Origin of the sequence: Desulfosporosinus sp. HMP52 (assembly GCF_000765145.1) — a bacterium.
Lineage (GTDB): Bacteria > Bacillota > Desulfitobacteriia > Desulfitobacteriales > Desulfitobacteriaceae > Desulfosporosinus.
The window spans coordinates 1-57,671 of sequence record NZ_JMGA01000052.1 but is presented as its reverse complement, the minus strand read 5'-3'; the positions used below and the strand labels follow the sequence as shown (position 1 = coordinate 57,671).

57 protein-coding genes, 1 tRNA gene, 8 pseudogenes and 1 riboswitch (1 of these 67 running past the window's edge) are annotated in these 57,671 nt (G+C 41.4%); of the genes and pseudogenes, 48 read left to right on the top strand and 18 right to left on the bottom strand.

The annotated features are described in order from the left end of the window. Together DP73_RS17955 and DP73_RS17950 are read left to right on the top strand one after the other, a co-directional pair. On the top strand, positions 1-200 hold the 3' portion of the coding sequence (locus tag DP73_RS17955) for a hypothetical protein (RefSeq protein WP_034601392.1). The gene continues 193 nt to the left of window position 1, outside the view; only the last 200 of its 393 coding nucleotides appear in the window; its start codon lies off the left edge, out of view; it ends in the stop codon at positions 198-200. A 192-nt stretch (positions 201-392) separates the two neighbouring features. Next, the gene (locus tag DP73_RS17950) at positions 393-731 is read left to right on the top strand and encodes a metal-sensitive transcriptional regulator (RefSeq protein ID WP_034601390.1); all 339 of its coding nucleotides are present in this window, start codon (positions 393-395) and stop codon (positions 729-731) included. Between the two features lie 157 nt (positions 732-888). Here DP73_RS17950 and DP73_RS17945 read toward each other — a convergent pair whose 3' ends face one another. Beyond that, positions 889-2,130: an IS110 family transposase gene (locus tag DP73_RS17945; protein WP_034601387.1), complete on the bottom strand. Its 1,242-nt coding sequence runs from the start codon at positions 2,128-2,130 to the stop codon at positions 889-891. 301 nt (positions 2,131-2,431) lie between these two features. Between DP73_RS17945 and DP73_RS17940 the strand changes: the two genes are divergently transcribed. The 8 genes from DP73_RS17940 (at position 2,432) to DP73_RS17905 (ending at position 9,453) form a co-directional block, all read left to right on the top strand. Beyond that, positions 2,432-5,011 carry a heavy metal translocating P-type ATPase gene (locus DP73_RS17940; protein WP_052090822.1) on the top strand — a complete coding sequence of 860 codons (2,580 nt, stop codon included), beginning with the start codon at positions 2,432-2,434 and terminating at the stop codon, positions 5,009-5,011. A gap of 14 nt (positions 5,012-5,025) precedes the next feature. Then, positions 5,026-5,244: a hypothetical protein gene (locus DP73_RS17935; RefSeq protein ID WP_034601385.1), complete on the top strand. Its 219-nt coding sequence runs from the start codon at positions 5,026-5,028 to the stop codon at positions 5,242-5,244. 137 nt (positions 5,245-5,381) lie between these two features. Continuing rightward, on the top strand, positions 5,382-6,161 hold the full coding sequence (gene lgt, locus DP73_RS17930) for a prolipoprotein diacylglyceryl transferase (RefSeq protein ID WP_034601383.1): 780 nt from the start codon (positions 5,382-5,384) through the stop codon (positions 6,159-6,161). Positions 6,162-6,189: 28 nt separating this feature from the next. Next, positions 6,190-6,357, top strand: coding sequence for a hypothetical protein (locus DP73_RS23595; protein WP_165574432.1), 168 nt, complete (start codon positions 6,190-6,192; stop codon positions 6,355-6,357). 34 nt (positions 6,358-6,391) lie between these two features. Continuing rightward, entirely contained in the window at positions 6,392-6,598 is a 207-nt protein-coding gene (locus DP73_RS17925) for a hypothetical protein (RefSeq protein ID WP_034601381.1), read from the top strand. A gap of 242 nt (positions 6,599-6,840) precedes the next feature. Next, positions 6,841-6,981, top strand: a riboswitch (cyclic di-AMP (ydaO/yuaA leader). Positions 6,982-6,986: 5 nt separating this feature from the next. Continuing rightward, positions 6,987-7,778: a C40 family peptidase gene (locus DP73_RS17915; protein WP_052090820.1), complete on the top strand. Its 792-nt coding sequence runs from the start codon at positions 6,987-6,989 to the stop codon at positions 7,776-7,778. A gap of 638 nt (positions 7,779-8,416) precedes the next feature. After that, a complete protein-coding gene (locus DP73_RS17910; RefSeq protein ID WP_034601377.1) occupies positions 8,417-8,857 on the top strand; it encodes a hypothetical protein in 441 nt (146 codons plus the stop codon). Positions 8,858-9,030: 173 nt separating this feature from the next. Next, positions 9,031-9,453 (top strand): hypothetical protein, encoded by a 423-nt coding sequence (locus DP73_RS17905; RefSeq protein WP_034601373.1) that lies wholly within the window; start codon positions 9,031-9,033, stop codon positions 9,451-9,453. A 163-nt stretch (positions 9,454-9,616) separates the two neighbouring features. On the opposite strand, the gene DP73_RS23165 is transcribed toward DP73_RS17905, so the two are convergent. Next, complete coding sequence (locus tag DP73_RS23165; RefSeq protein ID WP_282432700.1) at positions 9,617-9,733, bottom strand: ATP-binding protein; 117 nt, start codon at positions 9,731-9,733, stop codon at positions 9,617-9,619. Between the two features lie 81 nt (positions 9,734-9,814). Here DP73_RS23165 and DP73_RS22800 point away from each other — a divergent pair. Further along, a pseudogene (locus DP73_RS22800) lies at positions 9,815-10,009 on the top strand (glyoxalase); the annotation flags it as partial. Between the two features lie 403 nt (positions 10,010-10,412). Next, on the top strand, positions 10,413-10,901 hold the full coding sequence (locus tag DP73_RS17895) for a redoxin domain-containing protein (protein ID WP_242865798.1): 489 nt from the start codon (positions 10,413-10,415) through the stop codon (positions 10,899-10,901). Between the two features lie 96 nt (positions 10,902-10,997). On the opposite strand, the gene DP73_RS17890 is transcribed toward DP73_RS17895, so the two are convergent. From DP73_RS17890 to DP73_RS17865, 6 genes are all read right to left on the bottom strand, one after another. Next, complete coding sequence (locus tag DP73_RS17890; protein WP_034601370.1) at positions 10,998-11,567, bottom strand: indolepyruvate oxidoreductase subunit beta; 570 nt, start codon at positions 11,565-11,567, stop codon at positions 10,998-11,000. A gap of 1 nt (position 11,568) precedes the next feature. After that, positions 11,569-13,329 carry an indolepyruvate ferredoxin oxidoreductase subunit alpha gene (iorA, locus tag DP73_RS17885; protein ID WP_034601367.1) on the bottom strand — a complete coding sequence of 587 codons (1,761 nt, stop codon included), beginning with the start codon at positions 13,327-13,329 and terminating at the stop codon, positions 11,569-11,571. Between the two features lie 61 nt (positions 13,330-13,390). Continuing rightward, positions 13,391-14,668: an OFA family MFS transporter gene (locus DP73_RS17880; RefSeq protein ID WP_052090815.1), complete on the bottom strand. Its 1,278-nt coding sequence runs from the start codon at positions 14,666-14,668 to the stop codon at positions 13,391-13,393. Further along, positions 14,665-15,195, bottom strand: coding sequence for a 5-(carboxyamino)imidazole ribonucleotide mutase (gene purE / locus DP73_RS17875; RefSeq protein WP_034601366.1), 531 nt, complete (start codon positions 15,193-15,195; stop codon positions 14,665-14,667). Before purE ends, DP73_RS17880 begins: the two co-directional genes overlap by 4 nt. After that, positions 15,189-16,373, bottom strand: a complete 1,185-nt coding sequence (purK, locus tag DP73_RS17870; protein ID WP_034601363.1) for a 5-(carboxyamino)imidazole ribonucleotide synthase — start codon at positions 16,371-16,373, stop codon at positions 15,189-15,191. Before purK ends, purE begins: the two co-directional genes overlap by 7 nt. A 128-nt stretch (positions 16,374-16,501) precedes the next feature. Then, positions 16,502-16,864, bottom strand: coding sequence for a DUF2294 domain-containing protein (locus tag DP73_RS17865; RefSeq protein ID WP_034601360.1), 363 nt, complete (start codon positions 16,862-16,864; stop codon positions 16,502-16,504). Positions 16,865-17,698: 834 nt separating this feature from the next. Here DP73_RS17865 and DP73_RS17860 point away from each other — a divergent pair. From DP73_RS17860 to DP73_RS24030, 10 genes and pseudogenes are all read left to right on the top strand, one after another. After that, a complete protein-coding gene (locus DP73_RS17860) occupies positions 17,699-18,586 on the top strand; it encodes a hydrogenase small subunit (RefSeq protein WP_034601358.1) in 888 nt (295 codons plus the stop codon). Positions 18,587-18,618: 32 nt separating this feature from the next. Beyond that, a complete protein-coding gene (locus DP73_RS17855) occupies positions 18,619-20,031 on the top strand; it encodes a nickel-dependent hydrogenase large subunit (RefSeq protein ID WP_034601355.1) in 1,413 nt (470 codons plus the stop codon). An 8-nt stretch (positions 20,032-20,039) separates the two neighbouring features. Beyond that, positions 20,040-20,522: a HyaD/HybD family hydrogenase maturation endopeptidase gene (locus DP73_RS17850; RefSeq protein WP_034601353.1), complete on the top strand. Its 483-nt coding sequence runs from the start codon at positions 20,040-20,042 to the stop codon at positions 20,520-20,522. Then, positions 20,515-20,856 carry a hydrogenase maturation nickel metallochaperone HypA gene (gene hypA / locus DP73_RS17845; protein WP_034601351.1) on the top strand — a complete coding sequence of 114 codons (342 nt, stop codon included), beginning with the start codon at positions 20,515-20,517 and terminating at the stop codon, positions 20,854-20,856. The genes DP73_RS17850 and hypA overlap by 8 nt, the downstream gene beginning before the upstream one ends. 3 nt (positions 20,857-20,859) lie before the next feature. Next, on the top strand, positions 20,860-21,531 hold the full coding sequence (hypB, locus tag DP73_RS17840; protein WP_034601350.1) for a hydrogenase nickel incorporation protein HypB: 672 nt from the start codon (positions 20,860-20,862) through the stop codon (positions 21,529-21,531). Between the two features lie 42 nt (positions 21,532-21,573). Then, on the top strand, positions 21,574-21,801 hold the full coding sequence (locus DP73_RS17835) for a HypC/HybG/HupF family hydrogenase formation chaperone (RefSeq protein WP_034601349.1): 228 nt from the start codon (positions 21,574-21,576) through the stop codon (positions 21,799-21,801). After that, positions 21,785-22,867 carry a hydrogenase formation protein HypD gene (gene hypD / locus DP73_RS17830; RefSeq protein WP_034601346.1) on the top strand — a complete coding sequence of 361 codons (1,083 nt, stop codon included), beginning with the start codon at positions 21,785-21,787 and terminating at the stop codon, positions 22,865-22,867. Before DP73_RS17835 ends, hypD begins: the two co-directional genes overlap by 17 nt. A gap of 22 nt (positions 22,868-22,889) precedes the next feature. Continuing rightward, positions 22,890-23,894, top strand: coding sequence for a hydrogenase expression/formation protein HypE (hypE, locus tag DP73_RS17825; RefSeq protein ID WP_034601413.1), 1,005 nt, complete (start codon positions 22,890-22,892; stop codon positions 23,892-23,894). Positions 23,895-23,972: 78 nt separating this feature from the next. Continuing rightward, positions 23,973-24,113, top strand: coding sequence for a hypothetical protein (locus DP73_RS23590; RefSeq protein ID WP_165574431.1), 141 nt, complete (start codon positions 23,973-23,975; stop codon positions 24,111-24,113). 400 nt (positions 24,114-24,513) lie between these two features. Beyond that, positions 24,514-24,673 (top strand): annotated as a pseudogene (locus tag DP73_RS24030) (IS5/IS1182 family transposase); the annotation flags it as partial. 379 nt (positions 24,674-25,052) lie between these two features. On the opposite strand, the gene DP73_RS17815 reads toward DP73_RS24030, so the two are convergent. From DP73_RS17815 to DP73_RS24020, 5 genes and pseudogenes are all read right to left on the bottom strand, one after another. Then, the gene (locus tag DP73_RS17815) at positions 25,053-26,447 is read right to left on the bottom strand and encodes a HAMP domain-containing sensor histidine kinase (protein ID WP_034601345.1); all 1,395 of its coding nucleotides are present in this window, start codon (positions 26,445-26,447) and stop codon (positions 25,053-25,055) included. A gap of 1 nt (position 26,448) precedes the next feature. Continuing rightward, positions 26,449-27,141 (bottom strand): response regulator transcription factor, encoded by a 693-nt coding sequence (locus DP73_RS17810; protein WP_034601344.1) that lies wholly within the window; start codon positions 27,139-27,141, stop codon positions 26,449-26,451. A 140-nt stretch (positions 27,142-27,281) separates the two neighbouring features. Beyond that, the gene (locus tag DP73_RS17805) at positions 27,282-28,670 is read right to left on the bottom strand and encodes a 4Fe-4S binding protein (RefSeq protein ID WP_034601343.1); all 1,389 of its coding nucleotides are present in this window, start codon (positions 28,668-28,670) and stop codon (positions 27,282-27,284) included. An 8-nt stretch (positions 28,671-28,678) separates the two neighbouring features. Further along, a complete protein-coding gene (locus DP73_RS17800) occupies positions 28,679-29,185 on the bottom strand; it encodes a hypothetical protein (RefSeq protein ID WP_034601342.1) in 507 nt (168 codons plus the stop codon). Positions 29,186-29,845: 660 nt separating this feature from the next. Then, positions 29,846-29,959, bottom strand: a pseudogene (locus tag DP73_RS24020) (integrase); the annotation flags it as partial. 412 nt (positions 29,960-30,371) lie between these two features. On the opposite strand from DP73_RS24020, the gene DP73_RS17795 reads away from it, so the two are divergent. Together DP73_RS17795 and DP73_RS17790 are read left to right on the top strand one after the other, a co-directional pair. After that, complete coding sequence (locus tag DP73_RS17795) at positions 30,372-30,881, top strand: YfiT family bacillithiol transferase (protein WP_034601341.1); 510 nt, start codon at positions 30,372-30,374, stop codon at positions 30,879-30,881. A 186-nt stretch (positions 30,882-31,067) separates the two neighbouring features. Further along, positions 31,068-31,283 carry a hypothetical protein gene (locus DP73_RS17790; RefSeq protein WP_034601340.1) on the top strand — a complete coding sequence of 72 codons (216 nt, stop codon included), beginning with the start codon at positions 31,068-31,070 and terminating at the stop codon, positions 31,281-31,283. A 23-nt stretch (positions 31,284-31,306) separates the two neighbouring features. On the opposite strand, the pseudogene DP73_RS22795 reads toward DP73_RS17790, so the two are convergent. Next, positions 31,307-31,405: pseudogene (locus DP73_RS22795) on the bottom strand (transposase); the annotation flags it as partial. A 238-nt stretch (positions 31,406-31,643) separates the two neighbouring features. Here DP73_RS22795 and DP73_RS17785 point away from each other — a divergent pair. Then, positions 31,644-32,159 carry a GNAT family N-acetyltransferase gene (locus DP73_RS17785; protein WP_034601338.1) on the top strand — a complete coding sequence of 172 codons (516 nt, stop codon included), beginning with the start codon at positions 31,644-31,646 and terminating at the stop codon, positions 32,157-32,159. A 328-nt stretch (positions 32,160-32,487) separates the two neighbouring features. On the opposite strand, the gene DP73_RS17780 is transcribed toward DP73_RS17785, so the two are convergent. Beyond that, positions 32,488-32,557, bottom strand: a tRNA-Thr gene (locus DP73_RS17780). Between the two features lie 376 nt (positions 32,558-32,933). After that, positions 32,934-33,392 (bottom strand): response regulator, encoded by a 459-nt coding sequence (locus DP73_RS17775; RefSeq protein WP_242865796.1) that lies wholly within the window; start codon positions 33,390-33,392, stop codon positions 32,934-32,936. A 434-nt stretch (positions 33,393-33,826) separates the two neighbouring features. Between DP73_RS17775 and DP73_RS17770 the strand changes: the two genes are divergently transcribed. The 9 genes and pseudogenes from DP73_RS17770 to DP73_RS17735 all read left to right on the top strand — a co-directional run bounded on the left by DP73_RS17770 (position 33,827) and on the right by DP73_RS17735 (position 40,140). Then, complete coding sequence (locus tag DP73_RS17770) at positions 33,827-33,967, top strand: hypothetical protein (protein ID WP_242865795.1); 141 nt, start codon at positions 33,827-33,829, stop codon at positions 33,965-33,967. A gap of 723 nt (positions 33,968-34,690) precedes the next feature. Next, on the top strand, positions 34,691-36,409 hold the full coding sequence (locus DP73_RS17765) for a methyl-accepting chemotaxis protein (protein ID WP_052090813.1): 1,719 nt from the start codon (positions 34,691-34,693) through the stop codon (positions 36,407-36,409). 93 nt (positions 36,410-36,502) lie between these two features. Then, positions 36,503-36,943, top strand: a complete 441-nt coding sequence (locus tag DP73_RS17760) for a helix-turn-helix transcriptional regulator (RefSeq protein ID WP_034601335.1) — start codon at positions 36,503-36,505, stop codon at positions 36,941-36,943. Next, on the top strand, positions 36,940-37,095 hold the full coding sequence (locus DP73_RS23585) for an SHOCT domain-containing protein (protein WP_165574430.1): 156 nt from the start codon (positions 36,940-36,942) through the stop codon (positions 37,093-37,095). Before DP73_RS17760 ends, DP73_RS23585 begins: the two co-directional genes overlap by 4 nt. Positions 37,096-37,135: 40 nt before the next feature. Then, a complete protein-coding gene (locus DP73_RS17755) occupies positions 37,136-38,467 on the top strand; it encodes a recombinase family protein (protein ID WP_242865794.1) in 1,332 nt (443 codons plus the stop codon). After that, positions 38,464-38,949: pseudogene (locus DP73_RS17750) on the top strand (recombinase family protein); the annotation flags it as partial. The gene DP73_RS17755 and the pseudogene DP73_RS17750, both read left to right, overlap by 4 nt. Before the next feature lie 286 nt (positions 38,950-39,235). Further along, the gene (locus tag DP73_RS17745; protein ID WP_034601333.1) at positions 39,236-39,565 is read left to right on the top strand and encodes a nucleotide pyrophosphohydrolase; all 330 of its coding nucleotides are present in this window, start codon (positions 39,236-39,238) and stop codon (positions 39,563-39,565) included. A gap of 20 nt (positions 39,566-39,585) precedes the next feature. Then, positions 39,586-39,804 (top strand): hypothetical protein, encoded by a 219-nt coding sequence (locus DP73_RS17740; RefSeq protein WP_034601331.1) that lies wholly within the window; start codon positions 39,586-39,588, stop codon positions 39,802-39,804. A gap of 15 nt (positions 39,805-39,819) precedes the next feature. Continuing rightward, positions 39,820-40,140: a DUF5658 family protein gene (locus DP73_RS17735; RefSeq protein ID WP_034601328.1), complete on the top strand. Its 321-nt coding sequence runs from the start codon at positions 39,820-39,822 to the stop codon at positions 40,138-40,140. Positions 40,141-40,717: 577 nt separating this feature from the next. Here the strand turns inward: DP73_RS17735 and DP73_RS17730 are convergent. Both DP73_RS17730 and DP73_RS22790 read right to left on the bottom strand, forming a co-directional pair. Further along, positions 40,718-41,884: pseudogene (locus DP73_RS17730) on the bottom strand (IS91 family transposase). Next, positions 41,877-42,056 (bottom strand): annotated as a pseudogene (locus DP73_RS22790) (tyrosine-type recombinase/integrase); the annotation flags it as partial. The pseudogenes DP73_RS17730 and DP73_RS22790, both read right to left, overlap by 8 nt. 729 nt (positions 42,057-42,785) lie before the next feature. On the opposite strand from DP73_RS22790, the gene DP73_RS17725 reads away from it, so the two are divergent. The 14 genes and pseudogenes from DP73_RS17725 (at position 42,786) to DP73_RS17655 (ending at position 57,158) form a co-directional block, all read left to right on the top strand. Beyond that, entirely contained in the window at positions 42,786-43,574 is a 789-nt protein-coding gene (locus DP73_RS17725) for a Shedu anti-phage system protein SduA domain-containing protein (RefSeq protein WP_034601326.1), read from the top strand. Positions 43,575-44,047: 473 nt separating this feature from the next. After that, a complete protein-coding gene (locus DP73_RS17720; RefSeq protein WP_034601325.1) occupies positions 44,048-45,229 on the top strand; it encodes a competence protein CoiA family protein in 1,182 nt (393 codons plus the stop codon). Between the two features lie 475 nt (positions 45,230-45,704). After that, positions 45,705-46,187, top strand: coding sequence for a mismatch-specific DNA-glycosylase (locus tag DP73_RS17715; RefSeq protein ID WP_034601323.1), 483 nt, complete (start codon positions 45,705-45,707; stop codon positions 46,185-46,187). A 686-nt stretch (positions 46,188-46,873) separates the two neighbouring features. After that, entirely contained in the window at positions 46,874-47,743 is an 870-nt protein-coding gene (locus DP73_RS17705; protein ID WP_034601318.1) for a competence protein CoiA family protein, read from the top strand. Between the two features lie 589 nt (positions 47,744-48,332). After that, a complete protein-coding gene (locus tag DP73_RS17700) occupies positions 48,333-48,668 on the top strand; it encodes a hypothetical protein (protein WP_034601316.1) in 336 nt (111 codons plus the stop codon). Next, positions 48,665-49,036: an IS66 family insertion sequence element accessory protein TnpB gene (gene tnpB, locus DP73_RS17695; protein WP_034601315.1), complete on the top strand. Its 372-nt coding sequence runs from the start codon at positions 48,665-48,667 to the stop codon at positions 49,034-49,036. The genes DP73_RS17700 and tnpB overlap by 4 nt, the downstream gene beginning before the upstream one ends. 79 nt (positions 49,037-49,115) lie before the next feature. Further along, positions 49,116-50,087: pseudogene (locus DP73_RS17690) on the top strand (IS66 family transposase); the annotation flags it as partial. A 131-nt stretch (positions 50,088-50,218) separates the two neighbouring features. Then, positions 50,219-50,737: a transposase gene (locus tag DP73_RS24330; RefSeq protein ID WP_348982457.1), complete on the top strand. Its 519-nt coding sequence runs from the start codon at positions 50,219-50,221 to the stop codon at positions 50,735-50,737. Continuing rightward, entirely contained in the window at positions 50,724-51,002 is a 279-nt protein-coding gene (locus DP73_RS17685) for a hypothetical protein (RefSeq protein WP_034601313.1), read from the top strand. The genes DP73_RS24330 and DP73_RS17685 overlap by 14 nt, the downstream gene beginning before the upstream one ends. Positions 51,003-51,124: 122 nt before the next feature. Further along, positions 51,125-52,378 (top strand): DNA polymerase IV, encoded by a 1,254-nt coding sequence (locus DP73_RS17680; protein WP_034601408.1) that lies wholly within the window; start codon positions 51,125-51,127, stop codon positions 52,376-52,378. Positions 52,379-53,222: 844 nt separating this feature from the next. Continuing rightward, positions 53,223-54,422, top strand: a complete 1,200-nt coding sequence (locus DP73_RS17675; RefSeq protein ID WP_034601312.1) for a DUF3800 domain-containing protein — start codon at positions 53,223-53,225, stop codon at positions 54,420-54,422. Positions 54,423-54,729: 307 nt separating this feature from the next. After that, a complete protein-coding gene (locus DP73_RS23580; protein ID WP_165574428.1) occupies positions 54,730-54,867 on the top strand; it encodes a hypothetical protein in 138 nt (45 codons plus the stop codon). 779 nt (positions 54,868-55,646) lie between these two features. Beyond that, a complete protein-coding gene (locus DP73_RS17660; protein ID WP_052090810.1) occupies positions 55,647-56,414 on the top strand; it encodes a nucleotidyltransferase domain-containing protein in 768 nt (255 codons plus the stop codon). Between the two features lie 15 nt (positions 56,415-56,429). Then, a complete protein-coding gene (locus tag DP73_RS17655; protein ID WP_034601308.1) occupies positions 56,430-57,158 on the top strand; it encodes a DUF6602 domain-containing protein in 729 nt (242 codons plus the stop codon). The last annotated feature ends 513 nt before the right edge of the window (positions 57,159-57,671 follow it).

Here is a 57,671-nt window from a genome sequence, read left to right as displayed (position 1 = left end):
TTTCCCTTGTTATTTCAGCGTGGTTTATACGCTTTGCTAAACGTAAGTGGAGTTATGACCGTCCTGCTGCGTGGGTGTATATTATATCTTCGATTATCTCGATTATTTTAGTTATTACATCCTTGCCGCAAGCGATATCAGATGCCATACCACCATCTCAGCAACAGACTCAACAACAGAAAGATATCCACGGACATTAATGTGCTTTAGGTTTAAACGTCCGATCATAGGATCATCTGTCAAATATGGGCTCTTCACAACTAATTCATGAGTTTATCGTATTTAGGGATTATTGTAAGACATAAGATTTATCCAAGAGTGAGTTTGCGTATTTTTTTTGTTAAAGTAAATAGGGTAGCCCCCTATACTATATTTAAATTGGTGGTGAGTGAATGAACAATCCGGTAAAAGATATTCCTACTGATTGCCAGGATCTGAACCAAGAGGGAGGCAAACCTAGGAGTCATCATGACGAAAAGACAATCCAACAGCTTATAGCCCGGATGAACCGAATCGAGGGTCAAATACGAGGCATTAAAGGGATGATAGAGCGTCAAACTTATTGTGATGACGTTCTGAATCAGATATCCTCTGCCCAATCTGCCCTGGACGGGGTCTCGAAGTTGCTTTTGGAAAAGCACATGAAATCATGCGTGAGGGAACAGTTGGAAAGTGGTGACACTGAGGTAGTGGATGAAGTCTTAAAAACGGTGTTTCGGATGTTGAGATAATCTTTGGTAGATAATATACAGCGAAAAGAAATCTGAGATCAGATGTTGATTGGAGGTACAAGTCTGAAATAATTGGTTGAGGTAACAGCACAATAACGTGGGCACAGCAAAGCAAGCCATCGGTTGATGACTAAAAGAGATCCGGACTTGCAAGAAATTAAGACGCTGCGCGAATATGGTAACCTTGGGTTCGGACCAGGATAATTGCTTGTTCTACCGTGATTTCACGGTTTACTGGAAGAACATCTGACTTTCTATATAGCTCAGCATTATACGATTCTTTCTTTTTCAGGATGTTGTAGATAGCAGTAAGAAGCATTCTTGCAATAGCAATAATCGCTTTTTTATGACCACGACGTTGCTTAAGTCTCAAATAGCGGTTGCGGATTTCAGGATGCTTCTCGCTTTTAACTACAGCGGTTGCACACTGTACCAGAAGCGGCTTAATATAGCAGCCAGCTCTTGAAATCCTTACTGACTTTTTCTTTCCAGCACTTTCGTTATTTGTAGGTGTGAGCCCTGCCCAGGAACAAAGATGCTTAGCTGTCGGGAACACGTCCAAATTAACACCTATTTCGGAGATTACTGCGATGGCTGAAAAGATGTTCTTAAAGGACGGAACAGTTAAGATCAGATTAATTTCTTCTGCGTAGGGCTCGGAAAGAGAAAGGATAATTCTTTCTAGATCAGCCTTTCGTGACTCAAGATCTTTGTAGTGCTGCTTGATTACCTTAAGTTTTTCGGCTTGTTCAGGCGTGATAAAACCGTCAATGGCGAGTTTTAATTCCGGAAGTTTGTCCTTCATAGAGCCGTGAACGAGTGGTTCTATGTCGAAATTATTGTCTAAAGGATTCTCCAAAAGCTTGTTAATGATGTTCATAGAACTTTTGCCAAAGGTATCTGAAACAACATTTCCAAGCTGAATATTGGATACGGTTAAACAATTTTGCAGACGGTTTTTCTCGCTTGACATAAAGTTAGTCAGTTTAAAGCGGTAACGCATAAGGTCACGAAGCTGCCTGATTGCAAGAGGGGGCATAAAGCTTCCGGCTATAAGGTCATGCTTGAATAGGTCAGCAATCCATTTAGCGTCTTTTTTGTCAGTCTTCTTACCACGTATAGCTTTGACGTATTTAGGATGTGCTAGAACGATGTTACAGGAATCTTCAAGTACATTAAACACGGGAATCCAGTACTTCCCGGTAGATTCCATACAAACATCTTTACAGTTGTTTTCACAAAGCCACTGTGACAGCTCTTTAAGCCCTTTGGTAAAGGTAGAAAAGCGATGGCTTTTGTAAGTAGTAACCCCTTTGTTGGTAGTAGCAATACAAGCGACTACGAAGGTTTTGTGGACATCAATACCACAACAGACTTGGTAAACGATCTTTAAAGCCATAAGGAAACTCCTTTCAAAAGGATTGCAGGGATAACGCATTGACTGATTGCCTGGCAATAAACGAGTAATGTTTAAACAAAGATAAGTCTGCGTGCTCGAAGACACACTTATTTGTGCTTGGAAAGGCAATCTACACATATAGTTATGCGGTCACTCCAGGTTGGAGCAGCCCACTCACCTCCCCGTGATTTGTAGTTAACTGTTATCCCTAGGAGTTTAGAGTAATAAAAAATTCGCTCAAAGCCAACGTATTTCATTACGTTTTGTGCCTTGAGCGAAGCGAAAGGAATGAATTATAGTTATGAGTGAAACGACAAGAAACGAACATCTTGCACAGGTGAGTTTACCGGTACAGGGTATGAGTTGTGCAGCTTGTGTGGCAAAAGTTGAAAAGACCTTAAAAACCATGACCGGTGTGCAAGAAGTTCATGTTAATTTGCTATCAGGCAAAGCTGCTGTGACTTATGAGAGTAATCAGGCAGGTGTACCCCAGATGGTGAAAATGATTCAAGACATCGGTTACGAAGTGCCGGAGGAAGAAGTTTTGCTCAATGTGCGGGGTATGAGTTGTGCAGCTTGTGTTGCTAAAGTCGAGAAGGCTGTCAAGGGAATGCCAGGAGTAACCTCTGTTGTCGTTAACTTACCGGCCGAGTCAGCTAAGGTGAAATTTTATCCTGGTGCCGTGGATAAAGCCCGGATCAAAAAAGAAATTCAAGCTTTAGGTTATGAGGCTAGCGAAAAGATGATCGGTCAGGAAGCTTTGGACCGAGAGAAAGAGGCGCGGCAAAAAGAATTACTGTTTCAAACACGCAATATGTGGATCGCCTGGCCCTTATCCATTTTGGTGATGATTGGCATGTTCCGAGATATGTGGATCTTTCCTTATTTTGTCCCGGAGTTTTTGGGTAACGTTTATGTCCTTTGGGCTTTGACCACGCCCATTGCCTTTATTCCCGGTTGGCAGTTTTTTAAACAGAGTTGGAATGGACTAAAACGTGGCGCAACGGATATGAACTTACTCTATGCCACTGGGATTGGTGCTGCCTATATTATTGCGACAATCAATACCTTCTGGCCCGATGCCGGCTTCGGCGGACGGGGAGCTGCCTTTTTCGAGTCAGCTGCATTGCTTACAGCATTCATCGTTTTAGGTCGCTATTTGGAAGCTCTTACCCGGGGCCGAACTTCGGAGGCCATCCGAAATCTAATGAGTTTGCAAGCTAAAACGGCACGGGTGATTCGTAATGGTGAAGAAGTCGAGATTGCTGCCGATGAGGTGGAGATCGGTGATATCGTGGTTGTGCGGCCAGGGGAAAGTATACCTGTTGACGGGGAAGTTACGGAGGGTTATTCGGCAGTCGACGAAGCAATGATTACCGGAGAAAGTATGCCGGTAGAAAAACGAGCAGGTTCTCAGGTCACGGGCGCCACTATCAATAAGACGGGTTCTTTCAAATTTAGGGCAACGAGAGTTGGTAGCGAAACTGCCCTAGCCCAAATTATTAAAATGGTTGAAGACGCTCAGGCTTCCAAGGCGCCCATCCAAAAATTAGCCGATTTTGTGGCAGGCCATTTCATCGCGGGGGTCCATGTCTTGGCTTTAATTGTCTTCTTCTTCTGGTTCTTTATCGGGTACGCCTCTTTCTTCTCACCGGCAAGCACGTTTATTCTCTCGCCCTATAATCTGGCCGAAGTTGGTGTCTTTGGCTTTGCCTTGCTCTTGTCTGTGACGACCTTAATCATTTCTTGCCCGTGCGCTCTCGGCTTGGCTACACCCAGTGCTATTATGGCTGGTACGGGTAAGGGTGCGGAAAACGGTATTCTGTTCAAAGGGGCGGATGCCGTGGAAGCGAGCAGCAAACTTAATGCCGTTGTTTTCGATAAGACCGGTACCTTAACCAAAGGTGAACCCTCTGTAACTGACGTCTATGCGACGGAAGGCTTTATTCGAGAGGATGTTCTTAGGCTTGCAGCGATCACTGAAAAACCCTCTGAGCACCCCCTAGGTGAAGCTATCGTACGAGGGGCCAAGGAGGAAGGATTGTCAGTTGGAGATACCGATGATTTTGAGGCTATACCCGGTCACGGTGTTCGGGCGATCTATCAAGGGCAGACAATTTTGTTAGGAAACCGTCGTTTGATGCAGCAACAAACTATTGATATCGGAAACCTAAGTAAGAAGATGGAGCAGCTTGAGGAAGAAGGAAAGACAGCCATGTTGATGGCTATTGATAATAAGGCTGCGGGGATCATTGCAGTGGCTGATATCCTAAAGGAAAATGCGAAAGTGGCCGTGGAGCGCTTGCAACAGATGGGTGTACAAGTAGCCATGATTACCGGGGACAACCGTCGGACGGCTGAAGCCATAGCTCGACAGGTGGGGATTAAAACAGTACTGGCAGAAGTGCTGCCCCAAGATAAGGCGGCCGAAGTGATCAAGCTTCAGGAGAAGGGTCTAAACGTAGCCATGGTTGGGGATGGGATCAACGATGCTCCCGCCTTAGCTCAGGCCAACGTGGGGATTGCCATTGGTTCAGGTACAGACGTTGCCAAAGAAACAGGCGACATTATCCTGATTAAGGACGATATCCGCGATGTGGTAGGAGCCATCGAAATTGGGCGGGCTACTATGCGCAAGATTAAGCAGAATTTGGTATGGGCTTTCGTTTACAACATCACAGGAATTCCCTTAGCAGCCGGTATCCTATATCCTTTCACTGGACTTCTGGTCAGCCCCGAACTTGCTTCCTTCTTTATGGCTATGAGTTCGGTATCTGTAACGATGAACACGCTTCTCTTAAAACGTTACCAACCCTCATTCCGGAGGGACCAAATGAAAACTAGTATGCATCCAACACCTCAACCACAAACAGCACGCTAGGAGGAGGTCTTACTATGAACGATTTAGAAGCAAAAGCCGCTAGGCAGGCTTCCGTGGTTTACACGGTACTTTCGCTAGCAATAACCTTTATTTTTCTCGTCATCACATGGGTGGACGGAAATACCTATACTGCTGTTGCCCGGGTCGGCGGTATGGTTTGGGTTTTCATCCTAAGTATGATTGTCTTCATGCCGATCGTCATTCCTGTGGTGAAGAAGAGGATCATGGGATAAGAACGAGGCTAATTGAGTTACAGTTATTCATGAGCGCGTCTGGATTTTTAGTAAAGAAATGAGTCGTATAATAATCCAATTGATATTTAGTAAGCTACTTTATTGTTAGAAAACTGTTCTAAAGGAGGAACACAAATTTGCTACAAACCTTATTCAGCATTGGGGGATTTTCTCTAGGGTCTTACGGTGTAGTCGTTGCCATCTCACTATTAATTGGTTTAGGGGTAGCTTATCATTTAGCACCTTCTGAAAAGGAATACCGCCAGCATCTTATAGACTTGTTAATCTATGCAGTGATAGGGGCCATTATTGGAGCACGTCTTTGGCAAGTCTTCTTCTACGAATGGGATTATTACTCCCTGCATCTCTCCGAAATCTTTATGATATGGCACGGTGGGATGGCAATTCAAGGAGCTTTGGTTGGGGCTTTTATTGTGGGATGGATCTATACTCGTAAACACCAACTTGATTTTTGGAAAATGGCTGATATTGCTGCCCCAGGAATTATCTTAGGGCAGGGACTGGGGAGAATTGCTTGCTTTCTCAATGGTGACGCCTATGGTAGCCCAACCAACCAGGGTTTTGGCTTGGTTTATCCTTCGGGAACTCCAGCTTATGAAGCTTATGGCAGTCAACCCCTATGGCCTGCAGAAGTATGGGAAGGGCAATGGGACATGGTTGTCTTTGCTCTGATCATAATCCTTTCGCGTTGGCGCAAATGGCCGAGGGGTATCATCTTTTTAACCTATATTGTGCTCTATTCACTAGGACGGTTTGCGTTAGAATTTTTACGAGGGGATGGCGCCCGCTATCTGTTTAATTTGACGTCAGCACAGTGGAGTAGTGTGGGAATGATTCTTATAGCTCTTGTTTCTGCTGCTGTGCTAATTATACCAAGGAATGGGACGAGAAATTAATTACTAGATTTAAAGGAGGTCTCTGATTATGTGGGAATTCTTAAATCAATATGGGTGGTATTTCTTTATATTTGGGATGATGTTCTTTATGCATAGGCGGGGTATGGGCTGCTGTGGAGGGCATCAGCATGACCAAAAGAATTGTCAGGATCAACATGAAACTAAAAATTTAATACCCATTGAAGAAAAGAAGTAATTCTAAAGATGGCTTCACGAAAGGACGAATATTTATGCTTATCTTGAAGGGAAAGAAAACAAATGGCATTGTAGGAAAATACAAAAGTATTATTGATGCTCGAAAGATCTTTTCCGATGCTCAAAGGTATCTTACGCAGAATCAAGTAGATCATGAGCTTGTCTTGGTGGAGGGTAATCATGTTGTAATGACTTGTATGCTGAGGATGTTTAATAACCATACTACGCTTTCTCTAATTTGACTGCTCACCCGGTGCAATGTAAAAGGAATTAGCCTTAAAAGCAACAAAAAAGGGTAGTGGCTCCTCGTGGGAGAAACTACCTTTTTTGCGTTCGCAGGAAATTCATATTTAAGGAGTATAATTTGAGGTGTTAACTAGGAGATTTGAGATTGTTCCTGCAAGTGATAGAAAGGAGGGATTTTCTAGGTGCCGATTGCAGGGCTTTTATTCTTAAATTACCTCTGTACGAAATAAAGAACATAATAATCAAAGTGCTTAATCTGATCTCCAGGAGACTCAGAACGGGGGATTTCATGTGGGGTGAATCATGGTTAGACCATGTAGGGCTTACACCTTCTGCCCGAATCCGTCAACTAACCTCGTAAGCTATGAAAGGTGGACCAATTTAGTGTTAATTCTCAATAAAACGTGGGTTAGTGGGGTAGCCCTTGCCGGTATTCTTTTGACAAGTAGTTTACCGGGGGCTCAGGCTGCTATTCTAGATTCTCAAGCTACTCCAAAGTCTCCTACTGTGCAGAGTACTGTACTCAAGGCTTCTCCTTTAGCTGTCTCTAAATCAGACGTATATTCTCAAAAAATGCGTGAAGCATTTAATTGGACCTCCGCAATTGAGGTCAAAACCAACGTGGCACAAATACCTGAAAGTAATAATGTTCCTAAGGAAAAGAAAACATCAACTCCTGTTGAAAAGAAAACTCCAGCTTCAGAAGGTAAGACGTCTCAATCGCCTCAGATCTCTAAAAAACCCAGCACTCCTTCACAGAAAGTTGTAAATTCGAAGCCTAAACAGGTTTCGGTATCCCAAGTGTCAAGGGGTAGTTCAGATATGGACAAGCTTATTAGCAATGCCCTAAGTTTACAAGGTATCCCTTACGTTTGGGGTGGAACGAGTCGGAAAGGGTTCGATTGCTCAGGGTTTGTGCAGTATGTATTTAAGGCCTCTGGTATTTCATTACCGAGAACTGCAGCTGAACAGTATAAACTTGGCGTACCTGTCAGTCGTGATGAGTTGAGACCAGGAGATCTCGTGTTCTTTCAAACCTATGCCCCAGGAGCTACCGATGTGCGTATTTATATTGGTGGAGGACGTACGCTTGGAGCAGCTAGTGAAGGAGTAGGTATTCATAGTTTGACAGAAAGTTATTGGTCAAAACGTTACCTCGGCGCGCGACGAATTTAATATGCATATAGCAACCAATCAAAGAACTGAATGGACTGAGGTAAAACTTCAGTTCATTCAGTTCTTTGATAATTACTTCACCTTACTGTAGCGGATTTTTGTGAATTTAGCGAGAAATAGTTATGTATTCTTGGCTGTCTCATATTAGATCAAATCTACGCCAATTCTCAACTTTTTATGACAAATTCATAGGTTATTCACAATTTAGGATGGATTAACTGCTATACTAAAGTTATCCACTATGAATGAATTACTTCGTTGAAAACGAGGATAAACAATTAATTTTCTCAATCCCAGGCGCGACTTAGATGTAAATAGAAGAAGATTTTTGAGGCAGAAGACATACGAGTCTAAACTTGCACCAAATTTAGGTAAGTTAGAGGTAGAAGCCATTTTCTTAAGGGATACTTTGGTTACATATAAATCCCTAGCATAGGAGGTGTCTGCTTATCGGAAATTTTAAAATAATTGGGCTAATTTCCTAGCGTTAGGATTAAGAGAAATTTCTTTAAGTTTAGGTCCTTGGTTTTATCTTGTTATCTGGCTTTACCTAATTCAATGCCCTTTGCCTATGGTTTAAGTATTTTTATTAGTAACGGACTTATTAAAAAGTGATTTAAGAGTTGGAGATGATAGTTGTGAATAAGAAAATAAAATCAATAGTGTTTATAGGCCTGACTTCTATTGCCATATTAAGTCTAACCGGATGTGGCAGTCAAACAAAAGATATGATGAATTCTAGCAACATGACCCAGTATATGACCAGCAATCCCACGGCTATGATGGATATTTTAAGTTCACCTGATGCACGCCAGTCCATGGTTAAAGTAATGGGGTCTCCAAAAATGATGCCTGTAATGGTGGATATGATGAAAAATAGCGATGTTCAAAAGAATATGATTAGTATAATGGGGAGTAGTGAAAATAAAGATAGCATGGTCGGTATTATGGCTAATCCGTCAATGTTTAAGCCTATGGTAGAGATCATGGCCGATCCAAAAATGAAAGCTACGTTCGAAGCAATGCTAAAAGATCCAGCCCTGCAGCCCTTGGTTAAGGAAGCCCTAGGTGTGAAATAAACTTTATATGATGAAGAAAGGACTCTGATTCTCAATCAGGGTCCTTTCTTCATGAGAAATTCATTACATTTTCATGAGAAAATCGCACATGAAGTTTAAAATAAAGACATGAAGATCAGCGAGGCAAAAAATCAAAGCTAACAAAGATGAGATTAAATTAGGGGGAATATAGGATGAGAAAAATCAGTAAAAAGATTACGGCAATTGCAGGAACTGCAACATTGGCAGTTGGGCTTTTGGCTTTACCAGCTTTAGCTGGAACGACTCAAAGCAACGGATGGATGAGTCAAATGCAAGGCTTCATGCAGCAGACTTTTTCACCAGGTCAACATCAAAGGTTAATGAATTCGAACGCTATGCAAAATCTCCATAATTCGGCGGGGATGCAGAAGGCCATGGAAACAGGGGATGTTAAGGCTATGCAAGATCTGATGAATTCAGACCCAAATGTAAAGGACCTTATGGGACAAGATAACCTTGATAAAATGAGCCAATTCATGAGTCAGTCTGGAGGAAATATGATGACCAACCGAAATAGTGCTGCCAGTTCCGGAAGTTCGATGATGAACGGAATTGGAACAGAAGACGGGAAGTAGCATGATGAATTTCTAAGATCACTTTTTACTAGATCTTCGATCGTAGGCAATGCTTAGTTTGAACATGCTCATCACAAGTGCTTGATGGGGTTTAGTTCCCAAAAACGTTCATAACTTGATGTTCGCAATAGTAAAAGTGGCGAGGATTAACCCTTGGCCACTTTTATTTCTTTGGGAACGCTAGACCAATTCCTGTTCCTCCTGTCTCATGAGTTCGGGATTTATCTGCACGGTAAAATCGCTCGAATATTAAAGGAAGATCGTCTTCAGAAATGCCCATTCCTGTGTTCTTGATTTTAAGGTTAGTAAAATTGATGTTTGTGTAAGCATGTGAGTTGTATTTTGAGGAAGATGACGTGAATATATTCATCCACTCTTTGAACATTCGTGGGACCAGCGAGTAGCTCATTTCTATGACTTAGATAAGCACATTATTGAAGTAGGGGAAAACATGGTTATTGTTGTTAAGAGATTTATAGAAACTGGACTTTCGATTGAAGAAACGGCTAATCGTATGGATGTACCAGTTGATTATGTAAGGTCGTGCTCATCGTAAAAGGTAAGCATGCTGGGATATTCGGAAACTATCAATTAAGGTAGCATTATCGGTTTAAGTTGACGAAAGGCTGGGTAATATATTGGAGATAACTCCGAAAACGGATAGCCCTGCTCCGATCACAGGGAATATTCCTTGGTCCCAAAGTAGAACTGGAGAATTTGATAACAACTTTGACAGAGTCGGATCTCCTATAAAGGTGTTTATAGATGAGGTTACACTATCGGAGGCAATAGAATTCTGGGCTCCAGCTGAATCGCTGTTTGATACGCAGAATACTTCGTGGTCATCCACCAGGGTTGAGCAAATCCTGCCCCCAGAAGCAATTGAAGCAATCCGAAGTTTCCTGGAAAAAGCTAAAGGGAGCGAATCCGGTTTCTTCTTCCTGAACTCCGGAGGCGCAATGAACCGGGTACCTCCTCAGGATACAGCTTTTTTCTCAGCCCCTTCCTTCACCCTTAAAGCGCATGGAGAACGCACTATTTCTCTAAGTGATTTCAAGGGAAAGAAAAATGTTTTCTTAGCTTTCTATCCTCTTAATTGGACTCCAATCTGAAGTTCCCAATTGCCTTCCTACGAGAAAGAAATATCTCGTTTCGAAGCGCTCAATACCCAAGTTTTGGGTATAAGTGTAGACAGTATCCCTAGCCATGAGGCCTGGCAGAAATCCATAGGTGGCATAAGCTATCCATTATGTTCAGATTTCTATCCCCATGGGGAAGTAGCAAAGAATTATGGAGTATTTCGTGAGGGAGATCCGATCCCTGGTATTGCAGAAAGGGCTTTATTCATCATCGACAAAGAGGGTAAGATACAATTTATTGATGTTCACCCAATCGAGAGCCAACCAGATAATGAGGAGATATTTCAAATACTTTCAACTCTGAATTAAAATGGGATAATTGAACTTTATTGATAAAGGGAGTGTTGCAAAACTACTTACGAAGTATGCGACACTCCCTTTAAACCTTGACTGGACAGCAGGATGTTAGACGGCTAATCCGGTCTTAAAGGCCTTCACATTGGCCTCAAGAACCTTTTCTGGGATAAGGTCCTTCATCACTTGAACCCAATCGAGCTGTTCTAGGCCTAGAGCCTTGACTAGCACACCTAAAAGTACAATATTGTGGGTTCGGATATTGCCCAGTTGCTCTGCGAGTTTCACAGCCTGTAGAACGATGGTCCGCTCAACCGCCTGGGTTAGGCTCTCTATAATCTCCTGGGGGTAGTCCTCCGTTCCGGAAAGTACAGATTGAGAGTAAATCTCATGGTCGCTGACAATCAGGATTCCGCCTGCCTTCAGATGGCAGAGGTATCTCAAGGCTTCCACTTTCTCGAAAGCGATCAGTACGTCGGCTTCCCCTTTATTGATAATAGGGGAATTGACCTTTTCGCCGTACTTGATGTGTGTGGTCACGCTTCCGCCCCTCTGGGCCATGCCGTGAATTTCGGACATTTTTACATCATAACCCGCTCCGAGGAGACCTTCGGCCAGTATTTTCGAGGTGAGGATCGTCCCTTGGCCGCCCACACCAACCAACATTACGCTTTTATTCATCTTATTCACCTACCTTCGCGATGGCATCGAATTTACACACCTGTTGGCACAAAGTGCACCCGTTACACTGGGCCTTATCTATGTGGATCGTTCCATTTTTCATGGCAATAGCCGGGCATCCGGTTCTGAGGCAGGCTTTGCACTTTTTACATGTTTCGGCCTCGCTGTAGCAGTAGAGACCTTCCCGTTTTTTCTGTACGTCCTTCATCAGGGCACAGGGCTGTTTGGTGACGACCACAAAGAGCTCCTGGGAAGCATAGGCCTCCTGCACGGCTTTTTCGGTTTCTGCGAGGTCGTAAGGGTCGACGATACGGATATTTTCCGGCTTGACGCCGACGGCTTTTACTACGTTGACTAGATCGATCACCGGTGCCGGCTGTCCCATTAAGTTGACACCGGTGCCCGGGTTCTCTTGGTGACCGGTCATGGCGGTTGTGCTGTTGTCCAGCAGGATGATCGCCATATTACTGTTGCTGTAAACGGCATCGATCAGGCTGGTGATGCCGGAATGGAAAAAGGTGGAGTCGCCCATGATTCCGAAGATTTTTTCCTTGCGGCCCGCCATCCTGTTGACCTTTTCGAACCCAATGCCGGAGGAAATTCCGGCACCCATGCAGATGACCGTATCCAACATGCTTAGGGGTGGCACCATGCCCAGTGTGTAGCAGCCGATATCGCCAGTGACAACGATGTTTTTGAGTTTTTTAAGGGCCACGTATAGGGGGCGGTGTGGACAACCGGCACAAAGGACCGGGGGGCGTGCCGTTGGTTTTTGGGACACCTGATAGGTTTTGGGTTCAGTTTCCCCAAGCAGGGCCCGGCGGACGATCTCTGCATTCAGCTCGCCGCAAATGGGGATCCGTTCCTTGCCAATGCATGAGATGCCTAGGGACCGGACCTGTTGCTCCAGGTAAGGATCATTCTCCTCGATGATATACAGGGTATCGACTTGGGCGGCAAAATCCCTGATCTTTTGCTCCGGCAAAGGGTAGGTCATGCCCAGCTTGAGATAGGAGGCCTGATCTCCAAAAACCTCTTTGGCGTGCTGATAGGAAATCCCACTGGTGATGATGCCGATTTTTCGGTTCCCCCATTCGATTCGGTTGAAGGGGCATGTTTCGGAGTAATCCTTGGCCCGTAGTAGTTTTTCTTCCACCACCGGATGCCGTTTGAGGGCGTTCCCGGGGGACATTACGTACTTGGCAGGGTCTTTGACGTAAGGTTTTACGCCGGCTTCTACCCGTTCTCCGGTCTCCACGATGCTTTTGCTGTGGCAGACCCGGGTAGTCACCCGGAAGAGCACCGGGGAGTCGAACTCCTCGCTTAAAGCAAAGGCTGCTTTGACAAAATCCAAGCACTCTTGGCCGTCGGAAGGCTCTAGCATGAGCACTTTGGCATGAGGGGCAACCAGTCGGTTGTCTTGTTCATTCTGAGAGCTGTGGAGTCCGGGGTCGTCCGCATTAACGACGACAAGGCCGCCGTTGACACCCGTATAAGCCATAGTGAACATCGGGTCTGAGGCCACATTCAAGCCCACGTGCTTCATTGCAGCTAAGGCCCTGCTGCCGGCGATGGAGGCCCCGCTAGCAACCTCCAAGGCCACCTTTTCGTTGGGAGACCACTCGGAATAGATTTCAGAGTACTGGGAGATATTTTCCAGGATTTCCGTGCTGGGCGTACCTGGATAAGCGGCTGCTAGGAGACAGCCCGCTTCATAAGCACCACGAGCAATGGCTTCGTTGCCAGTCAAGAATTTTTTCACATTTCCACTTCCTTTTCATTCACGTTGAGGCAAGGGCGATTCAAGGGTTTTAGAGTATGGCCTACTTACCTGTCGAGAGAGTTAGTGAATCTTTTCCAGGGGACTGAGGTTTTCGGTTTGATAAGGGAACCTGTTTAATGGCAATTAGTGCTCCTGCTAAGCAAAGGGCCAGTACCAAATAGAAAACAACCTGATAGCTCCCGAGCCTGTCAAGGAGAAACCCGGACCCCAGCACCCCGGCAATGGCTCCGATACCGTAGGCAGTAAAAACGATGCCGTAGTTACGACTGTAGTTAAGGGCACCAAAAAGGGATAGGGTCGACGTGGGGGCAATTGCCAGCCAACCACCGAGGTTAAACCAGAAGATCGAAAAGGCGACGCCAAACAGGAGGGGTTGACCTTCCCGGGCAAAGAGCATCAGCAAGGCGGCAAAGGCGATCATACAGTAGGAGAGGGTAGCGGCCTTGGGGTAAGAAAGCCGATCGGTGAGCCAACCGAAGACAGGGCGTCCGAGACCGTTGAATATTGCGAAGAGAGACATCCAAAAGGCGATACTTCTAGAGGAGAGGCCCATGTACTCGATACCGATCTTTCCCGTCATACCGATGAGCATGAGGCCAATCATGGCGCCGATCAGGAAATTCAGATACAGTCCTTTGAAGGATCGGGTTTTTAGCATTTGGTCAGAGGGAATATCCTTAGGCTTCCGATCCTTTGTATCCGGCAGCAAATTCGACTCACTGCCGCTTTCCTTGGGATAACGGAAGGCGAGGGTTAAAACTGGGAGCAATACGCCAAAGGCAATTCCCAAGATCATAAACGTAAAGGAAATGCCGTACATTTCAATGAACATCCGGGCCAGAGGTGCGGTAATAAGGGGGGAAAGGCCGAAGCCGATCAGAACAAGCCCAACTGCAAGCCCTTTTTTGTCCGGAAACCATTTGGCAACAACAGCCAGCGGTACACCATAAGCGATCCCAACCCCCGCACCGATGAGTACCCCGTAGGTCAGAGTCAGGATATAGATATTCGGAGCGTAGGCGGAGAGTATCCAGCCAAGGGCGATGAGAAAGACTCCCGTGGTCATGATGGCCCGCGGGCTGTAACGGTTATAAAAATATCCGGAGATCATCATGAACAGGGCATAGAAAGCCAGAGAGACCATATAGGGCAGCCCGCTTTGAGTGGCACCGATCCCGAAGGTCTTCTCCACCGGGATCCGGAAGACGCTCCAGGCATACACCGTGCCCAGGCACATCATCACGAGATTACCGAGCACCACGTAAACCCAGCGCCAGCCGCTGATGAAGGCTTTATTTTGAACGGTAGTTTGAATCATAAGTTGTCCTCCTTCAAGTTCAATCTGTCCGTTAAGTCATAGGGGATGTTTTCCCAGGACTTAGCTATAAAACCCTCAAGGTTTTCCCGGAACCAAGGATACTTGATTCCCAAGATGCGGGCAGCCAGGATACCGGCGTTTTTGGCATTGTTGATACCCATGGTAGCCACTGGTACGCCGCCTGGCATTTGGACGATGGATAATAAGGAATCTAGACCTTCCAGGGTTTTCAACTGGACGGGAACCCCAATCACCGGCAGAGATGTCATGGAAGCGACCATGCCTGGCAAATGGGCGGCACCCCCCGCACCGGCGATGATCACTTCGAGGCCTCGCTGGATGGCGCTTTTGGCGTAATCCATCATCCGCTCCGGCGTCCGGTGGGCGGAGACGACCTTTATTTCAAAAGGGATGTCGCAGGCTTTTAAGACGATGGCTGCTTGTTTCAGCACCGGCAAATCGGATTCGCTGCCCATGATGATGCCAACTAAAGGCAGGGGGGGTTCGCTCATTTTCTGGTTTAGCATAAGGCTTTCCTCCTCGGTTTTTCAATGGTAATATGGCTGATGGCCTGTCGTGCTTTGGCCTCGGCCATTTCAACGGTCTCTCCCAGCACGGTGATGTGACCAAGCTTACGCAGATGGCCCGCATCGGGTTTGCCGTACAAATGGAGATGGCTGTCCTCCAGTTCCATCAGGGCTTCGGCACCCTCTAGACGGTAATCGCCGGTCACCCGCTCCTGTCCGAGGATGTTGTACATAACGCTGGGGGACTTCAGCTTAGCCGAACCGAGGGGCATACCGGTGATCACCCTGACCAACTGTTCGAACTGGGAGGTGACGCAGCCTTCGATGCTGTAGTGACCAGAGTTATGAGGTCTTGGGGCAATTTCATTGACAAGGACGTTATATTGGGCATCCACGAAAAACTCGATGCAGAAAACGCCGTAGTCATCTAGAGCTTCAATGATACACTTGGTGATGTTTCGGATTTGCTCTGAGGTTTGTTCCGGCAATGTGGCTGGGATGATGGATTTAATGAGGATGCTCTCCTTGTGGATGTTTTCCGCAATCGGATAATGGATTAGCCCGTCACGGTTTCTCGCTACCACGATAGAGACTTCCATGCAATAATTTACGAGGGCCTCGGCCATCATCTCCATTCCGGTAAAGGCTGCGTAGGCGCTTTCTAGTTGGCCGGGTTCTTTGATAATCCGGTTTCCTTTGCCGTCATATCCCCCCGTACACGATTTGAGAACGAGTTGACCGTTCAAGGTACGGTAGGCTGCCTTTAAGGCATCAAAGCTATATATCTTATAAAACTTGGGTACCGGCACGCTAAGCTCGGCGAGCAGCTTTTTTTGCTCGTATTTATTCTGAATGCGCTGGAGTGTGCGGGGTGACGGGTAGATCCGGTGGCTCTGCATTTCAAGCTTAATCAGGTGCTTCGCGTCGATGTGCTCGAATTCATAAGTCAGGACGTCGGAATGATTGGCAAGTTCCCTTAGTGCCGCTTCGTCGGAAAAGGGGGCGACGATCTGGGCATCAGCCACTTGCCCTGCTGGGGACTGGGGCTTCGGGTCAAGAACGGTAACGTAGTAACCCATTCGTTTGGCTTCTAGGGTCAGCATTCGTCCCAGTTGTCCTCCACCCACAATCCCGATTCGCGAAGGTGGGCTTAGTCGAGGAATATCTTTTTTAGACATGAGTTAACCTCCTTCTGGCAAATAAAAAAAGCCAACAACAAAACGCCGTTTACACGGGTTAAATGTTGTTGGCTTACAAATTGACTGGTCAAAAAGACCTTTCAATGTGTCTTCCAAAAATATAAATACTATTTTTTGAACATTTCCTCGAGATCCCGGTCGACCACGATACCAATAAGTTTCTCGCCGGTTCTAGTACTAACATCGGAATAGGTGCTAATGACATTGACATCGAGAATGGAGTGGATGGCTTCTTCTAAGCTTTTCCGGGAATTCTCAAAAAGAGCAACTCTGAGCTTTTTGATGAGGTCGACGCCTTCTTTGTTAATGGCAAGGTTAGTCTCCGCTTTGCTCAGAAAACCTTTGACCCGGACAATAACTAGATCTTGAAAAATGATGGTTCGAATACTGGCCGGACCTCTACCCATATGCTCTATTTCAAATTTGCTAATGACTTCGCTGATTTTAGCTTCTACTTGTCCTTTAGTCATGGGTCACACCTTTTCAATTCTTAAGCTTTATTACCTATTTGATAGAACTTAAGAGTTTTCAACTTCGAATAGTTTATCATGGACGGCTGACAATAGTCAATGTGACATTAATCATAGTATCAGGTATAACTATTCCTTTGGGAACCTTCATACGGAAAACCCTAAAATGGTCATGAAATTCGCTAATATTTATGAGAAAAGACAATCACCACCACAGTTTAAAATTACCATTGACCAAACTAAATAGTAATGCTAAAATTCGCTTTGCATAGGTGATATTGAATATCAATTGCACTAATTAGTAGGAACATTAACTAGTTTTCTATCAGAAGTGGCTTGGTTCACAGTTGTTATATAAAGGAAGGAGATGTAAATGGAGTAATTTAACATTTAGTTAAGTAATTAGAATCCTTAAAAAGAGAGAGAGTATTAAGTTATCAAAATACATATTATTAATAATATAGAACAAAGGGTCCTGTTTAAATCGTAAGATGGGGAAGGTGTATGTGAATTTCAATATTAGAGGACAAGGGAACTATCTAAACAACTGAATGGGATATGTACTTCACAAAAACCTTACTATGAATGCTATTTAATTCTTTTTGGACCTAATTGGCTCCCATGGTGGGCGTAAAACCAGTTGAATTGCTCAAGATTCCTATAAGCGAAGGTGAAAGAGAAAACTTGGCTTTGGAAAGGTCTGTCGTGCTCCTGAACAAGTAGGAGCAATTTTTGGGCCATTTATAGAGAATGATTATCATCGTCAGCCTTGAGTTGTACTTAGAAATTAAGTAGACATACAGGTTTCCATAGATTAAGGAGGGACAGGACATAATGCAAATCAGCAGAAGAGAATTTCTAAAATGGTCCGTCGCAGCAGCAGTTGCCCTAGGTATAGAAGTCAGTCTTGGCAGTGTTACCAATGTTCTCGCAGCTGAATCAGATCCACCGCTTATTTGGCTTCAAGGATCAGGGTGTTCAGGTTGTACAATATCGACGTTAAATGTAACTAATCCTACCACTATTGATAATGTGCTCTTAAACAAAATCAATATGAAGTATAACAGCACCCTGATGACCGCTTCCGGTGACCTAGCGATGCAAACCTTGGACCAAAGTGCAACTCAACACAAGGGGCAGTTTATTTTAGTAATTGAAGGTGCAGTGCCAACGGGTGCCAATGGAAACTATTGTGTCATTGGAGAAGTTAACGGTACTCACCTAACCATGGAACAAGCTGTCTTGAAGTATGGACCGATGGCTAAATATGTGGTTGCTGCAGGAACTTGTGCTGCCTTTGGAGGAGTTTCGGCAGCAGGAGTCAATACAACAGGTTGTGCAACAGCCACCTCTATACTTAATGGAAAGACTGTAAACCCGGTGGTTAATTTACCTGGGTGCCCGGTCCACCCAACAGTTCTTATTCAAACACTTCTAGATTTAATTCTCATTGGCATGCCTTCCCTGGATAGTTATAAACGACCAAGTAACTATTTTGGTTCAAAGATCCATAGTAATTGTCCGCGAAAAGGAACCCCTGTTGTAAAACAACTGGGTCAATATGGTTGTTATAAAAATGTAGGCTGTAAAGGACCCAGTTGTCAGAATGTATGTCCTTCAATGAAGTGGAATAACGGACAAGCATGGTGCATTGGGGTTAACCATCCTTGCATAGGATGTGCGAATCCTGATTTCCCATCCAATCCTCTATTAAAGGCATAATAGTAGTTTCTAAAGGGAAGGGAAGAAATAAATTGAGTAAAATCGTATTAGATCCGATTACTAGGCTTGAAGGTCATTTAAAAGTGTCTGTAACTCTTGATGCCAATAATGTTGTAACAGCTGCTCAAGCAACGGGCAACTTATATAGGGATTTTGAAAATATGCTGATCGGCAGGGATCCAAAGGAGGCTGCATTTCTTACCCAACGAATTTGTGGAGTTTGCCCAGTTTCTCACGCTATTGCTTCCTCAAAGGCCGTGGAGAAAGCAGCAGGGTTTACGCCAAGTCTCCAGAGCTTATTATTAAGAAACTTGATTCAGGGAGCTAACTTCATCTCAAGTAATGTTTTGCACTTTTACCAACTAGCTTTAATGGACTATGTTCAAGGCCCGCAAATGCACCCGTGGACGCCTGGATATACGCAGGATTTCAGATTTAATGCGACTGACAGTCAAGCCTTAATTAATAACTATGTTGCAGCATTATCCATCAGAAGACAGGCCCATGAAATGGGAGCCATCTTTGGTGGAAAGCTTCCCCATGTCGGCAACGTAGTTCCTGGTGGAGTTACCGCAATCCCCTCCGCAACAGACATTACAAACTTCCGTAATTATTTAAATGATATAACTACGTTCATCCAAACTACGTATGCAACGGACGTCAACAAATTAGCGTCGACTTATAGCGACTATTATACGGTAGGCAAAGGCTATGGCAATCTAATATCCTTTGGGGTCTTTGATACCAATACGTCTGGGAATAAGCTATATCCGGCAGGAACGGTAACTAATGGCACCATCGGGAGCTTTACACAGACAAATATCAAAGAATATGTAGGACATTCTTGGTACTCTTCACCATCAGGTTATAATCCGGCCTCCGAGACCACGACTCCAAGCTTTGGTAAAGCAGGAGCTTACACTTGGTTAAAGGCACCGAGATATAATGGAGCTGCTTATGAAGCGGGTAGCATAGCTAGGACTTGGCTTACGGGAGAGTATCGGCGCGGTGTTTCTGTCATGGACAGGCACTTAGCGCGACACACAGAAACAAATACAATTGCGATTAATATGCAAACATGGTTGAATCAACTGGTTGTCGGTCAAAACCAGTTTACTAATTTAGGAACTCCTGTTTCCGGCTCTGGAATAGGGTTAACTGAAGCACCCAGAGGTGCACTCGGTCACTGGTTATCCGTAGCAAGTTCAAAAATCACAAGATACCAAATTGTTACTCCAACTTGCTGGAACGCTTCACCTATGGATGATGCCGGCATTGTAGGGCCGATGGAAAAGGCTTTAATTGGAACTAAGGTCGCAAATTCGGCTCAACCGGTGGAGCTTTTAAGAATCGTTCACTCCTTCGATCCCTGCACAGGTTGTTCCGTTCATGTGATGTCTCCTGAGGGAATGGAAATGTCTAAATTCGTTGTACAACCCCTATGAGTTTAGAGATGAAGGACACGGTCATTATCGGAATTGGTAACATTCTCCTGCAGGATGATGGCGTGGGAGTTCATGTTGTAAATCAACTGAAAAGTGAAATCCTTCCATCGACAATTGAGTTAGTCGATGGAGGTACTTCCACCTTAGATACACTTGGCTACTTTTTGGATTATAGAAAGGTTATTGTGGTTGATTGTTTGAAAGCCGGTTTAGAACCAGGCACAATCTATAAAATAAAACCGGAAGACATTAAGAATTATCAAAAAGAAAACCTTTCTATTCATGATGTTCAAATCTTGGATGTTGTGAAAATGGCCAATATGATGGGGCAATATCCTGAGGTTGTTATCTTTGGTATAGAGCCGAAAACAATCGCTGTAGATTTAGAAATGACAGATTTGATGAAAGCTAAAATCCCTGAAGTGATTGCTAATATTAAGAAAGAGCTACTCTTAGATGCAGAAGTAGGATTAGGTGAACCTAATGCATGAAGTTTCCATTATCCAAAGCGTGATTGACATAGTCACCAAGCAAGCCCTTGAGAATAATTTAACAAAAATTAATAACCTTTCTTTAAGAATAGGAGAGCTATCCGGTGTCATGCCTGAATCCTTAGAGTTTGCTTTCGACAGTTGTATTAAAGGTACGATGCTGGAAGAGTCCACATTGAACATAGAAATAGTAAGTGCACTAGGTGAGTGTAAAGATTGTAATCTTGAATTTCCGATTGAACACTTCAATAAGCTATGTCCCAGTTGCAACAAGTTCTGTACTAACATCATTCGTGGATATGAGCTTAATATAAATACCATTGAAGGAGACTAAACGATGAGTGAGATAAAGGTAGTTGCAAACATCCTCCACACCAATGAGGAGATAACCTCTCAAAACAAACGGTTGCTCAATGAAAAAGGGATCTATGTTATTAACCTGATGAGTTCTCCAGGTTCTGGTAAGACATCCCTGCTGGAAAAGATCATCACAAAACTTAAAGATAAAATCAGAATTGCAGTTATTGAAGGGGACTTGTACACAACGAAGGACGCTGAAAGAATCGAGGCCCAAGGAGTCCCGGTGGTTCAGATCAACACTGGGGGAGCTTGTCATTTGGATGGAAAGATGATCAAAGGGGCCTTAGATTCTTTAAACCTGGATAATGTGGATTTGCTTGTGATAGAAAATGTCGGCAATTTAGTCTGCCCAGCGGCCTTTGAGCTGGGTGAAGACATAAAAATCACGGTATTGAGTACCACGGAAGGCAATGACAAACCATTGAAATATCCGCGAATGTTTGAGAACAGTGGGGCAATTATTTTAAACAAAATGGATTTATTAGAACTGACTAATTTCGATAAAGCTGAGTTCTACAAAGACATTAACTCTCTTAATGCCCTAGCCACTATTTTCGAAACGTCCTGTGTTAGAGACCAAGACCAGGGTATTGATGTATTATGCACATGGTTACGTCAGCAAATACAATTTATGAAGCATGAATCCTGATTAGAATATACTTTTATGGACTCAAAAAAGGGAGAGATTAGTGTGTGTCTTGCCGTTCCAGGAAGAGTGTTGAGCATTAAAGGGAAGATGGGGATTATCGAAGTTGGAAGTATCAAAAGAAAGGTCTTTTTGCATCTAGTACCGGAGGTATCCGTCGATGATTATGTACTTACCCATGCAGGGTGCGCTATTCAAAAGATTGATGAAGCAGAGGCAAAAATTACTATTGATATATTAAAGGAGTTATCCGAAAGTGAAGTTTGTCGATGAATTTAGATCGAGGGACTATTCCAAACTATTAGTAGAAACTCTGCAAAATTCTTCTCGGGATAAGATTAATATCATGGAAGTCTGCGGCACTCATACTATGGCAATCTTTAGGTATGGTATTAGAGACGTTCTTCCAGCCAATGTAACGTTAATATCGGGACCGGGCTGTCCTGTTTGCGTTACTCCTCAGAGCTATATCGATACTGCTTTAGACCTTTCAAGTCGAGAGGATGTCATTATAGCAACTTTTGGGGATATGATGAAAGTTCCGGGCAGAAAAAGCTCGCTCCTTAAGAAAAAGGCGGAAGGCTCGGATATAAGACTGGTGTACTCCCCTATGGATTGCCTCACCCTTGCTGCGGACAATCCTGCGAAAAAGATTGTTTTTTTGGCAGTTGGCTTTGAAACAACCGCGCCGATGACTGCGGTAACGGCTATGGAGGCAAGAAAAAACGGCTTAAGCAATCTTTTTTTCTTTACAGCCCATAAAATTGTGCCCCCTGTTATGGAAGCACTGGTAACTGATAAAGAACTGAACTTGGACGGCTTTTTATTACCGGGAAATGTTAGTGCAATTATTGGAACTGAACCTTACGAATTTCTAAGCAAGGATTTTAATATTCCTGGAGTAGTGACGGGTTTTGAACCCGTAGACATACTTCAGGGATTAAATACTTTAATAAATTTAATAAGCAAAAAGGACTGTAGCATTGCTAATGACTATAAACGAATCGTAAGAACTACCGGCAATTCCGAAGCTAAAGAGTACATGAACAAAGCCTTTAATGTTGTTGATTCTAATTGGCGAGGAATCGGCAAGGTTCCGAAAAGTGGCTTGGAGTTTAATCGTGATTTTGAAGAGTTTGATGCCCTTAAGCATTTTAAAATTAGTTATGAAGAGTATGATGGCAGCTCAGGATGTCGATGTGGCGAGATCCTAAAAGGGAAAATGAATCCAACCCAGTGTTCTCTTTTTAAGCAAATTTGTACACCGGAAAATCCCATTGGATCTTGTATGGTATCGTCAGAAGGCACTTGTGCAGCTTATTTTAGATATTACAAATAACCCGGGAAATGGAGGAGTAAAATTGAGTACCATAACCCTAAGTCACGGAAGTGGCGGTACCCAAACCAACCAATTAATTAACGATGTATTTTTTAAATACTTCGGTAACGATATATTAATCCAGATGAACGATGCTGCTCACTTAGCCATAGATTTTAAGAAACTGGCGTTCACCACAGATTCTTTTGTGGTGAATCCTCTTTTCTTTAAGGGAGGAAATATCGGTAAACTAGCTGTTTGTGGAACGGTCAATGATTTAGCCGTCAGCGGAGCAAAACCACTTTATTTAACCTGCGCCTTTATTATTGAAGAGGGTTTTTCTATGGCCGACTTAGAGACTATTGTTAAGACCATGGCAGAAGAGGCGGAGAATTCTGGGGTAAAAATTGTGGCCGGAGATACAAAGGTAGTCGAAAAGGGCAAAGTCGATGGGGTATATGTCAATACTTCAGGTATTGGGGTCATTTATGAAGATGTCAATATAAATTGCGCCAATGCTAAGCCAGGAGATGTAATCATAGTCAATGGCACTATAGGAGACCACGGAATGACGATATTATGTGAAAGAAACAACTTCGGATTTGAGGGGGATTTGAGCAGTGATTGTGCCTCTTTGAATACATTGGTTGATTGCATGTTTGAGGTCTACAACGGAATTCATGTGATCCGCGACGCTACAAGAGGGGGAATAGCTGCGGTTCTTAATGAAATTAGTGTCTCAAGTAATGTATCCATAGTACTCGAAGAAAATCTCCTTCCAATAAAAGAAGAAGTAAAAGGAGCCGCAGAAATGTTAGGCTTTGATCCACTTTATATTGCTAATGAAGGAAAGCTCTGTGCCTTTGTACCAGAAGCTCAGGCGGAGCAGGTGCTTTCGGCCATGAGAACACACCCTTTAGGTACGAATGCCGCAATCATCGGCAGAGTCACTGAAGAAATGGGTAAAAGAGTGTATATGAAAACCGTTGTTGGAGGAAAGAGACTCGTAGACATGCCATCAGGAATTCTACTTCCCAGGATATGCTAAAACGGTAAAACGGGATTAAATCTGCAAACATTCTTAAGTCCTCCACCTTGGTTTAGGTTGGAGGACTTAAGAACATAAATGACCGAATACAAATCAGGCGCGAAGACCCATAAAACTATCGCCGATACATTTCAGGAACTACTGATAGTACTTGTCCAACTGGCCAGACTTGGTGTCAATCTAGCTAGACCAGATTTGTGTATGTTGAACCTGGTCTAATTTTTATTATCCATACAAATCAAACTTCCTTTAAGCATAATGGCATTGATAAATTCTCGAACGTGCTTCGCATCATTAATATTCCAGTTAGATAATAATTGGAAGTGCTAGTACACCTAGGTTTAAAGAATATTGGTAGGATAACACTAAACCGCTGGCGATAGCATTGTGAGTATAATGACTAATCGGTCAATGTTTAAGACCATGGTAGAGGTCATGTCCGATCCTAAAATGAAAGCAAAGCCATGTTAAAAGACCCAGCCCTCGCGAACCCTTGGTTAAGGAAGTTCTAGGTACAAAATAAACTTTATACGTTGAAGAAAGGCCCCTGATTAACCTCGGGGCCTCAGCCTGTAGACAAAAGAGGAAACATCCTTGTCCAAATGATATAATCCTTCGTTCTCAGTGTACCGAGAGTAAATCCCGTCAAAAGGTTGTAGTCCGCCATGTCTGGGAACCTTATATGGAACTTGCAGAAGATTACCGCCATACAGTGAATACAGAGATATTTACAGTTAAGAAGCGAAACCATTGAGCGGGTGTTTGCTGGTGCAAAAGAACTGTTGTCGCTACTTGCGTTTTTTGTTCAGTGCCAGTTCCCATACGAGGACTCAAAGAAATTAAACGAGTCTGTAAACCTCAAGGTAGGGTTATTCTCTTGGAACATGTCCGGAGCGATAATCCAGTGCTTGGAATAATCATGGATATCTTAGATCCACTGATTGTCAGGATGATGGGTCCTCATATTAATCGGCGAACAATAGAAAATATTGATAGAGCGGGCCTCCGAATCAAAAGTGTTGAGGATCAACACCTTAAAATTTTAAAACTTATAATAGCAGAATCATAAAAAATACGGGAGATGGTATTTTCCATTCTCAAGTCTTAGATCATAGCATGGTATTTGTGATTAGCGGATGGCCTTGATCGTTCAATATTCTAACTAGTCACTACTATTTCTTTAGGAAGACAAACGATAAATTCGGTCTCATGCCCAACTTTACTTTGTACGGTTATCGTACCTTGATGAAGGTTTGTAACCTGGCGTACCAGCGCTAGACCAATTCCTGTTCCTCCTGTCTCACGAGTTCGGGATTTATCTGCACGGTAAAATCGCTCGAATATTAAAGGAAGATCGTCTTCAGAAATGCCCATTCCAGTGTTCTTGATTTTAATGTTAGTAGAAATAGATGTTTGTGTAAGTTCTATGGTAACCTGACCGCCAGGGTTAGAGTATCGATAGGCATTGTGTACTATATTATAGAAGAGTCTGGTCAGAAGATGCTCGTCTCCAGAGGTAGTCACGGATTCTACTGGGGCATTCCAATTTAGAGTTAATTCCTTCTCCTGAATAAGAGGATATAGGCTGCGAATAATCTTTTCAAGAAGATGCTTTATGTCCACAGGTTCAACGTTTAGCTGTAACCCGCCGATCTCAGCCACATTTAAGTCTTTTAGATCACTAGACAAGTCAACTAGACGGTCAATTTCCTCATGAATAGAGGAAAGGTTTTCTTGATCTGCAGGAAGAACCCCGTCTTGAAAGGCTTCAATATAACTTTTGATTGAGGTCAAGGGAGTCCGTAGTTCGTGGGCGATATCGGCCGTAAACTGTTTCCGGAGAGTCTCTTGTCGATCCAAATTGTCGGCCATCGCGTTAAAAGCGTTGGCTAGTTGTCCCACCTCGTCTTGGGAGCGAATGGAAACGCGTTCATCAAGGTGTCCATGCCCAATACGATCGGCTGCTCGGGTTAATCGTCGGAGTGGAGCGACGAGTTGACGGCTTGTAAAGAAACTTAGAAGAATCCCAAATAGAAGGGCCATTCCTCCAGCGAAAAGCAAAGAGCTAAAGACTGCGGATTGGAAGCGGATATCTTGAGGGTTAAGAATTTGTGCCGTTGCAGGGTAGTGGACCTCGGCAGTTGCTAAAGTACCTTGTGGTCCCGACACCGCAAACGTTTTTGTTTTCCAACTTGTCGTGGAGTAGGAGGACATACCCATACTCATATCCATGCCCATTCCGCCTTGCCCATGCATCATACTATCCATAGGGTTATCTAATGTAGCGATAAGTTTACCGGTTGGATCTGTCAGAGTAACAACTGTACCAAGCGGGAGAGAATGACTTATTTCGTTCAGAGCAGCAGAATCCCAAGTACCCTTGGTTTTATATAGTTCACTCAGACGAGAGGGCAACTCTTCTAAGGTTTTTTCACTCACCTGAGTTAAGTAATCACTAAACTGTTGTTTGAAGACAAAGTTCACTGAAAGCATGCTGAACGATAAGGTAATAAGCGCAATGATCAACGTAGAAAGAAATAATTTAGTGCGCATATTATTCCACCGAATTCGGGTTAAACTTGTAACCCATACCGTAAACAGTCAAAATTATCTGGGGGTTGCTGGGAGTCGTTTCAATCTTTTGGCGAATCTTCTTAATGTGGGCATCAATCACTCGGTCATCTCCGTCAAAGTTATGCCCTTGAACAATCTCTACCAACTGACCTCGTGATAACACCCGTCCAGGGTGTTTAGCTAAGGCACCTAAAATCTTAAATTCGGTAGGGGTCAATGAGATTTCCTGATCGTGTAGCCTAATTTCATACTGAATATTATCAATGGTGAGGCCATTGTCATAGGAGATCACGTCTGCAAGGGGGGTGGTTTCATTATTTACTCGACGTAGTACAGCACGGACACGGGCGACCACTTCACGAGGGCTAAATGGTTTAGTAATGTAATCATCTGCGCCAATACTTAATCCTTCGATGCGATCTTCTTCTTCTAATTTAGCGGTGAGCATAATAATGGGTACGGAGGATATTTTGCGAATCTCCCTGCAAATCTCTGTTCCGGACATGCCAGGGAGCATTAAATCAAGAATTAGCAGGTCAAAAGGGTTTTCTTTAAACATGGTTAAAGCGACAATGCCGTTAATAGCAGTGCTAACCTGAAAACCTTCTTGCTGAAGATAAGCTTTGAGTACGGTCGTAATCTTTTTTTCATCATCAACTAATAAAATCCTCATGAACGGCATCTCCTTCTGCAATTAGCTCTAGGTTTCAAGCATCTTAATAAGCAAATCCTAGCAAGTAGGATTATTTCTACATTTAATCCTAAGTCTAACGGGCTTGATGTGTATTCATCAAGCCCGTTAATAGTATTACTTTACATGCGCATTGCCATTGGGAGAATAAATAGATAGATGTTAATAACCCCTAATATTAGGCTCAAGACTGCAAAAGGCATAAAGCTGGATATAGTTTTTCCTTCAGCTCCGAAGTTATTCTTCGAGATTCTATAAGCAGCATAGATAGAACCAAAGGTACCAAGGGCAATTAGACCAAACTGAAGTAATTGAATGGTAGAATTACTTAGAATAGCAGCTGACGCGCCATGAGTATCAACACCGAATAATGCTACGAAAGTATAAATGACAGATTTACCCTCAGCTAATAAATGGAACAGATTGTGAGCAATGTGGCCTGCCAAGTCTAAAGGAATTAAAGCATATCCGAACATTGCAAAATTTTGTAAAGTGCTTTTCTTATTTGATATTTTTGCAAAGTAGCTACTAATGAACAAAGCTAATACTGGGATTGCCATAGCAATAATAAAGGTAATGGTAAAGGTTACAAAGTAATTTGTTGTTCCCACAAAATTCTCAAGCTTCTTAAGCATTTCCTGCCATACTTCAAGCATGGTAATGTTCTGAACAAAGACGATTCCCATGATGATGATGGCCAAGAAGGATTCCTCGAATTTCGGTTTCCTTATAGACCATAAGCCTTTGGAAGGAACTCGGGTCGTTAATTGAATGGAGTCATTTGGACAGGTTTTAATACAGTTCGCACACAGGTTACAACTCGCCATACTTTCCATAGTTCTTGGGAATTCAAACATCGGACAACCCGGCGTTTTTGCGTCCCCTTTGTAACAGGACTGGGTTTTACATTTTGCACATTTTTCTGGAGTAGCCTTTAATTCTAGAGAACCGGACCTAGCGTAGTTCCCTGACAACCCGCCTAGGAAACACAAATAACGACACCACGTTCTGCGCTCAAAGAACGCACCGCTAACAATAACTCCTGTTGTAATAATTAGGAGTAAAACGCCTGATCCCCTAGGGCTTTCAACAACACCAAACGTATGATCAGCCCATGTGATTAAGATGAAGAAAGCGTCGATTAGCCATATTCCATATTTCTTTAGGAACTTGGGCACGGGTCGATTGTTTCCTACGATTTTCTGTATCCAGTCACTTACTGTTGCAAAAGGACAAATCGCGCACCAGAATCGGCCAAGCAATACGAAAATGATGGGAATAAGAGGCCACCATAAAACCCAAGTACCAGCCGTTCCAAAGTTATCATGAGCTGAACCAGGCCCAGCCATCAATTCGAAAACAATCAGTGCAAAAACGGCTAGAACAGGTAACTGAATAATACCTGGAAACCAACGGCTTTTAAGGATACCTTTTATGGTTTTATTTTCAAGTAAATTCTTCCTTTGAGATTCCTTTTGTGTATCAGGATTAATCTTCTTCGCTACTGACATTTATAGTTTCACTCCTTTACTGCTGATGTGGTATTGTTATTCATAAATTTGAGAATCCCAGCTATCACCACTACTAAGGCGTTGATTCCTGCGAATCCCCAAACTACCGGCCAATTAACCCCTTCTGGGTCGGAAGCTCCTTCGCCATGTCCACCACTGCTTTCGCCATGACTCTCGCTACCACTCTCTTCACTGTGTTCGTCACTGTTTTGCTCGCCTAGACTACTTGCTTCACCATGTCCAGGCATGTTAGGGTCCATATCTGGTGTTGCTTCATGGCCTGACTGCGGGCTGGAATTATTGGCTTCAGGTTGCAAAGTCGTTATTTCATTAGCATTATCATTTGTTTTGGGTTCAACCTGGGTCGTCGTACTTCCCCCCATGTCCATTCCTGCATGCCCACCAGAGTTATCACCCTCACCAGCGAAGCTCATGCTGGCAGAGCTTAATAATAAGCTGATACCTATGATTCCTATGGATAATCCTTTTTTAAACGACGACATTCTATTAGGCATCCTTTTTTCACTCCTTTTAATTTCTACGTATTATCTATGTAGCAATTTCCGTGCCAAGTCTCCTCAGTCATATTTTGTGCTCTTAGGCTTCTTAAGCGTTAAAATCCACAGTTGGATTGAGTCATTTCACACAGCATTGTGAGTGATTTACCACAGCTACTCTAAAATATATTAATAACTGATGAATTTCTTGTGAATAACTTAAAAATAATGAAAAGGGCCCGGCTCGGCCCTTTAGTACTGCCTCCGGAAGGGTTTCACTCGAAGAAGTTGAGAAATCCTTCCTACATCTGGCGGATGCTGTATTTCGTTCATCGTTTCTTCAGAAATAGTGGGGTGCGTTTTAGTTTGGAGGGACAGTCAATGATGAAGAATATCCAATGATGTCGAGTATTCTATAGGTGGGATTGGGAATACATCGATAGACAGTTTTCTCTACATGTATCTCAGTGCGATAAAAGGAATAACACTGTTACGGATAATAGCCAAATGGATATCTCCGGAAGAGTCAATCTATTGGGCTATTTTTCTACTATGCCCTAATACGTTTTTGTCGTTCTGGCTATTATTTTCTGATAATAATAATAGCCGGCAGGAATATTTAGGAAAGTGATAGAACTCTAAGTTGAAAGAAATTAAATTCGAAAGCTATTTTACAATATGAAAAAGCCACTCTTTGGGGTGGTAAGCTTTCCAGTTAGCTCTAAGCATCTCAAGATTGGTTTGAGAAGGTAGAGCACAGCGATCTTTACTTCCTTTGGCATTGCGGATGAAAAAAGTGTATATCTGGGAACGTTTTGGTCACTACTTTCATCACAACAAATAGCCAATCTGACCCAAGATGTAATCAACTGATTTACGATGCTTTAAAAAGTACCGGAAAGATTAACGAGTAAAAGAATGAAAGTAAAATTTGAAGGTTGGCGCGTATCACTTAAACACAGAATTTAGCACTACTTAGCTAATCTTATATGGCATAAATGATTGTGGCATATTCGTAAGACGTACTGAAAAAAAGTAAATTTGTTTTGAGAATGGGGATATCTCCGAAATTAACTTCGGGTATTTCCCAAAATAGTAGGAATACCCGAACTAAATATTCGGGAATCCCGTAGTTAAGTGTCATGCACATTTCGGGGTAGGTTTGCCAGATGAGAATTATAGGACGAAGAGGAGGTTCCGTTAAATGGACGAGCTTAAATATCCCATTGGTCAATTTAATTTTTCTGAAGAGGTCAGTGACGTGCAAATTCCAGGCTTAGTTGCACACTTAGAGGCACTGCCAGATTTACTTTCAAAATCCATTGGAGGTTTGTCTGAAGATCAATTGAACTGTTCATATAGACCAGATGGATGGACAATTAGACAGGTGATTCATCATATTGCTGATAGCCATATGAACGGGTACGTTAGGTTTAGATTGGCACTTACGGAAGATTGTCCCACAATCAAACCATACGACGAGGCACAATGGGCAGAACTAGAGGATGCTGTGAATATGTCGGTTGATGTTTCTCTAAGGCTTGTCGAATCGTTACACAAAAGATGGGTTCGATTAATAAGATCATTGACCAGTACCAAACTTAATTCTGAATTTCGTCACCCTGATATCGGAAACGTAAGTCTCAAAAAGGCTATAAGTCTTTATGCGTGGCATGGTAATCATCATCTAGGACACATAAACACCTTCAAATAGAAGATCGGGCTAGAAAAATAGAGTGGGCACAACACATAACTTCTAGAGATTTATGAGGGTGCAAGACAAAGAAAAAGCCATTGATCAACTTCAATAGCTAAACGGGAATAAACTTGAAGCTCATAAAGCACACCCTCATGAATCTCATGTTGTACTAAACCGACTGCCGAGCAAGGATGATTCTATATGGGGATTCAATCTTTTCTACTTAGATGGAAACTTGGCTGGAAAGCACAATATATAGGAGGATTTACCGTCTGCATCAAAGATGCCATACAAAAACATCAAAAAAAGGCAGATTTCCCCCTCCCCAAAACGGGTAGTTTTCCGTGGGTTTTTAGTTTCACCGCGATCATGGACTTGCGACAGAAGTTGAATAACGAGGAACAAGAATCGTCGTAACATGAGTACTACCACAGGTACGACAAGATCCTAGAGTTGCTAATCGCGACTCTGTGAGTATAACGCCCCAGATAGCGAAGCACATGAGCAGGTGATTTAAACGGCTTCTTGCAGAAGACAACTATCTATTTTATCACTGGCAGATGGCCTTCGCCCTTCGGTTGTGAGATTTACCTGTACCCGAATTTTGTCCCAGTTGTCAACAGAATCGCCACTTGCGTTAAGAAACAATTTCCTTGCTCTGGTCAAACCTTTATCGCCGAATGAAAGGAGACTTTCACGTTGGGTTCTGTGAGAAGCTCAGGGTGAAATTCCCTGAGTTTTTGTGCCTTGAGCGCAGCGAAAGGAATGGTTATAAATATGGAAATCAGAAAAGCAACGCTTCACGATGTCAAACATATCAGTCGTATTCACGCGTTAAGCTGGAAGTCGGCCTATAAGGGAATTATTCCACAAGCTTACTTGGATGATCTTAAAGAAGATTTTTGGGTATCAGCTTTAGAAAATTGGATAAAAGATGATGTATTAACAGCTCAGATTATTTTTGAAAACGACAGAACTATTGGCTGTGTTGCTTATGGAAAATCCAGAGATAAATCTCTGCCAGATTGGGGCGAAATTGTTTCTATTTATCTTTTGCCTGAATATTTCGGTAAAGGATGTGGTAATAAGCTGTTAGAAACCGCTTTATTAGATTTAAAACAATCTGACTATCAAAACATTTACTTATGGGTACTTAAAGAAAATCTAAGAGCAAGACATTTCTACGAAAAGAATAAGTTGCAATGTAATAAGGATGAATGCATTTGCGAAATTATGGGAAAACAATTTACTGATATACGGTACATTTATTCTTTTGAGAATTACACCCAATGACATGATCTCCGTAAAACAAGTCGTATTTTTCTGATTAAGCGTAGGGCACTCCGAATAAATTTTCTGGTTCCTATTATCCATATACTAACATAGAGCTAGTGGCTTACCTCCTGATAGTAATGTTGTAGAGAAAAACTACGGATGCAGTAGCAAAGTATCTGGGATTAAACTCTTCCTAATTATATAGGGCAATAATTGAAGCAGTTCGATTAAACTGCTTTTTCGTTTTGGTGGAGTGAATAACCAATAACATTCAAAGAACCACATAATGAAAAACAACCAGTTTTGGTTGCGTTAAATGGAGCTGGTGATGGGAATCGAACCCTCAAGCTGGTGATGGGAATCGAACCCTCAAGCTGATAACGAATCAACTACTCTTCCAATCGAGCTGCACCAGCGTGTATTTTATCAAGAGTTAAAAAATTCCTTCCTACTATAAATGCAAAATGTTACAGGTCGCAAGGCCTGCTTTTCATCTTAAGGAGGATTGTTATGGTTAACGTTTTCATAGATCCTAAAGTCTTAACGACAGTTATGAACTGCTTTAGGTTTAGTCTTACTTGATTTATTTCTGGGTATCCTGCTTTCAGTCAAGCAGGGCAATTTCGACGTTCGGAAACTGCCCCAGTTTTTGACGAGTGGTGGTTTACCTTATTTAGGGTCGTTGATATTGCTAGCTATATTTGCTAAAAGCATCCCCGCTATGCAGCCGTTTTTATACATCTGCTGCGACGGTAGTGGCAAAGTTTATGGTTGATATCAAGGATAAATTGACTAAACTGAGCAATGGGCTGGATTTTGAAGAGCTAAAGAAATAGATGTTAAATCTTCATCAGCTTTATTAACTTTAATTTGAGGTTCACAAGGATTACTTAGTAAGCTAGGTAATATAAGACTCAAATTATCTAGGTCAAAAGGTTTCGTTAAAACGTGCTTGACAAGACCATTCTGAACAGCCGACGTTAAAGCATTATCTTGGGTATAACCACTCATTACAACCACTTGCGTCTTTGGACTTATTTGTTGCAATTTGTTCAGGGTTTCCATTCCACTTAGACCAGGCATTTTCAAATCTAAGAATGTTAGTTTGGGTTTCTCCTCACTAGCTATTTGTAAAGCAGTATGGCCATCGGCTGCTTCTTTAACGCAAAAATCCTCCCGAGATAAAAATTCGCGCATAAGTTGACGTACACCAAAATGATCATCTACGACCAAAAGGTAATCGTTACTCAAAGATAACCATCTCTTTTCTTTATAGAATGAGAAAGACCTATACTTAGAGAAGCAACATTTAAGTGGAACTCAGTAGCTTACTACAAAGAATACTTCGTTTTATACTATATAAAGTCCTCTAAAAATTCAGACAATTTGCGCAAGTATTCTGAATACTTTATGACGTTCTTAATCATGGCAAACTATTACATTGATATTCTCGTAAAATGCACATATAATAAGAACACTAGTTCGGTATAATACCAAATTCATGTACTGTGAGGCGAGTTATATGAATGATGTATGTGCAGATTGTAATCGAAAGTTGCATTGTATGGAGCCTTGTGAAGCCTGGTTAATTGCCCAGAACCAATGTCCAGTGTGTGGAAATAAACTTATTCATGTTGGAGGATGCGCCGAATGCATCACCAGAGATTGGGCAAGGTGTGGTTAATATGAAAGTTGTTATGAAACCGATCGAGGTCGTTACAACTCACTCCAAAGAAGGAGTTATACGTCCTGAGAAATATAGAATCATCGACGGTGAGGAAACAATCGCGGCTGTCGTGAGCTCATCTTTAATTGCCAGGGAGTGATCAATGGTTACATGAAGAACTTTGAGTTGAAATACAGAGTCGCAGAATGTAAATGGTTTTTGTATCGCATGTAATTTGGATGTCCACCTAGGACGGACACCAATCGATAAAATTTATATTTTAGAGACTTAGTAGCATAGATAATCGAAGCAATAACGAGTAATCGAGAGATCATGGTTATTTTTGAAAACATAAAATGCTGCAACAATGAAAACGCCCAGATCGGCCGTGAAGCCTGATTATGGCGTTTTTTAAGGTTTGGGTATGTTATTTACTTGACATAGTGCCCTTTATCGGACTCAGGCGGTTTTTATGAAGGTTCGGTTTCGTATTTGTAGAGGGGTTACTATGAAAAATGGGAGTTTAGTGATCCAAATAACTTTCCGATCACTTCAACTGCTACGGTAAAATAAAGCTATCATGGAGGAATTAAGAGAATAATGTCGAACTAATTATAACGTCGATTTAATATAAAGAAAATAATAAGTCAAAGAGGCATTGGATATTTTCTTTTGTAAAATGATCAAAGATAAATACGAAAGGATGTAATAATGGATGGGATTCAATGAAAGAATTGAACCACCTATATATATGATTTGCCAAGCTAGCTTTATGATAGTCCATTGGTAAAATTAACGAGAGGCTCATACTTCTTTTAGCACTTCGGTTATGGAATATAAGTAGAATAGAACCCAATACCTGAAAGCATGGGGAGGAATAACAATGCGCTGGTTCAATAACTTAAAAATCCTTACAAATCTCATAGGAGGTTTTCTTATTGTTCTAATCATCTTAGCTGCTGTCGGCTTTTTTGGCATTACGAGTATTGAAAAAGTATCCCAGCAAAGTGATAAGATGTACGGAAAAATGCTGGTGCCTCTTAATGAAATGGGTGAGATATCGACCAAATTTCAAAGGGTCCGTGTCAACACGAGGGATATCATACTTGCTACAACACCTGAAGAGATTAAGAAGAATGAGGACTTGATCAATCAATATCGTAAAGAAATAGGAGCTTTGGCGGATCAATATGAAAAGGAAATTGTTTCTGATGAAATGAGGCAGATGTTTAATGAATTTAAAGAGGCTCGTGTTGAATATGGGGACCACTTGACTGCTTTAATAGGGTTAGCTAAAGCAAATAAGGATATTGAAGCCTTTGCATACCTCAATGGAGACATGCGGACCTCTGCCAATAAAGAAATGGAATTAATCGATAAAATGGAAGCAAAAAAAGTTATTGATGCTGATAATCTAGCTATAAGCAACGAAAGTATCTCTAGAAATACATATATCATGATGCTGGTAGCTATTTTTGGTGGGATTTTCCTGGGCATATTGATCAGTATTCTAACCGCTTTATCAATCACTAGACCACTAAAAAAGATTACTAATGAAGTTAAAAGTTTGGCAGAGAACGGCGGCGATTTGACTCAAGTTATACCAATTGATACGAAGAACGAAATAGGTGATCTGGCCCGAGCCACTAACAAGTTCTTATCGAATCTTAGAAACATCATGATCCAAGTAATGGAAGGGTCAAAGCTAGTAGCTATATCATCCCAACAGTTGACAATAAGCTCTGAACAAACCGCTTTGGCTACAAATCAGGTTGCTGGGGTTGTAAGTAGCGTGTCCCAAGGGGCGGAAGAACAGGTTAGTTCCGTTGACGAGGCATCTGCTGCGGTAGAGCAAATCTCCGCTGCTATTCAAGAATCTGCAAGCAACGCTGACAGTGTGGCAGCTTTGGCAGACGCGACAGCAAGTGCCACGGAAAAAGGACTGAAAGCTGTAGGAAATACAATTGTCCAAATGAATAATATTAGACAAGCAACCGGTCAGACTCAAGAGGCAATTACCAAACTTGCGGAAAGTTCTAACCAAATTACAGACATAGTAAATATTATATCAGGCATAGCCGCTCAGACCAACCTGCTTGCCCTTAATGCGGCTATAGAAGCAGCTAGGGCCGGAGAGCAAGGACGTGGTTTTGCGGTTGTTGCTGAAGAAGTGCGAAAGCTTTCTGAACAATCTCAAGTAGCGGCCAAGCAAATAACGGATCTTATAGCACTGAATCATACAAATATTAATAACGCTGTATCCTCAATGAATAACGGCGTAGCTAATGTGCGGAACGGTATCGAGGTGGTCAACACCGCCAATGATGCATTTGAAGATATCACCAATCTTGTTAGTAAGGTAACAGTCCAGATTCAAGAGGTTTCTATAGGAATTCAACAGATGGCAGAGTCTAGCCGCAATATTGTAGTTTCTATGGAGGGAATATCTCAAGTCAGCAAAGAGACTTCAGTTCAAATGGAAACTGTATCGGCATCTACCCAGGAACAATCAGCTGCAATAGAGGAAATTGCAGCATCAAGTCAAAGTATGGCACAGATAGCGGAAGAGTTGAAAAATACTGTTGGTAAATTTAAGGTATAAATATTGGAATACCAAAAAAACCGAACTGATCTGACTGTGGGACCTGCAGAGTAACATCTGCGGGTCTCACTTTTTTGCAAAGGAGTGAGCATTATGACCTTGTTTCAAAAGGAACACGTACAACGTATGCGTAGTGAGGGAAAAAGCTACTCGAAAATTGCAGATTGCCTTGGTATCTCAGAAAATACCATAAAATCTTATTGCCAGAGAAATAAGCTCAGCAGTATACCTACTACTAGGAAAGAGGATGTCGAGAAGGAGTCTCTTGATTTCTGTAAAAATTGCGGCAAGTCTATCCAGCAGCGACCAGGTATAAAACTGCGAAAATTCTGCTCTGATGAATGTCGAACAACTTGGTGGAAAAGTCATATGGACCAGGTCTGTAAAAAATCAATCTACCATCTAGAATGTGCGGGATGCAGAAAGCCGTTTGACAGCTATGGAAATAAGAACCGGAAATACTGCTCGCATGCTTGTTATATTAATGATCGGTTCAAGAAACAGGTAGTGCTGGAAGCGAGGAATGTCAGATGACGACGGAACAATTCGACCGTGAGAAATCTTATCGTGTAATGCTGTCTATTGCTAAAACTATGCTTCAAAAAGGATTAATTACTGAACAAGACTATAAAAGAATCGATAGAATGATGCTTGAAAAATACCGCCCATTATTAGTGGTTGTCTAGCACAGTATAACTTGCTATACATAGGTAGTAGAGCTAACATGTGATACTGAAAGGAGGGTTTTTAATGGAACGAATCATCAAGAAAGTGCCGCCAACAAAACCAATTGTGCCAAAGAAAAAACGTGTGGCGGCCTACGCCAGAGTATCCAGCGGCAAAGATGCCATGATCCATTCGCTCTCAGCTCAGGTTAGCTACTACAGCGACTATATTCAGAAGCGTCGGGACTGGCAATATGTTGGCGTCTATGCCGATGAAGCATCGACCGGAACCAAAGACGACCGAGAACAATTCCAAAAACTTCTCGCAGATTGCCGGGCAGGTCTTATTGATATGGTTATTACGAAATCCATATCGCGGTTTGCTCGAAACACTGTGACAATGCTCGAAGTGATCAGAGAATTGAAAGGGATCAATGTGGACGTGTTTTTTGAAAAGGAGAATATTCATTCTCTTAGCGGGGATGGCGAGCTGATGCTTACCATCCTCGCTTCTTTTGCTCAGGAGGAAAGTCGCTCGGTCAGCGAAAACTGCAAATGGCGGATACGAAAGCAATTTGAGGAGGGGGAAATTGTTAATTGGCGATTTATGTTCGGATACCGTAGTGTGGATGGCAGAATGGAAATCGAGCCGAAGGAAGCGGAGGTTGTACGTTTGGTTTTCAGCGACTACATAAACGGCGAAAGCACGGTATCCATTGCCCGCAGGCTTCAAAGCGAGGGTATCCCCACAAGGTTTGGCGGTCAATGGTCGGTCAGACGGATCATTGATATGATTCGGAACGAGAAGTACACAGGAAACGCACTCCTGCAAAAGAAATATGTAACAAATCATCTGACGAAAGTTCTTACCTTAAATCGTGGTCAGCTTCCCAAGTATTTCGCCGAGGATACCCATGAAGCCATTATTAATGAAGAAATCTTTCGGCAGGCGCAAGTTATCTATGAGCGCAACAAGATAGACGCAGCTACAAAAACTTCCACGACTCAGCGGTACTCATTTTCGGGGTTGATCCGTTGCCCGCACTGTGGCAAGAACTACAAACGCAAGATTAATCACGGGAAAGTGTTATGGAATTGTGCAACTTTTCTTAAAGAAGATAAAGCTATCTGCCACACCAAGCAAATCCCAGAAGAAACACTCTTTGCAATAACATCCGAGGTTATAGGGCTTTCGGAGTTTGATGAGACGGTTTTCAAAAAGGTTATAAGAGAAATCATTGTTCCAGAGTTTAACACTCTGGTTTTTGTTTATAATGACGGACAGCATATCAAACGCGTTTGGCAAGATCGCCCACGTGGTGAACGGTGGAGCGAGGATTTAAAACAGAAAGCTCGAGAGCGAGAAATTCAAAGACGGGGGGAAAGTAAATGAGAGCAGCAAGAGCAGTTACAGTTATTCCGGCAACAACCGCCCTTTTTTCTCCGCTACAGGTTGGGGTGGCAGCCAAGAAACGAGTTGCAGCTTATGCCCGAGTTTCGACGGATACCGAAGAACAGCTCTCAAGCTATGAAGCCCAAGTTGATTATTACACCCGCTATATTCAAGAAAAAGAGAACTGGGAGTTTATTGATGTGTACACGGATGAGGGTATTTCGGCCACCAACACCAAGAGGCGGGGCGGCTTTAATCGGATGATTTCCGATGCCTTAAACGGCAAAATCGATATGATTATTACTAAGTCAGTTTCTCGTTTTGCTCGCAATACAGTGGATACCTTGACCACTGTTCGACAGCTCAAGGAAAAAGGAGTTGAGGTCTTTTTCGAAAAAGAAAACATCTATACCCTGGATAGTAAGGGTGAACTGCTTATTACTATAATGTCAAGTTTGGCTCAAATAAGTACTCAATCTTTGATACAATTAATGAACATACGAAGCCCAGCATTGCTGGGCTTTTCGGCTGTTTAGGGTAAGTTGAGCACCGTTTAGGACGGTGCTTTTGGTGTTTCTTGCATCTTCTTCGTTAGGGATGCACCCTACTCTGGAACGATTGCTAGCTTTCGTTAAAAAGTTTGAGGAAACGTTATAAAGTATCAGCATAATATGTTTTCGTGAACGATAGAAATCAACATATTTTAGACCCGTGGGGGTACAATTTTATGCAAATATGATACGGGGCGGGGTACATGGGTGACAAGTAATGGATGAGTTAATTCAGAAGGTTGTTGAGTTTAGAGATTCTCGAAATTGGGGGCAGTTCCACAATCCAAAGGATCTAGCCATATCATTGAGTATAGAGGCCAGTGAGTTATTAGAAAACTTTCAATGGAAAACTAGTGATGAGAGCGTAACCGCTAATTTCGATAGAATTCAAGATGAATTAGCAGATGTATTAATTTATGCCTTGTTGCTGTCAAATGAATTAAACATTAATCCTCAACAAGCCATTATCGAAAAGATGAAAAAGAACGGAGAAAAGTATCCTGTTGAAAAAGCATATGGATCTAATAAAAAATACAACGAACTCTAGATATAAGTAGGTGGCATTGAATGTTTATCACTTTCCCTGCAGACGAAAAAGTGAAGGCAAGGCTTGATGCAGTCTGTAAATCGCTCAATATTACCTATGAAGAGTGGTTCGAGACAGCTTTACTCGAATCTGAGCATGACGTATTAACGACACTGCTAAGCAGCAATTCCGAAGATCTAACTGGATGGAAGTGGGATGCTAACCTTTGTCGGTTTGTTCGAAGTAGTGACGATGAATGAAAGATGGAGAGGAATATGTTGAGATCAAGAGATAAAGCAATCATCATCAGTTTTATAGTATTCTTAATCCTAAGTCTACTGGATGCCACTCTAACACTTTGGGGACTAGGACAAGGCGCAATTGAAGAAGTGAATCCTGTGATGCGATGGCTAATTGAAGAAAATACAATAGCATTTATGATCGTCAAGTTGTCGCTGCCAGTAATGTTAGGTTTTGTGCTTTGGGAGATACGGGATAGATCTCGTCAGTTGTGTTTCTTGCTCGTTGTGGCTTGTTTTGGTTGTTTACTCTGTTGTGATGATGCTTCATGGTTATTGGATGATAATATCTTTTGAACGAAAAGGAGCTCTTTCTCACCAAATGAAGTGAAAAGGAGCTCCCTTTATTAATTATATTGCAAAGACATATTGCCATGTTACTTAACTTCAAATCAATAAATGAAGGCAACCTTTATAGCTCATTAGATTATTGGGCTATAAAACTATGCCCTCACACGTTTTGTCGTTATGTTAATTATTTTCTGATAATAGAACTATCTGGCAGGAATATATAGGGAATTAGTTGAATTCTAGATCAGAGTGAAAAAAGCCATTTCATACACGGATGATGGGAGATGGCTTGTAGCCATTTTGTCTAGCAGATTATCCGAAGTTAGGGGTAAAAAAGCTCAAACTCCGAATCTGAGCTTGAGTAAATAGAAGGTGGTTCATTTGGTGAAGCTGTTACCTAACTTTGGATAATTACAATGCACGAAACCGCGACGGTTAAGGAAAATGCTATGGGGATTGAATTTCTAATCTCCGTCTAATTCATATGACATTTATGTAAAACTCAGAAGGAATTGTATCGAAGTAGCGTTAATTATGCTAAAACAGATATAGTTTCCCCCTCCCCATAACCGGGCATTTTTTATTAAGTACATGCAGTTTGGACAGCGATTGGGGGAGATTTACCCAAGCTCATAAACCGTTTGGGTTTATCTGATCCGCAATTAGGGCATTTAGATAAATCTAATCCTGTAAGCTTCTGGATGAGTTGGAGGGTTGTAGCTTTCTCTCCAATTTATAAAGGGGTATGGGTAAGTTGTTTGCAAATCTTAAGTTTGGTTGTCTTGTTACGATTACCAAGTAAGCCGTAGTGCCTAATTTTCATAAAGCGACTCGGCAAGATGTGGATAAGAAATCTTCGGATAAACTCCTCTGAGGAAAGAGTCATCACCTTATGCTTACTGTCGTCTTTGTAGTCCCGCCATTTGAAGGAAACTGTATCCTTTTCCATGCTAACGATGCGCTTGTTGGATATAGCCACTCGGTGAGTATATCGCCCCAAGTATTCAACAACACATGCAGCATTTTTAAACGGTGGTTTGCAGTAGACAATCCACTCTTTACCATAGAGAGAGGTGAGCAACTTTTCGAATTCTTTATCGTCGAAAAGATATTTTTGACTTCCGTGGAATTCAAGCTTGTTTTGGTAGTAGAGCTGTTTAAGGTAATACAGGAATTTGCCTCTGAACTTCCGGGAGAGAACTTTAACTGGAATGAAGAATTTCTTTCTGCTGTTTACCCATTTTCCAATGGAGGATAATCCGCCGCCGGGTACAATGCAGTGAATATGCGGGTGGTGCATGAGATTTTGTCCCCAAGTATGGAGAACTGATGTAAAGCCAATCTTTGCACCGAGATATTTTTTGTCAGAAGCTAAATCGGCAAGAGTTTCAGCAACGGTCTTAAACATAAGGGTATACACTGCTTTTTGATTTTGGTAGACCATTGAATTGAGAGTATCCGGGATGGTAAATACCACATGGAAGTATCCGATGTCGAGCAGATTGCTTTTCTGGTTTTCAATCCAACGCTCTTTGGCCAGAGCTTGGCATTTAGGGCAGTGCCTGTTGCGGCATGAATTATAGGAAATACGGGTATGCCCACAACTGTCACAAACCTCCTTATGGCCACCTAACTCTGACGTTCTACATTTTTGAATGGCAGACATCGCCTTATGTTGTGCGATAGTGAGCTTATGGTCAGTACGATAGTTTTTGCCGTATTTTATGAAGATATCTTGGACCTCAGCCATTGTCTTTGTCCGATTCAACCATCTGATCAAGGGGACTTGTTACGTTCAAAGATTCAATCTTAACCAAATGTAAGTAAACGCAGGTCGTGTTGATATTTGAGTGACCGAGTAGTTGCTTGATGCGGTAAATGCTTGTTCCGGATTCCAGCAGGTGAGTCGCGAAACTATGTCGTTTATGGGGAGCTCTCCATAAGAGGCATGGTGTAGCATCGATTCTTATTGATCAGGGTTATCCCATTACAATGGTTGCATCAGCTCTTGGACAAACTCCCTTGACTTGCGCAAACACATATAGTCATGCCATGAGAAGAGGAAAAAGCATTGCCTCTTTGGTAGAGAGGTAAAGGTAATGTTGCCTGGGGTTATGTAAGTACTGCGTCTAGCCAGAAGGTGAAGTAACTACCTTCTCAGGTTTAGGCGTCTGTAAACATTATTCGGGACTTGCTCGTAACTTATCTGCTGGAGATATTACCACGAAAAATAATCCTAGAGGGTACAAGGAAATGAACCGTTGTAAACTCGCTGTTACTAAATAAAAGCTAAGGGCTAATGAATGTTGAGACCTGTCTGGCCACCACACTGATATGTACCAGGTTTACCGAAGCATCCTTTGAGGCACTAGCTAAGGGGGTTGGTTGCATATTACGACATCCGGGAATGGTCGTCGGACCATCCTAAAATCGGTAAGGGTATCACGGAAGTAATGAGATGAAAAAGTCGGAACCTTATTCTTGTGTTCCGGCTTTTGTCCTATTCTGAAATTTGCAATTACAGAAGGAATATTAAGGAAACATGGAGAAGGATAGATGAGGTTAGTTTAGCTTCGCAGCCAATAATGATAAATGGCAGCATTTTCATACGTGGAATCTGCTTAAGTTTGGGACATATGAGGTGAACTAAGATGAATTTATATGAGAGAGATTATACAAAAATACTAAATCAGGATGAATTAAAAGCCGCTGAAGCATACAAAGAGTACCATGCCAAAAAAGGGATTAAATGTACAGCAGATGCTCCTGAAAGATCAAACCCTAATGAAGAGGTCAGAAGGTTTTTATGGCATTTCCATTCACTTTTTCCCAATAATTATTTATATCATTTAGAACCGATGAAAATATTAGATTTGGAAAAGGAATCAAGAGAATTTAAAAAAGTGATTTACAGTGCCAAGAATGAGAACGAAATCCAAAGTTACATTAAAACTAATAGAAAATGGTTTATACCTGCATCACTTTATAAGGAATACAACTTTGCTCATCACGGAGCATTTTTATTCCCTGAATTATCTTTTGGAGCTGAGTATGTATCAGATTATTGTTTGTTGGGGCGTAGTTCTGACGGTTTCAGTATTGTTCTTGTAGAGTTTGAAAAAGCCAATGTACCATTTATGATGCAAACTCAAAACTCTGAGAGTGAAAGTGTAAGAAAGGGAATTACTCAGATTAGAGACTGGAAACGCTGGCTTGACGATAATCGTGAGTACTTTATTCGAAGCATGGGATTGGAAGCGAAGGGAATAAAAATACCAACAAGTCGGATTTATTATTGTTTGGTTGTAAGTAGACGAGATCTAATGGATCAGACCGCGGCAGATCTAAGGAGTCAATTAATTTGTGAAATGCAAAATTTTAAAATAGTATCTTACGACAGATTAGTCGATAACATACTTGCGATTGCTAATGGTTATTAATGACCATCTCGTTGTAATAAGTAATGATATTTGGCGCCAGGATCATTCCCAGATAACAGGAGGGCATACCGGGCATGGTAACGAAGTGCTGTGGCGGGTTGGGTGATTTTATGGGTGGGCTTTTAGTTTGTCATATTAGTTTTGGTACAAACAAAATAACAGGGGTTTTGAAATAGAAAATCGCAAGTTTATATAAAAATGATTGAGGTCAATATATTGCAAAATATAATGCTTGATTGAATCTGATGAAAGCTGAGATCACTTTGTTAAAGCAGATTTGAAACTAGAGTACCTTAATCAAATGGATAACCTTGAAAGAAAAAGTGATGATTTTATGCCAAATATGAACAGCTCAAAGAAACCAGCGAAATTGACTGGGAAGATATTAAAGAAGGAACCGAAAAATCGTGGAATGAGTTGAAAGATTCAATCGAGAGGGCGATCTCGCGATTTAAGTAATTAGGAGGTTGGCTATGGAAAACGCACTGTGGAACGGACAGTTGGTGATTGCTACTGACATTGCAAAGGGCTATCTGTTGGAAAAAGAAATCCGCAAAGCCAGTAGTCGAAAAGAACTGCACTGTCCTGATCCTGAATGCCAACATCCGATCCTCCGCTATTGTCACGGTGAGATAAAAGGTGCTTTCTTTGCTCATCTCAACAATGAGCAATGCGATTATGCTGTCTTTGATAAAGAGAACACACTGATCATGCGTACAGTCAGACGAAACATTTATGAAAGTTTCAAGAATAAAGGCTATAACGTATGCCCCGAAGTTAAAATCCTAGTTCATCACTATACGCATCTTCTTTTTGATATGGCAGAGGGAAGTAAAATTGCTGTGGAAATTGGAACACAGCGGCTTTCGGCTAACCGAATTGATTCATTGACAGATGAATATCGCAAAGTAGGCATCCCTGTTAAGTGGATTGTGCTCGGTAATACAGACACACCGGTACGAGAGAACCAGACCTTCTTCCTGAAGCGTTATCTTCTCAACGAATCAATAAATAAGGATTTATTAGTTGTAAACTGGGACGGCACTGAAGTGGCACAATATAAAGCCGATCCAAATAAGTATGAATACAATGGGCGAATTTTCTCATCAGATAACTATCCGGATACATACACGGAATATGCAACATTAAGCGATTTAACCTTTGAAGATAATGAGTTGTCATTTGCAGGATATCATGAAAGATATCAAGAATGGGTTGCTAAGAAGCGTGCTGCTTTCAATAAAAAGATAAAACTGCTTGAAGAAGAAAACCGGAAACGCTTGGAGGAAATCCATCGTCAAGCAAAAGAGAAAAGCGAATTGTTTAGGGAGAAGCAAGAGCGGCTACGAAGAAATAAATCACATCAGTCGCTTATTGCACCGCCGGTTTCCATTGCGGATGTTCAAAAAAAGCAAGCCTCTTCAACCGTTGTAACGATGGACATTACCTATGAACAACTTAGGCAAGAAGTTCTTCCTCGCATGGTTCAACAGGAAATACAAATACGCGATTCTCTTGGAAGACGATGGATCAAGTGTGAAATCTGCGGTGATGTCGAAACCGAGGATAAGTTTGGTTCCTACGGGGGGATTAATCATGTTAACCTTGGTGTTTGTTATAATTGCAGCAGAAAAAATAGAAAATTTGAGCATTAATCGCTTTTGCAATAAACTCAAGAATTCATATTATGAATCTCACATACAAAGCTACATATCCAATATTTATAGCTTGAAGATTCGATTAAGCTAGTATAGCCATCAAAGAAACACCACTTTGAATAATTGCCATGCCTATCAAATAAGTCTCCCCGCCCATTCCCAGATTAGGGCGTTACGCTGCTTGGAAAAGAGGCACTGTAGCTGTTAAGGGATGTGCTTGGGTAGGTAAGTTTCTAGAGTTAGAGTAGAGCATAAATTATTCTTGACGCTGAAATAGGCGTCTTTCTTAATCTTATATTCTATGTGAGAGGAAATTATAGATTCTTGGAGAATAATTTAGACATGTAGTGGATTTGGATAATTCTTCACCGTAAAGAAAATATTTGTTAGCCCAATGCCGATAAATGCTGTTCGGATGTACCATAATTGGAGTCCGGATATGTCCAAAATATGAAAAAAATAGGAGTTTTATATGCTCCCTGACGTAATGAAAAATGATTTGAAAATTGTATTTTGTGGTACAGCTGTTGGGAACAAATCAGCAGCTAATAACGCATATTACGCCAATCCCGGAAACAAGTTTTGGACGGTACTAAACCAAATCGAATTGACTCCATTAAAAATCAATCCGCACGAGTATAAATTGCTTTTTGAATACGGTTTAGGTATAACGGATTTGGTAAAATCAAAACATGGTGTTGATAATGTATTAAACTCTTCTGATTTTGATTGTGATGGTTTGACCCAGAGGATCATTCATTATTCGCCAAAAGTTCTATGTTTTAATGGTAAGAAAGCAGCTCAGGAGTATTTTAGAAGAAAGGACATTATCTATGGGTTTCAGAATGAAGTTATTGGACGAACAAAGATTTTTGTAGCCCCTTCGACATCCGGAAGCGCAAATAGATTTTGGAACATAAATTATTGGTTCGAGCTTGCAAAGAGCATTCGTTAATTTGATTCTAGCGACTTAACCTATGGGAGTGTATTATGATTAGCTATAATCACTTAGTGAACAAAGCAATCACACAATTCCTTCAAGACTACGAAACAGTAAGGTACGCCCCTTGAACCGAAGCAGATATCCAGGGTACTTATTCTCGCTTTGCCTAAAAGAATTAAGTGAGTGCCAAGCTGACTTAGATAAACATTTGAGCTACCCAACCATCTACTTGGATGATAAAAAACATAAGAAGATTGACATTGTACTAGGTTCTGAAGTTGCAATTGAAATTAAGTTTGAAGCAAATTATCCAGGTGTAAGCAAACCCGTCGTTTTCCCTAGTGATCCCATAGCTGAGTGGTTAAGGTTAAAGTCCATGAAGACACAGGGTATGAAGCATTGCCACTTTATCTTTTTGATAAAGGGCGGTACTCATTTCAGGAACCTTCAAAAGTATACGGAAAATAAATTAAACTGGTTAAAAATTACAGTCAGGTACTAACAAATGCTTTCTACATTTGGAACTGTGAATTAAGTGCGATGTAACCTGACTAGAAGAATCAGTACTATGGGGATCGTTTAGAAGTAGCACGAGGTATCGTAGTAGAGGAAACTTAGAACATTGCAGAAAATATCGTTAAATATGGACTAAGGCTGTTATACTTATAGACAAGTAACATAGCAGGAGCTGAATCATATTGAATGATAATAGAAAGCTCATATCGTATGCGATAGACAAACTATCAAAATCCTTAGTACATATTTCTACAGTGAAAAGTGGATTAGATTGCGGATGCGTTTGTCCATCTTGTGGTGGAGCATTAGTAGCTAAAAAAGGTAACTACAGAGCGGATCATTTTTCGCATTATAACTGCTCTGAATGTAATGGAGGGGCTGAAACTGCACTCCACCTTGCTGCCAAGAAAATCCTACTTGAATCCAAAGAGCTTACTTTACCTACTTTATCATTAAGAGATGGTCTATTTTCAAAGCTAGAAGAAGAGTTTAATCATAGGCTTGATGAGCTTAACCTCCAAAACTTTTACGTTGGCTTAGATAGTAGAATCATATCAGAACCCATCAAGATTTCGGTAGATAGTGTTGAGTCCGAAAAACGCTTATATCTTGATGATTTAACATATATAATCCCCGATTTAATACTTACCTCACATAATAGACAATTGATTATTGAGATTGTTGTAACAAATGGGGTAGATATAGTAAAAAGGGAAAAACTTCGGAAGATCAACATATCCGCAATGAAAATCAACTTAAGCGCAATAGACTATTCGATAACACCAGATGAATTAAAGAGTATTATTATAGATGGTTCTTCATATAAGAGTTGGATCTTTAACAAGAAAGCTCACGATAGATTTAAATACTACTACTCTAATTCAACTCAGGTCAACTATCGCTTCAAAAATGGTGACCCAATTTCAAAAAACAAATGTAAGAAAGACGGTCAAATCAATAAGAGTTGCGCCCACTGTTCCAGTCAATTAATGTATGATGGGAAAGTTGAATGGTGTTGTTACCCAATAAAAATCGAAGAAACATATAGATGAAGTTCTCGATATGTAGAACCTTCATCTATTTTTTATCTCGCACTAGACAAGCCAGTATGTTACTTGCTCTGGATTGGGGTATTATGTGAGATTTTCAAATACTGATATTAAGCAGAGTGGTAACACTTTTGGTAATTGAAAAACCAGCAAATGACCAGACAATAGCAAGTCCATACCAAATTGCCGCGATTACCGAATAATAAAACCGATTGCAAGAAGTGGAACTATAGATTGAGTAATAGGGTAACCATAGAGAGGCTACAACTGGTAAAGAAATATAAACTACACCATACCGTACCCTCGTAAATAAGCATACAAACAAGAAGGTTTTAACCTAATATAAAATACGACACTTTGCCAAAACTAGTGGGTAATAAATTAACCCCCTAACAGGTAAACCGTAGTTTTTCTTATTTTTAGGAAAGTTAATGCCTTAGAGGTCTGGACTCTCGCAAGAATTCTAACATAATTTGGAGACTGTAATTTCTTTGCACCGAACATATGGTAAGCGGTGGAACAAACACCGTCGTGTAGCCCAACCTCCCATTTGATACACTAAGGACAAGTGATCAGATGGGAGGTTTTTAGATTGAAATTCACAGCTGAAACTCTGCAGCTCTGGGAACAGCGAATAAAAGAAAGAGTCCAAAATGGCATGACGATCGGTGAATGGTGTGAAAAGAATGGCATAAGCAAGTACCGGTACAATTATTGGAATAAGCGGGTACGCGAAAAACTAAAAGCAGGTGAAGAACCGACCTTCGCCGAGATTACCCCCATCCTTTCACCTGTCGATACAGCCAGTCAGAATTCGGTTTTATCTTCCGACTTCCAGATCTCTTTCAAAAGCATCCAGGTAACCGTTCCTAGTAATTTCAATCCAGCCGCATTGGCGGGACTAATGAAGGTCCTGCAGGAATTATGATGCAGCATATCGCGGATGAGGCGGACCATATTTACTTAGCCCTGGGAGCCACCGATTTTCGCAAACAGCAAAATGGCCTAGCCTCCTTGGTGGCCTTGAAATTTAAACTGGATCCCCATGCGGGAACAAACGTCTTCCTGTTCTGCAATAAACGTCACAATGCCTTGCGAGCTTTACGCTGGGACGGCAACGGCTTTATCCTGGTTACCAAAGCGCTCTCCGACGAAATGAAATTCCAATGGCCGAAGAATCAGGGCGAAGTAAGGGACATTACCAAACGGCAACTGGCGTGGCTCTTGGAAGGATTGCAGGTTGACCAGAAAAAAGCGCACCAAGACATGGTTGACACGACGGGCATTATTTACTGAAAATGCTCTAAAATGCTGAGAAAATGGAGCTTTTTTGGTATAATGGACGTAAGAAATTTTAATTAGGAAGAAAGCGGCCATGCACGACGAAAAAGATCTGCGTATAGAACAACTTAAAATGGAAAACCAAAAACTGCATGAGAAAATTCACAGGTTAGAACACAATGTCGAAGCTCTCACGCAGGCCGTTTTGCATGCAGCAAAGCAGCGTTTCGGAGCATCCAGTGAGAAAACGCCGTCAATAGCAGGACAGGCATCCCTGTTCGGCGAGGAAGACGCAGATAACATTCCTTTACCTTATGCACCCGTCATTCCAATCAAGGAACACAAACGACCTGTACGAAAAAAAGGCGATCGTGAGAAACTCACGCTAGGGCTTTCCAGAGAAACCGTGGAATGTGTTCTAAATCCTGATGAATCTGCATGTGGGATCTGTGGCAGTCAACTAAACGTCATTGGGAAGAAAAAAGTGCGTTCTGAGATGGAATATATCCCAGCAAAGCTGGTTATGAAAGACTATGTCCAACTTGTTTATAAATGTGTGGATTGCGGGAAGAACGACGAGAATCCCTACGATGCGATATACAGCGCGCCGGTGCCGGCGCCTGTACTGACGCACTCTATAGCCTCCCCGTCCAGCGCGGCTTGGATTCTGTACCAAAAATATGTACTTTCGGTACCTTTATACCGGCAGGAACGGGATTTTAAAAGGATGGGTGCAGCACTGAAAAGAGATACCATGGCCAACTGGGCCATACGATGCGCTGAAGATTGGCTGAGACCGCTGTATGACCGAATGCACGAACAATTGCTGAAATGCGGCATCATCATGAGTGATGAGACGACATGGCAGGTCAACCGCGAGCCAGGGAAAAAGGCTTCAAGCAAATCGTATATCTGGATCCACCGGAGTGGCAGTTGCGAGGGTCCGCCCATTATTCTCTACGAATACACGCGAACCCGCTCGGGAGACCATGCCAAGGAATTTCTCGCAGGATTTAGCGGTTTTCATGTCAGCGACGCTTACGCGGGCTATGAAAAGGTGGAAGGCATCACACGGTGCCTCTGCTATAGTCACTTGCGGCGTTATTATCTGGAAGCCATCCCCTTAGATTCTGGAAGAAAGAGATCCCTGGTTCCGGCGGGGCGATCGGACGAGCTTACTGTGATAAACTTTTCCGGTTGGAACGCAAGTGGAAGGAATTATCCCCGGCGGAGAGGAAAAAGCACCGGCTTATTTACAGCGTCCCTGTGTTGGAGGCCTTTTTCGCGTGGGCGGAAACGACAAGGACCCAGCAGGAGAATCTGAGAAAAGCTTTGAATTATACCTTGAATCACAAGAAATACTTCACTAACTTCTTGTTGGATGGAAGAATCCCCTTATCCAATAATTTGTCGGAGATAGCTGTCAAACCTGTAGCTATAACGAGGAAGAACTCCCTGTTTTCGGATTCAGTGGCAGGGGCCAAAGCTTCCGCCATCATATTCAGCATCGTAGGAACGGCAAGCGCCAATAATCTGGATCCCTATAAATATTTGGAGTATATTTTCCGCCGGTTACCGAATCTGGAGTTTACATTGGATCATACGATATTGGATGAATATCTGCCATGGTCCGAGAAGGTGCAGCTTGAATGTCGGATGAAAAATGCAAAAACGGAAGTTAAAGAGAAGGATGACCTAAGAGATGAAACTGCCTAACATTGATTTCTTAATGAACATGACTAAGGAGTATCTAGACGGGAAGATTGACAGCATGACCTACTACCTGGATTTTCCCCACGAGCTTGATCAGCGATACAAAAAAGCGCATCGTGAGGATGATGATTACTGTGAACTGATTTATGAGTGTCTTTATGAAGAAGGAATAGTCATGTATAATGAGCTATCCGATGGGGAATTCAAAAAGCTGATACGGAAACAGTATAACTACATCAAAAAAATTGCCCGAGAAGGATTTTATTAAAAACAGCTCCACTTCAAACAGTGGGGCTATTTTTATCCCATACGGTATGTGTTCCACCGCTTACGAACATATGTTTTGTTAAAATGAAAACAAACATTTCACATAAGGTAGTGAAGAAAGAAATGAGCCAACGTATCATTTTCCACATAGATGTGAATAGTGCATATCTCTCTTGGGAAGCAGTACATCGCCTACAACACGGCGACCCTCTTGATTTAAGAACTGTACCTGCAGTCATAGGCGGTAACCCTGAAACGCGCCACGGCATAGTCCTAACAAAATCGATCCCAGCCAAAAAGTTTGACATCCAGACCGGGGAAAGTGTCTTCAGTGCCAAAGCCAAGTGCCCCAAGTTAATAATAGTACCACCTAACTACGGCCTATACATGCAATGCTCTAAAGCATTCGGTGACATCCTGAGAGAATACTCTCCATTAATTGAGCAGTACTCCATAGATGAGTATTTCATGGACTTTTCGAATATGGGACGGATATTTAAAGACCCTGTAGAAGCAGCGTATACTATTAAAGACCATATAAAGAATGAGCTAGGCTTTACCGTAAATATTGGGGTAAGCACGAACAAAATCCTAGCTAAAATGGCATCCGAACTGAAGAAACCAGACAAAGTCCACACCATCTTTCCAGACGAGATCCCAACCAAAATGTGGGTGCTCCCAATTGAAGAATTATTTATGGTAGGACGAGCGACTGCAAAAAAACTTCGTAGCAGGGGTATCAAGACAATCGGTGACCTAGCCCATTACGACCCAAAGCTTATAAAGCTCTTCCTAAAAAGCCACGGCATATTAGTATGGAACTACGCCAACGGAATTGAAGGCAACCCAGTCCGAGAAAATCGCAGACCACTAATAAAAGGCATAGGTAACTCCACGACAATCCCTTTTGACGTGGAGGATAGGAAAACTGCACATTTGGTACTGTTATCACTAACAGAGACAGTAGCCGCTAGACTAAGGCAAGCAGGTTACTATGCCAGACTTGTATCTGTCTCTCTAAGAACCAACGAATTCTACAATTGCTCCCACCAAAGAAAGATCTACTCAGCGATAGACTGTACAAACGCGATCCATGAGATCGCATGTGAACTCTTCGACGAACTCTGGAAAGGACAACCAGTTCGACACTTAGGGGTTCGCGTATCCGAGTTCTGCCAAAATAGCTACAAACAATTAACTCTCTTTGAGAAGGACTACGCTAAAGAAAGTGCGGTAGACAAAGCTGTAGATTCCATACGCGCAAGGTTCGGAAACGGCTCCGTGTTCAGATCCTCCTTTATAAACAGCGGAGTTCGATTCAGCAGTGGTGGAACAATCGACGATGAAGAGTATCCGATGATGTCTAGTTTGCTATAGGTGTGGGTGGGGTGGGGTTGCGTAGCCAGTCCGGAAGTATGGAAAAGCAATTATGTAGGTGTTGAATCCTAAGTGAATTAACTACGTAACTTACAGCCACCCAGGGGTACCGTTACTTCGGTTACGCGGTTGATTTTCCTGAACAATAAAACTAACCTATAAAACAATGAACCTGCCTTGAGCAGGTTCATTGTCGTCGAGTTAACTTTGTTCATAAAGGAATGAAATTGACCTTTTGTAAGCAATGAGGCTCTTATGTATTTTCAAAGGATTCCAGAGAAAAGCGAAGGATTTACCAAATAGGTAATATGCGTTAACTTATTTGGAGGATAACTATTATGGATATATTTATCGTTAGAGACATGAAGCTCCTTTAGGTTATAAATAAATAAAGAGTGCAAGGGAGCACGTCATATTTAAAGATATGTCAGAACAAGAGGTAAGGGCGCTACTTGAGAGAGTTTTAGAGCATTATAATATAGAGAGAAATTTTAGAAAAAGAAATAGCCTACAGCTAACCACAAGCTGTAGGTTTTGTTATAAAAATTTGTTGAATTTGGAAGGAATGAACAGGAAAGATGTGGAATTGAATAAGAAATGAAAATTACATTTACAGAATGCGTTTTAAAAATGGGACACTTGGGGTAAATGGTAGGCCAAGATAGCTAATGGTGATAGAATGAGGATTTATCTTTACTAAGATATATTATCAAAGAGGCTATGCCAACGGAAAAATAGTATAAGTTTGGTTATAGGATAAGCCATTAAGCTAAAATGGAAAGCTAAATATGAGTAGCCATGGTCAATCTGAGCACTTAATGATTTAGAGAGGTGCGGGAATAAAATGAATCAGTACTCATTTGGAAACTTGGATAAACTAAAAGATATTGGTTCTCAACCGTCTAGGACAGCTTTTATTGATGAGTGTGGAGGCTTTGGCTTTGATTTTACCACACCTGGTACTTCAAAGTACTACATTATTTGTGCTGTCTGTGTGCAAGACAATAAGCTTGATGACTTGCAGCAAGCAGTAGAAAAAGTACGTAGTAACAATTTTGGAAAAGGAGAGATGAAATCCAATAACATAGGTAAAGACTATAAACGTCGCAGTAAAATTATTGCTGACCTCTTGCCATTAGAATTTAGAATAATTGTATTGGTCGCTAATAAGCAGGCGTTTATTGCTGATTCTCCGCTAACTTCATATAAAAAGTCCTTTGTTAAGTTTCTTCATCAGCTTCTGTATAATGTCCTGTATCATGTATATCCAAAGTTAAAAATAGTTGAAGATCAGACTGGAACCTCAGAATTTCAAGCTGGATTTAAAAAATATGTGCAGAATAACAGACCACAGAGTAATCTATTTGATGAATATGAATATGATTTTGATTATAGTGATAGTAAAGATAGTGTTTTAGTGCAATTGGCTGATATAATCGGTGGAACAATAAGTAAATGTTACACCGATTCGGCTGCGCCAAATTATCTCGAAATGCTTAAGGGGAAAATCATTCGCATTGAGAATTTCCCTAACAACACAACACCATATTTTGCAATCAGTAATCCATATCTTGATAAATTTAGTAAAGATATTTTTGATTTGTCTATCAGATGTTCAAATAACTTCATAGCCAAGAACGATTGCAATCAGGACTATGAAAAAAGGATGCAAGTAGCATTTTTGAAATATCTTCTCTTTCAAGTATACAATGTAAGTGCAGAAAAGTTTGTTTCTTCATCTCAGATAATATCTATACTTACAGAATACGCGAATAGCCGTATAAGAAAGGATTTTTTATACCGTAGAATAATTGCCCAACTTAGAGATGCGGGGGTTATCATAGCAAGTTGCGCACAGGGGTATAAAATCCCTACTTCTATTGATGATATTACTACTTACCTTAACCAAACAAATTCTCTCGTTTCACCAATGCTTCATAGGGTTGAGATTTGTAGAAAACTAATATTCCAACAAACAGATAGGCAGTTGGATATCCTGGAAAACGATGCTTTTGTCAAATACAAAAAATATTTTGATGAGTAGTTTTGGGCCGTTTAAAAGTACATAATCACATATATCAATTACAAGTCCCATTATCCATATAATTGTTAGGCTAAAAGTGGCTGAGGGCATCCCAACAGTCACTGGTGCACAGTGGAATGAATCGAGCATCTTAGATATTCTTAGAAACGAAAAGTATAAAGGCGATGGGTTAAACTCCAAAAAACCTTTACCCAGAATCATATCAGCAAACTGAAGAAGAAAAATAAAGGAAGAGATGGATAGCTTCTATGAAGTGAAAGGTATTTTTAAAATATCTAAACCTCCTCCCCCTTATCAGGAATGCTTTATGCAGCAAAGTCGGAGAACCTGGAACAGTAAACACGCCTGCCGAAATATCGTCTGGCAGTGTAGTAACTATATTAAAGACGGAAAAGAAGCCTGCGTAGGTACGACGATTGAAGATAGCCTGCAAGAGTTAACATAATGGGCCCCACATTATGAGAGCATCCGCAATGACTTCTATAACGTACTCAGTAAGTTCGGTAAATATATGGGCATCGCCCTGGAATTAGAGCATGTCTATAATGCTCTTGGTGAAAAGGATATCACCTTATACAAAAAGGAACTTAAATTTTATCAAGAGCTCAGAGCTTCAGTCAAGCTTAGATATTCTGATACGATCGATCATAAAGAGTATGAGGCCAAAATGCAATCTTATGGATACCTATATCGCCGCGGGAGGAAGTTGAAATTGCCAATATCAAATTAGAAATCAAAGAAACAATCGGTGTCCTTTCCGAATCACCCAAAGGCTGGAAGAAGGAACTAAACTTTATAAGACGATAAAGACCCCAAGTACGATATCCTGGAATGTCGCCCGATCATTCCCAGATGGGGAAGGGTTACATTGACTTTGGAGGAGCTGGTTAAGTTTGAGTAATGTGCTGGGTGGACTAAACTTATAAACATTTTCTTGATATCCATGCAATTTCTATTAGAAAACTAGTTTTTCCCCTATACTTATGACCGTATAGGGGTATTTTTTGTCTATAATCCATTTTTCGCCACGTTTCGCTGTTAATCTGTAATATAGTTGTTTTTACAAGTAAAGCTTTTTGATAAGTGGTATAAGCGTACTGGATAAGACAATTCAACTTGGTTGAAGTGTAAAAGTGGAACATATTTTCGTCCAACGCTATGGTACCATAGGTAAGATTTTCAGTGTCTAAACTTCTGTATTAAATTAGATCTAAAGAGGTGGTTATGTTGTCTCCAGATGAATACGTTAGAAACATTATTTCAAAGTATAAAGTGGTTGGAGATATCGGCTTATACACACAGTTATTAGTTCTTAATCCTCTAATTGAAACGATCAAAGAATGGGCGGGTGATTGTTTAAATGAAATAAAGATTTCTGGTTCAAGAGCAAAAGGAACCGCTATAAATATTTCTTCAGATATAGATCTGTTTATTTCATTAAAATCTAAAACAGACAACACTTTAAAAGAGATCTATGATTCTCTTTATGATTATGTAAAAAGCAAAGGCATTGATTGCAGAAAACAAAATGTTTCAATCGGAATAAATTACAAGACCCATAGTATTGATTTGGTTCCTGGAAAGAAACATACTGGAAATACTAATGATCATAGCTTATATAGAAGCAAAAAAAATACTTGGACACAAACAAACATAAATAAACATATTAAGTTAGTAAAGGATTCAGGGAGACTTGAAGAAATTGTATTAATGAAAGTGTGGAGGAAGTTACATAATTTGGACTTCCCTTCAATTTACTTAGAACTAATTGTCATAGATGCACTGACCAATAAAAATAAGAATCAGCCCTCAAAAAATTTTTTAACTGTCTTGGATTTCCTAGTTTCTAGTATTGTTGAAAAAAAGGTATTCGATCCTGCTAACACAAATAATGAAATATCGGATGACTTATATAAATACGAGAAGGAAATAATTGCCAAGAAGGCTAAGGAAAGTAGAAATCAAAAACATTGGGAAGACATTATTTGGTAGAGGGTTGGTGGACTCATGGGCAAAGTAGACATTAAAAGTCTTTTTTACTCCTTACAGTCTCAGATGATTACTAAATTATCAACAAATAGACAACACATTAGTCATCCTGGAATAAAAGGAGATTCTTCTGAATTGAATTGGGTAGAGTGGTTAAAAACATATTTGCCAAAGAGATATTGCGTAGATAAAGCTCTAATAATTGACTGTGAAGGAAATACCAGTGACCAAATTGATGTTGTAATTTACGATCAGCAATACTCACCCTTTGTATTTAATCAAGATAATGCCTTTTACATTCCAGCTGAAAGTATTTACGCAATATTTGAAGTTAAGCAAGAAATCAATAAAGAATACGTTGAATATGCAGGTGAAAAAACAAAAAGCGTCCGATCTTTAATTAGAACTTCTGCAATAATACCTCATGCAGGAGGTTTCTATGAGCCAAAGCAACATAAAGGAATTCTATCCGGTTTATTAACTCTATCAAGTAGTTGGTCACCACCTTTAGGTGATAGTTTTGAAAAAGCTATATACAATTTAGATGCTGAAAGCAGATTGGATATGGGGTGTGTTCTTGAAGAAGGTGCTTTTTTAGTGGATTATGAAAAGACAAGAGTTCAGAAAAGTACAAAGGAAGAATCATTAATTTTCTTTTTCTTAAAATTACTGATTGAGTTGCAAAAATTAGGCACTGTACCGGCAATAGATATTGATTGTTATGGCAGTTCATTAGACTCCATTTAGTCACAAGATATCATGGCATAGGCTTAATGAAATCTACCCATGGGTCATTAGGCGGAACTACTGCTTTTTTTAAAATAAAAAACTCATATCAAAAAATTAGAAAAAGTCAGATGAGGGGTCTAATAAAAAATTGGTTATACACCACCTGAAGATTGAGACAAATGAAAAAAACAAATCAAATTTCGAAGTTGAAACTATTCCAACATGTCCTCAGTGCGGTTTCAAAACCGAGAATAAAAAGCTCAGAGTCGCCGCCTATTGCAGGGTTACAGTGAAGTCTTTGATGAGATAAAAAAGATAGCATTGAATTATGAAAGGGTATTATTATGTCAAAATTATATAGATATTTACCTAATGAAATAATACGAATTTTCCAATATTTTATTATCATGCTATATAATAAAATAAGTGAGGGTTTTTATTATAGTCGACGACTTTAGTGCAGCGTCTGAGGAAAAACAAAGACAAAAATATCAATACACTCATATCCTTATGTTGATTGTCAATGAAAAT

Excerpts from the sequence above, each read along its gene's own strand:
- DP73_RS17860 (WP_034601358.1), top strand. The coding sequence starts at position 17,699 with ATGCAAATCAGCAGAAGAGAATTTCTAAAATGGTCCGTCGCAGCAGCA.
- DP73_RS17795 (WP_034601341.1), top strand. The coding sequence starts at position 30,372 with ATGGACGAGCTTAAATATCCCATTGGTCAATTTAATTTTTCTGAAGAG.
- DP73_RS17935 (WP_034601385.1), top strand. The coding sequence starts at position 5,026 with ATGAACGATTTAGAAGCAAAAGCCGCTAGGCAGGCTTCCGTGGTTTAC.
- tnpB (WP_034601315.1), top strand. The coding sequence starts at position 48,665 with ATGATGCAGCATATCGCGGATGAGGCGGACCATATTTACTTAGCCCTG.
- hypA (WP_034601351.1), top strand. The coding sequence starts at position 20,515 with ATGCATGAAGTTTCCATTATCCAAAGCGTGATTGACATAGTCACCAAG.
- purK (WP_034601363.1), bottom strand. The coding sequence starts at position 16,373 with ATGTCTAAAAAAGATATTCCTCGACTAAGCCCACCTTCGCGAATCGGG.
- DP73_RS17765 (WP_052090813.1), top strand. The coding sequence starts at position 34,691 with ATGCGCTGGTTCAATAACTTAAAAATCCTTACAAATCTCATAGGAGGT.
- purE (WP_034601366.1), bottom strand. The coding sequence starts at position 15,195 with ATGCTAAACCAGAAAATGAGCGAACCCCCCCTGCCTTTAGTTGGCATC.
- DP73_RS23165 (WP_282432700.1), bottom strand. The coding sequence starts at position 9,733 with ATGGGCATTTCTGAAGACGATCTTCCTTTAATATTCGAGCGATTTTAC.
- DP73_RS17725 (WP_034601326.1), top strand. The coding sequence starts at position 42,786 with ATGAATTTATATGAGAGAGATTATACAAAAATACTAAATCAGGATGAA.
- DP73_RS17805 (WP_034601343.1), bottom strand. The coding sequence starts at position 28,670 with ATGTCAGTAGCGAAGAAGATTAATCCTGATACACAAAAGGAATCTCAA.
- DP73_RS17865 (WP_034601360.1), bottom strand. The coding sequence starts at position 16,864 with ATGACTAAAGGACAAGTAGAAGCTAAAATCAGCGAAGTCATTAGCAAA.
- DP73_RS17950 (WP_034601390.1), top strand. The coding sequence starts at position 393 with ATGAACAATCCGGTAAAAGATATTCCTACTGATTGCCAGGATCTGAAC.
- DP73_RS23595 (WP_165574432.1), top strand. The coding sequence starts at position 6,190 with ATGTGGGAATTCTTAAATCAATATGGGTGGTATTTCTTTATATTTGGG.
- DP73_RS17770 (WP_242865795.1), top strand. The coding sequence starts at position 33,827 with ATGAAAGTTGTTATGAAACCGATCGAGGTCGTTACAACTCACTCCAAA.
- DP73_RS17760 (WP_034601335.1), top strand. The coding sequence starts at position 36,503 with ATGACCTTGTTTCAAAAGGAACACGTACAACGTATGCGTAGTGAGGGA.
- DP73_RS17675 (WP_034601312.1), top strand. The coding sequence starts at position 53,223 with ATGAATCAGTACTCATTTGGAAACTTGGATAAACTAAAAGATATTGGT.
- DP73_RS17715 (WP_034601323.1), top strand. The coding sequence starts at position 45,705 with ATGCTCCCTGACGTAATGAAAAATGATTTGAAAATTGTATTTTGTGGT.
- DP73_RS17905 (WP_034601373.1), top strand. The coding sequence starts at position 9,031 with ATGAGAAAAATCAGTAAAAAGATTACGGCAATTGCAGGAACTGCAACA.
- DP73_RS17785 (WP_034601338.1), top strand. The coding sequence starts at position 31,644 with ATGGAAATCAGAAAAGCAACGCTTCACGATGTCAAACATATCAGTCGT.
- DP73_RS17735 (WP_034601328.1), top strand. The coding sequence starts at position 39,820 with ATGTTGAGATCAAGAGATAAAGCAATCATCATCAGTTTTATAGTATTC.
- hypB (WP_034601350.1), top strand. The coding sequence starts at position 20,860 with ATGAGTGAGATAAAGGTAGTTGCAAACATCCTCCACACCAATGAGGAG.
- DP73_RS17890 (WP_034601370.1), bottom strand. The coding sequence starts at position 11,567 with ATGAATAAAAGCGTAATGTTGGTTGGTGTGGGCGGCCAAGGGACGATC.
- DP73_RS17790 (WP_034601340.1), top strand. The coding sequence starts at position 31,068 with ATGGGGATTCAATCTTTTCTACTTAGATGGAAACTTGGCTGGAAAGCA.
- DP73_RS23585 (WP_165574430.1), top strand. The coding sequence starts at position 36,940 with ATGACGACGGAACAATTCGACCGTGAGAAATCTTATCGTGTAATGCTG.
- DP73_RS17660 (WP_052090810.1), top strand. The coding sequence starts at position 55,647 with ATGTTGTCTCCAGATGAATACGTTAGAAACATTATTTCAAAGTATAAA.
- DP73_RS17745 (WP_034601333.1), top strand. The coding sequence starts at position 39,236 with ATGGATGAGTTAATTCAGAAGGTTGTTGAGTTTAGAGATTCTCGAAAT.
- DP73_RS23590 (WP_165574431.1), top strand. The coding sequence starts at position 23,973 with ATGACCGAATACAAATCAGGCGCGAAGACCCATAAAACTATCGCCGAT.
- DP73_RS23580 (WP_165574428.1), top strand. The coding sequence starts at position 54,730 with ATGCAGCAAAGTCGGAGAACCTGGAACAGTAAACACGCCTGCCGAAAT.
- DP73_RS17815 (WP_034601345.1), bottom strand. The coding sequence starts at position 26,447 with ATGCGCACTAAATTATTTCTTTCTACGTTGATCATTGCGCTTATTACC.
- DP73_RS17800 (WP_034601342.1), bottom strand. The coding sequence starts at position 29,185 with ATGCCTAATAGAATGTCGTCGTTTAAAAAAGGATTATCCATAGGAATC.
- DP73_RS17945 (WP_034601387.1), bottom strand. The coding sequence starts at position 2,130 with ATGGCTTTAAAGATCGTTTACCAAGTCTGTTGTGGTATTGATGTCCAC.
- DP73_RS17655 (WP_034601308.1), top strand. The coding sequence starts at position 56,430 with ATGGGCAAAGTAGACATTAAAAGTCTTTTTTACTCCTTACAGTCTCAG.
- DP73_RS17940 (WP_052090822.1), top strand. The coding sequence starts at position 2,432 with ATGAGTGAAACGACAAGAAACGAACATCTTGCACAGGTGAGTTTACCG.
- DP73_RS17880 (WP_052090815.1), bottom strand. The coding sequence starts at position 14,668 with ATGATTCAAACTACCGTTCAAAATAAAGCCTTCATCAGCGGCTGGCGC.
- DP73_RS17720 (WP_034601325.1), top strand. The coding sequence starts at position 44,048 with ATGGAAAACGCACTGTGGAACGGACAGTTGGTGATTGCTACTGACATT.
- DP73_RS17810 (WP_034601344.1), bottom strand. The coding sequence starts at position 27,141 with ATGAGGATTTTATTAGTTGATGATGAAAAAAAGATTACGACCGTACTC.
- DP73_RS17740 (WP_034601331.1), top strand. The coding sequence starts at position 39,586 with ATGTTTATCACTTTCCCTGCAGACGAAAAAGTGAAGGCAAGGCTTGAT.
- DP73_RS17925 (WP_034601381.1), top strand. The coding sequence starts at position 6,392 with ATGCTTATCTTGAAGGGAAAGAAAACAAATGGCATTGTAGGAAAATAC.
- DP73_RS17685 (WP_034601313.1), top strand. The coding sequence starts at position 50,724 with ATGAAACTGCCTAACATTGATTTCTTAATGAACATGACTAAGGAGTAT.
- DP73_RS17850 (WP_034601353.1), top strand. The coding sequence starts at position 20,040 with ATGAAGGACACGGTCATTATCGGAATTGGTAACATTCTCCTGCAGGAT.
- DP73_RS17680 (WP_034601408.1), top strand. The coding sequence starts at position 51,125 with ATGAGCCAACGTATCATTTTCCACATAGATGTGAATAGTGCATATCTC.